At 69.3% G+C, this 57,671-nt stretch carries 43 protein-coding genes (1 of these 43 running past the window's edge); 25 read left to right on the plus strand and 18 right to left on the minus strand.

Annotated elements, in window-relative coordinates; all coding sequences use genetic code 11:
- Positions 1-525 precede the first annotated feature (525 nt).
- Positions 526-3,627: an AfsR/SARP family transcriptional regulator gene (locus tag ACFPCV_RS26180; RefSeq protein WP_378058991.1), complete on the minus strand. Its 3,102-nt coding sequence runs from the start codon at positions 3,625-3,627 to the stop codon at positions 526-528.
- A 353-nt stretch (positions 3,628-3,980) separates the two neighbouring features.
- On the opposite strand from ACFPCV_RS26180, the gene ACFPCV_RS26185 reads away from it, so the two are divergent.
- From ACFPCV_RS26185 to ACFPCV_RS26195, 3 genes are all read left to right on the plus strand, one after another.
- Complete coding sequence (locus tag ACFPCV_RS26185) at positions 3,981-4,781, plus strand: winged helix-turn-helix transcriptional regulator (RefSeq protein WP_378058992.1); 801 nt, start codon at positions 3,981-3,983, stop codon at positions 4,779-4,781.
- Between the two features lie 105 nt (positions 4,782-4,886).
- Entirely contained in the window at positions 4,887-5,468 is a 582-nt protein-coding gene (locus ACFPCV_RS26190) for a hypothetical protein (protein WP_378058993.1), read from the plus strand.
- Between the two features lie 16 nt (positions 5,469-5,484).
- Positions 5,485-6,906 (plus strand): DUF6239 family natural product biosynthesis protein, encoded by a 1,422-nt coding sequence (locus ACFPCV_RS26195; protein ID WP_378058994.1) that lies wholly within the window; start codon positions 5,485-5,487, stop codon positions 6,904-6,906.
- A gap of 93 nt (positions 6,907-6,999) precedes the next feature.
- Here the strand turns inward: ACFPCV_RS26195 and ACFPCV_RS26200 are convergent, their stop codons facing one another.
- Positions 7,000-7,197 (minus strand): hypothetical protein, encoded by a 198-nt coding sequence (locus ACFPCV_RS26200; protein WP_378058995.1) that lies wholly within the window; start codon positions 7,195-7,197, stop codon positions 7,000-7,002.
- 282 nt (positions 7,198-7,479) lie between these two features.
- Entirely contained in the window at positions 7,480-8,319 is an 840-nt protein-coding gene (locus tag ACFPCV_RS26205; RefSeq protein ID WP_378058996.1) for an SDR family NAD(P)-dependent oxidoreductase, read from the minus strand.
- A gap of 163 nt (positions 8,320-8,482) precedes the next feature.
- Here ACFPCV_RS26205 and ACFPCV_RS26210 point away from each other — a divergent pair, with 163 nt between their 5' ends.
- From ACFPCV_RS26210 to ACFPCV_RS26255, 10 genes are all read left to right on the plus strand, one after another.
- Positions 8,483-8,707, plus strand: coding sequence for a tautomerase family protein (locus ACFPCV_RS26210; RefSeq protein WP_378058997.1), 225 nt, complete (start codon positions 8,483-8,485; stop codon positions 8,705-8,707).
- A gap of 319 nt (positions 8,708-9,026) precedes the next feature.
- On the plus strand, positions 9,027-9,776 hold the full coding sequence (locus ACFPCV_RS26215; RefSeq protein ID WP_378058998.1) for an alpha/beta fold hydrolase: 750 nt from the start codon (positions 9,027-9,029) through the stop codon (positions 9,774-9,776).
- 25 nt (positions 9,777-9,801) lie between these two features.
- The gene (locus ACFPCV_RS26220) at positions 9,802-10,482 is read left to right on the plus strand and encodes a type 1 glutamine amidotransferase domain-containing protein (RefSeq protein WP_378058999.1); all 681 of its coding nucleotides are present in this window, start codon (positions 9,802-9,804) and stop codon (positions 10,480-10,482) included.
- Between the two features lie 50 nt (positions 10,483-10,532).
- Complete coding sequence (locus tag ACFPCV_RS26225) at positions 10,533-11,234, plus strand: phosphoribosylanthranilate isomerase (RefSeq protein ID WP_378059000.1); 702 nt, start codon at positions 10,533-10,535, stop codon at positions 11,232-11,234.
- Complete coding sequence (upp, locus tag ACFPCV_RS26230) at positions 11,231-11,899, plus strand: uracil phosphoribosyltransferase (protein WP_378059001.1); 669 nt, start codon at positions 11,231-11,233, stop codon at positions 11,897-11,899. Before ACFPCV_RS26225 ends, upp begins: the two co-directional genes overlap by 4 nt.
- 57 nt (positions 11,900-11,956) lie before the next feature.
- The gene (locus tag ACFPCV_RS26235) at positions 11,957-12,637 is read left to right on the plus strand and encodes a flavodoxin family protein (RefSeq protein ID WP_378059002.1); all 681 of its coding nucleotides are present in this window, start codon (positions 11,957-11,959) and stop codon (positions 12,635-12,637) included.
- A 44-nt stretch (positions 12,638-12,681) separates the two neighbouring features.
- Positions 12,682-13,638, plus strand: coding sequence for a pseudouridine-5'-phosphate glycosidase (locus ACFPCV_RS26240; RefSeq protein ID WP_378059003.1), 957 nt, complete (start codon positions 12,682-12,684; stop codon positions 13,636-13,638).
- 70 nt (positions 13,639-13,708) lie between these two features.
- The gene (locus ACFPCV_RS26245; protein WP_378059004.1) at positions 13,709-14,347 is read left to right on the plus strand and encodes a mycothiol-dependent nitroreductase Rv2466c family protein; all 639 of its coding nucleotides are present in this window, start codon (positions 13,709-13,711) and stop codon (positions 14,345-14,347) included.
- Positions 14,348-14,446: 99 nt separating this feature from the next.
- On the plus strand, positions 14,447-15,385 hold the full coding sequence (locus ACFPCV_RS26250) for an EamA family transporter (RefSeq protein ID WP_378059005.1): 939 nt from the start codon (positions 14,447-14,449) through the stop codon (positions 15,383-15,385).
- A 75-nt stretch (positions 15,386-15,460) separates the two neighbouring features.
- Complete coding sequence (locus tag ACFPCV_RS26255; RefSeq protein ID WP_378059006.1) at positions 15,461-16,666, plus strand: MFS transporter; 1,206 nt, start codon at positions 15,461-15,463, stop codon at positions 16,664-16,666.
- Positions 16,667-16,852: 186 nt separating this feature from the next.
- On the opposite strand, the gene ACFPCV_RS26260 is transcribed toward ACFPCV_RS26255, so the two are convergent.
- Both ACFPCV_RS26260 and ACFPCV_RS26265 read right to left on the minus strand, forming a co-directional pair.
- Complete coding sequence (locus ACFPCV_RS26260) at positions 16,853-20,722, minus strand: amino acid adenylation domain-containing protein (protein WP_378059007.1); 3,870 nt, start codon at positions 20,720-20,722, stop codon at positions 16,853-16,855.
- 1,299 nt (positions 20,723-22,021) lie between these two features.
- Positions 22,022-23,257: a cytochrome P450 family protein gene (locus ACFPCV_RS26265; protein WP_378059008.1), complete on the minus strand. Its 1,236-nt coding sequence runs from the start codon at positions 23,255-23,257 to the stop codon at positions 22,022-22,024.
- 277 nt (positions 23,258-23,534) lie between these two features.
- Between ACFPCV_RS26265 and ACFPCV_RS26270 the strand changes: the two genes are divergently transcribed.
- Both ACFPCV_RS26270 and ACFPCV_RS26275 read left to right on the plus strand, forming a co-directional pair.
- Complete coding sequence (locus tag ACFPCV_RS26270) at positions 23,535-24,881, plus strand: condensation domain-containing protein (protein ID WP_378059009.1); 1,347 nt, start codon at positions 23,535-23,537, stop codon at positions 24,879-24,881.
- A gap of 17 nt (positions 24,882-24,898) precedes the next feature.
- Complete coding sequence (locus tag ACFPCV_RS26275; protein WP_378059010.1) at positions 24,899-26,299, plus strand: class I SAM-dependent methyltransferase; 1,401 nt, start codon at positions 24,899-24,901, stop codon at positions 26,297-26,299.
- A gap of 186 nt (positions 26,300-26,485) precedes the next feature.
- On the opposite strand, the gene ACFPCV_RS26280 is transcribed toward ACFPCV_RS26275, so the two are convergent.
- Positions 26,486-27,058 carry a DUF2306 domain-containing protein gene (locus ACFPCV_RS26280; RefSeq protein WP_378059011.1) on the minus strand — a complete coding sequence of 191 codons (573 nt, stop codon included), beginning with the start codon at positions 27,056-27,058 and terminating at the stop codon, positions 26,486-26,488.
- A gap of 422 nt (positions 27,059-27,480) precedes the next feature.
- On the opposite strand from ACFPCV_RS26280, the gene ACFPCV_RS26285 reads away from it, so the two are divergent.
- From ACFPCV_RS26285 to ACFPCV_RS26320, 8 genes are all read left to right on the plus strand, one after another.
- Positions 27,481-29,250, plus strand: coding sequence for an amino acid adenylation domain-containing protein (locus ACFPCV_RS26285; RefSeq protein ID WP_378059012.1), 1,770 nt, complete (start codon positions 27,481-27,483; stop codon positions 29,248-29,250).
- Between the two features lie 34 nt (positions 29,251-29,284).
- A complete protein-coding gene (locus ACFPCV_RS26290) occupies positions 29,285-30,322 on the plus strand; it encodes a class I SAM-dependent methyltransferase (protein WP_378059013.1) in 1,038 nt (345 codons plus the stop codon).
- 17 nt (positions 30,323-30,339) lie between these two features.
- Positions 30,340-32,013: a thiamine pyrophosphate-binding protein gene (locus tag ACFPCV_RS26295; protein ID WP_378059014.1), complete on the plus strand. Its 1,674-nt coding sequence runs from the start codon at positions 30,340-30,342 to the stop codon at positions 32,011-32,013.
- 20 nt (positions 32,014-32,033) lie between these two features.
- Positions 32,034-33,404: an FAD-binding oxidoreductase gene (locus ACFPCV_RS26300; RefSeq protein WP_378059015.1), complete on the plus strand. Its 1,371-nt coding sequence runs from the start codon at positions 32,034-32,036 to the stop codon at positions 33,402-33,404.
- 128 nt (positions 33,405-33,532) lie between these two features.
- The gene (locus ACFPCV_RS26305; protein WP_378059016.1) at positions 33,533-35,116 is read left to right on the plus strand and encodes an MFS transporter; all 1,584 of its coding nucleotides are present in this window, start codon (positions 33,533-33,535) and stop codon (positions 35,114-35,116) included.
- 195 nt (positions 35,117-35,311) lie between these two features.
- Positions 35,312-35,803, plus strand: coding sequence for an SRPBCC family protein (locus ACFPCV_RS26310; RefSeq protein WP_378059017.1), 492 nt, complete (start codon positions 35,312-35,314; stop codon positions 35,801-35,803).
- Between the two features lie 220 nt (positions 35,804-36,023).
- Complete coding sequence (locus ACFPCV_RS26315; RefSeq protein WP_378059018.1) at positions 36,024-36,491, plus strand: SRPBCC family protein; 468 nt, start codon at positions 36,024-36,026, stop codon at positions 36,489-36,491.
- Between the two features lie 187 nt (positions 36,492-36,678).
- On the plus strand, positions 36,679-38,112 hold the full coding sequence (locus ACFPCV_RS26320) for an extracellular solute-binding protein (RefSeq protein ID WP_378059019.1): 1,434 nt from the start codon (positions 36,679-36,681) through the stop codon (positions 38,110-38,112).
- 14 nt (positions 38,113-38,126) lie between these two features.
- On the opposite strand, the gene ACFPCV_RS26325 is transcribed toward ACFPCV_RS26320, so the two are convergent.
- From ACFPCV_RS26325 to ACFPCV_RS26345, 5 genes are all read right to left on the minus strand, one after another.
- The gene (locus ACFPCV_RS26325) at positions 38,127-38,903 is read right to left on the minus strand and encodes a maleylpyruvate isomerase family mycothiol-dependent enzyme (protein ID WP_378059020.1); all 777 of its coding nucleotides are present in this window, start codon (positions 38,901-38,903) and stop codon (positions 38,127-38,129) included.
- 461 nt (positions 38,904-39,364) lie between these two features.
- Entirely contained in the window at positions 39,365-40,939 is a 1,575-nt protein-coding gene (locus ACFPCV_RS26330; protein WP_378059022.1) for a 4-hydroxyphenylacetate 3-hydroxylase family protein, read from the minus strand.
- Between the two features lie 4 nt (positions 40,940-40,943).
- A complete protein-coding gene (locus tag ACFPCV_RS26335; RefSeq protein WP_378059023.1) occupies positions 40,944-42,185 on the minus strand; it encodes an acyl-CoA dehydrogenase family protein in 1,242 nt (413 codons plus the stop codon).
- Between the two features lie 7 nt (positions 42,186-42,192).
- The gene (locus ACFPCV_RS26340) at positions 42,193-44,388 is read right to left on the minus strand and encodes a molybdopterin-dependent oxidoreductase (RefSeq protein ID WP_378059024.1); all 2,196 of its coding nucleotides are present in this window, start codon (positions 44,386-44,388) and stop codon (positions 42,193-42,195) included.
- Positions 44,388-45,818 carry an FAD-dependent oxidoreductase gene (locus ACFPCV_RS26345; RefSeq protein ID WP_378059025.1) on the minus strand — a complete coding sequence of 477 codons (1,431 nt, stop codon included), beginning with the start codon at positions 45,816-45,818 and terminating at the stop codon, positions 44,388-44,390. Before ACFPCV_RS26345 ends, ACFPCV_RS26340 begins: the two co-directional genes overlap by 1 nt.
- 743 nt (positions 45,819-46,561) lie before the next feature.
- On the opposite strand from ACFPCV_RS26345, the gene ACFPCV_RS26350 reads away from it, so the two are divergent.
- Positions 46,562-47,899: a nucleotide disphospho-sugar-binding domain-containing protein gene (locus ACFPCV_RS26350; RefSeq protein ID WP_378059026.1), complete on the plus strand. Its 1,338-nt coding sequence runs from the start codon at positions 46,562-46,564 to the stop codon at positions 47,897-47,899.
- Between the two features lie 149 nt (positions 47,900-48,048).
- On the opposite strand, the gene ACFPCV_RS26355 is transcribed toward ACFPCV_RS26350, so the two are convergent.
- The 3 genes from ACFPCV_RS26355 to ACFPCV_RS26365 are packed head-to-tail and all read right to left on the minus strand — an operon-like array spanning position 48,049 to position 50,398.
- On the minus strand, positions 48,049-48,318 hold the full coding sequence (locus ACFPCV_RS26355) for a MoaD/ThiS family protein (protein ID WP_378059027.1): 270 nt from the start codon (positions 48,316-48,318) through the stop codon (positions 48,049-48,051).
- Positions 48,319-48,333: 15 nt separating this feature from the next.
- The gene (locus tag ACFPCV_RS26360; RefSeq protein WP_378059028.1) at positions 48,334-49,200 is read right to left on the minus strand and encodes a formylglycine-generating enzyme family protein; all 867 of its coding nucleotides are present in this window, start codon (positions 49,198-49,200) and stop codon (positions 48,334-48,336) included.
- A 52-nt stretch (positions 49,201-49,252) separates the two neighbouring features.
- Complete coding sequence (locus ACFPCV_RS26365; protein WP_378059029.1) at positions 49,253-50,398, minus strand: cysteine desulfurase family protein; 1,146 nt, start codon at positions 50,396-50,398, stop codon at positions 49,253-49,255.
- A gap of 519 nt (positions 50,399-50,917) precedes the next feature.
- Between ACFPCV_RS26365 and ACFPCV_RS26370 the strand changes: the two genes are divergently transcribed.
- Positions 50,918-52,447 carry an FAD-binding oxidoreductase gene (locus ACFPCV_RS26370; protein ID WP_378059030.1) on the plus strand — a complete coding sequence of 510 codons (1,530 nt, stop codon included), beginning with the start codon at positions 50,918-50,920 and terminating at the stop codon, positions 52,445-52,447.
- A gap of 202 nt (positions 52,448-52,649) precedes the next feature.
- Here the strand turns inward: ACFPCV_RS26370 and ACFPCV_RS26375 are convergent, their stop codons facing one another.
- The 4 genes in view from ACFPCV_RS26375 to ACFPCV_RS26390 are tightly spaced (at most 37 nt apart) and all read right to left on the minus strand, a layout consistent with a single transcriptional unit that may run on beyond the window.
- Positions 52,650-53,897 carry a methyltransferase domain-containing protein gene (locus tag ACFPCV_RS26375; RefSeq protein WP_378059031.1) on the minus strand — a complete coding sequence of 416 codons (1,248 nt, stop codon included), beginning with the start codon at positions 53,895-53,897 and terminating at the stop codon, positions 52,650-52,652.
- 37 nt (positions 53,898-53,934) lie between these two features.
- Positions 53,935-55,047, minus strand: coding sequence for a DegT/DnrJ/EryC1/StrS family aminotransferase (locus tag ACFPCV_RS26380; protein WP_378059032.1), 1,113 nt, complete (start codon positions 55,045-55,047; stop codon positions 53,935-53,937).
- A gap of 10 nt (positions 55,048-55,057) precedes the next feature.
- On the minus strand, positions 55,058-56,323 hold the full coding sequence (locus tag ACFPCV_RS26385; protein WP_378059033.1) for an acyl-CoA dehydrogenase family protein: 1,266 nt from the start codon (positions 56,321-56,323) through the stop codon (positions 55,058-55,060).
- A gap of 34 nt (positions 56,324-56,357) precedes the next feature.
- Positions 56,358-57,671: the 3' portion of an NDP-hexose 2,3-dehydratase family protein gene (locus tag ACFPCV_RS26390; protein ID WP_378059034.1), read on the minus strand. 1,083 nt of this gene lie beyond the right edge of the window; only the last 1,314 of its 2,397 coding nucleotides appear in the window; its start codon lies beyond the right edge, outside the window; its stop codon occupies positions 56,358-56,360.

Raw genomic sequence — 57,671 nt, forward strand, 5'->3', positions numbered from 1 at the left:
ACGGCGCTGAGCGCCCTGAATGGCCCATTGACGGCATCGCGAATGCCGTCAACGCGCCTTTCACGGCACCAGGCCAAGCGCTACGCACCGGGCCCGCGCACCGGGCCCCGCACAGCAAGCCCGCGAAGCAAGCCCCGCGAAGCGGGGCAACGACGACCCCACGCGACCCCGACGGTGGCGCAAGCCCACCACGAAGGGGCTCCCTGCCATCCCGTCGACCTGGCAGCGCCCGATCGCACCGTGTCAAGGGGGGCCAGAAGCCCGAAGCACAACAGGCACGAATCCGGCCCCCCTTGGCGCGGTGTGATAGCCCGTAGGGAGGTCGACGGGATGGCAGGCAGACCCGAACCCAACCGCAGCCCAACAGCCCCCCGCCACCCCCGAGACCTGCCCGTCCGGCGAGGACAAAGACCACCAGACGGGCAACCCGAACCGGCAAACCCCGGAGACCTGCCCGTCCGGCGAGGACAAGGACCACCAGACGGGCAACCCGACCCGGCAAACCCGGAGACCAACCGGACGATCTCAAGGAACGCTGTCGACGACTTCGTCGAGCAGGGCCGCCCGCACGGCGGCCAGTTCCTGCTGCAGCCGTCCCGCCTCTTTCGAGTCGATCCCGTCGAGCAGTTCGGTCGCCAGCTGGATCTCCTCGCGTGCGCGGTCGAGGTCGCCGGCGCCCTGGTGCACGTCGGAGATGAGGATCAGCGTCTTGGCGTGCCAGACCGTCGAGCCGAGCTCGGCGAACAGCTGCTTCGCCTCGGCGAGGTGCTCGAGGCCCGTGGTGCTGTTGCCCCGAGCGAGGGCGATCTCGCCGAGCGCGTACAGCGCCTGCGCCTCGATGAGCCGTTCGCCGACGCGGCGCGCGAGGGAGTGCGCGTGCTCCAGGGTGGTCTTCGCGTTGTCGAGCCTGCCGGTGCGCAGGCGCACCACGCCCACCCCGTACAGCGCGTGTGCCTCGCCGATCCGGTCACCGATGTTGCGCACGATCAGCAGCACCCGGTTGAGCGCCTGGTGCGCCTCGCCGACCTGGTTCTGGCCGAGGTGCAGCTCGGCGTACCGGATGACGATCTGTGCCTCGCCGCGCAGGTACCGCACCCGGCGGGTGCACTCGAGGGCCTTGCCGAGCAGCTCGCGCGCGTCGTCGGTGTTGCCCTCGTCGATCCGCAGTTTCGCGAGACTGCGCAGGATGCCCGCCTCGCCGACCGGGTCGTCGACCTCGCGCATCAGTGTCAGCGACTCGTGGTACTTGGCGAGCATCGCGCCGGAGCGGCCCCGGCACCGGTCGACCATGGCGGCGTTGCGCAGCACGAGCGCGCAGCCGTGCTGGTCACTCTCCGCGCGGAAGATCTCCAGTGCTGCGGCGAAACGTTCCTCGGCCGCGGTGAACCGCCGCTGCGACATCGCCAGCGAACCGAGCGAGTACAGCATCGCCGCCTGCCCGCGGCGGTTGCCCGCCCGCTCGGCGACCTCGAGCGCCGCCTCCGAGGTCTCGCGCCAGCTGTCGAAGTGCCCTTTCACCTCGAACAACGTCACCGCGGTCAGCGCGAGGTCCCAGCACAGCTCGTCCTCGCCGACCGACGCGGCGAGGTGAACGGCACCCACGAGCGAGCGGCGCTCGGACTCCAGCCATTCGAGGGGGTCGTTCATGCCGCCGTCGGCGTCGCCGTCGGGATACCAGCGCGGCCCGGAGCCGTGCAGGATCGTGTGGTCGCCGCCGTACTCCTTGCGGTGCGCCTCCTCTGCCTTCGCGAGCCACGCGCCGACCAGCCGCACCACCGCCGCGTGGCGGTCCGCGTCGGAGTTCTCCTCGTTCAGCCGTTCCTGCGCGTACACCCGGATGAGGTCGTGGAACCGGTAGCGCGGGTGCTCGCCGGGATAGGAGACGATGTCGAGCAGCTGGGTCTCGACGAGCTGTTCGAGCGCCTCCTCGGCGTCGAACGGGTCGATGTCCAGCAGCGCGGCCGCCGTCCAGCCGGGGAAGTCCGGGGTGGTGATCAGGGAGAAGAGCCGGAACAGCGCCTTGGCGTCGTCGTGGAGGACCCGGTAGGTCAGCCCGATGCTCGACCGGAGCTCGAGCCCGTGGTAGGTCAGCTCGTCGAGCCGCCGTGTCGTGTTGCGCAGCCGCGCGACCAGTACGTCGAGCCGCCAGTGCGGGCGGGAGGCGAGCCGGGCGCCCGCGATCCGCATCGCGAGCGGCAGCCTGCCGCAGAAGTCGACCAGCTCGACCGCGGCGGCGCGCTCCGCGACCATCCGCTCCGGGCCGATGATCTTGGCGAGCATCTCCAGTGACAGGGCGACGTCGAACGGGCTGACGGCGATCAGCGCCGCGCCCGGTAAGCCCGACAGCGGCGAGCGGCTGGTCACGATCACCGCGCAGCCTGGGCCGGCGGGCAACAGGGGGATGACGTCGTTCTCCCCGGCCGCGCCGTCCAGCACGACCAGCACGCGCAGGTCGGCGAGCCTGCTGCGGTACATGTCGGCCTTCTCCTCGACGTCCTCCGGGATGGCGGAGCCGTCGACGCCGAGCGCGTGCAGGAACCGGTCGAGCACGCCGTGGATCCGGTTCGTGCCGGTCGGCGACTCGAGGTCGGCGTAGAGGTGGCCGTCCGGGTAGCTGTCGCGGAGCTCGTGTGCCGCGCGGATGGCCAGGGTGGACTTGCCGACGCCGCCCTTGCCGGAGATCGCCACGATGCGCATGCCGAACCGGGTGTTCCGGTCGTCGTCCTCGCCGGACAGCGCCCTCCTGATCTCCGCGAGTTGCTCCTCGCGGCCGGTGAAGTCCGCGATGCTGGCGGGCAGGCGGCGCGGCACCACCAGCGGCTTGTCCGACTGTGTGGTCGTCGTGGCGGTGTCACGCAGCGGCCCGGTGCCGGTCGAGGCGAGGTCCAGCTCGGGGATGCGGTTCAGGATCGAGCTCTCGAGCTCCTGCAGGGCTTTTCCCGGCTCGATGCCGAGCTCCTCGACCAGCGTCGTCCGCGCCCGCCTGCCCACCTCGAGTGCCTCGGCCTGTCGCCCGGAGCGGTAGAGGGCGAGCATGAGGAACTCGTAGAGGCGTTCTCGGAGCGGGTGTTCCTCGATCAGCGCGGCCAGCTCACCGACGACCTCCTCGTGCCTGCCGAGGGCGAGGTCGAGCTGGATGCGTTCCATGATCGCCGTGAGCCTGGCGTGTTCGAGCTGGTCGGCGCCGCGGCGCACGAGGTCGCTCTGCAGCCCGGCGAGTGCCTCGCCGCGCCACAGGCCGAGCGCGGTGCGCAGCGTGGCGACCGCCTCGGAGGTGCGGCCCGCGTCGGCGTGCGTGCGCGCCGCGGTGACGAGCGCGCCGAACTGCTCGGTGTCGAGCTCGCCGGCCGGCACGACGAGCTGGTAGCCGGGGGTCCTGGTCTTGATGCGCACCCCGGCGTCCGCCTCGAGGAAGATCTTGCGCAGCGCGGAGACACAGATCTGCACCTGTGCCCGCGCGGTGGTCGGTGGCGCGGTGTCCCACACGGCGTCGATGAGCGACTCGACGGGCACGACGCGGTTCGCGTTGAGTGCCAGCATCGCCAGTACCACTCGTTGTCTCGGGCCACCCAGGTCGAGTTCCCGACCGCCGGCGGACAGTTCCAGTGGGCCCAGGAGTCGCAACAACTGCGCTAACACCCCCCCAGTTGTCAGCGTGCCAACGGCTGGGCCGCGGCGACCGGTTTTGTCGCGTGCGAGGCCCAGCACGACAACTTCTTCTGTCGTGCCAGTCAGCTCATGACGATTACCAGTTCCCTGGAGGGTAGCCCACGAACGGGAAAAACAGTAGATGCGTGTAATTTTCAGGTTCGCGGGAACTGATCACTCCGCCGTTCGCGAATGGCACGCCCGGAGATGCCCGGGTGCCGCCACCGCCGGAGTATGGAGATCACACGTACCGACTGTCGCACACCTGGTGGGGAAACCGTGGTCGTCCACCGATCCCCGTGTGGTGCGCGGCGGAGATTGGACGCTGGGCCATGACCGAATCGAACTGGAAGGTGGTCGTCGATAGTGACCGCCTGACGATTTCCAGCGACGCCTTCACGTTCACGACCAACGGGATGGATCCGTTGCAGCTCGAGACGGTCGTCGCCGACCTCCAGAGTGCGGTGCGCGGGACGTACGGCCAGTACTGCGGCCTGGCGCAGGCCGCGGAGATGGTGGGGGAGCGCTGGGGGTTCCTGATCGTCCGCGACCTCCTCGCCGGACCGAAGTCCGCCGCGGAGCTGCACGCCGGACTGCCGAAGCTTTCGGTGAAACTCCTGTCCAGGCGGTTGAACGAGCTGGAGTACACCGGCGTCGTCCGTCCGGCCGCTGACGCTGACGACCAGGGGGAGGAACGCTACGAGCTGACCGAGTACGGCCGTGCGGCGGAGGACGCCGTGCTGTCCTTCGGCCGATGGGGTGCCGCGGCGCTGGCCAAGCCCCGCCCCGACGACATCGTCACCGACGCCTCGCTGACGATCGCGCTCAGGGCGATGTTCGTCGCCGAGGCCGCTCGCGACGTGCACACGAGCTACGAGGTGCACATCGGCGGCCACGTGCTCCACCTCCACATCGACGACGGCACGCTCAAGGTCGGCCTCGGCCCGCTGCCCGGCGCGGACTCCGTGCTGCGGCTCGGTGTCGCGCTGCAGGGACTGGTGACCGGTCAGACGACCGTGGCGGACGTCCTGAGCAGCGGCGCGGTGAGCATCGAGGGCGACCCGGAGTTGTTCACCGATTTCGTGACCATGTTCCAGCTGCCCAGGATCCCGTCGCCGAAGGTGCACGTCTGAGGTCGCGCGCGGTGTTCTGGCGCAGCCGATTGGTCTGTTGGGTTATGGTCCGCCACGTCTCCTTCGTGGGACGCTGGGAAACTCCGTCTCATGTAAAGGAAAAGCATGACGACAGCTGATGCCATCGCTGACACCAGGCGGTGGACCGGCCAGGGCGGGTTGCTCAACACCCGGTACCACAAGGCCGCGCTGTGGGTGTTCCTCTTCGTGGTCGTCGCGCACTGGGCCGAGCACCTCGCGCAGGCGTACCAGATCTACGTGCTGGACTGGGCACGGCCCGAGGCGGGCGGAGTGCTGGGTCTCGCCTTCCCGTGGCTGGTGCAGTCGGAGTGGCTGCACTACGGCTTCGCCATCGTCATGATGGTGGCGTTCGTGCTGCTGCGGCACGGCTTCGTCGGCCGTGCGCGGACCTGGTGGAACATCGCCATGTGGATCCAGGTGTGGCACCACTTCGAACACCTGCTGTTGCTGCTGCAGGCGGTGACCGGCGCGAACCTCATGGGCGGCGCCGTGCCCACGAGCATCGCCCAGCTCGTGTTCCCGAGGGTGGAGCTGCACCTGTTCTACAACGCCATCGTCTTCGTCCCCATGGTGGTCGCGATGATCATCCACATGCGGCCAACGCCCGCGGAGGCCGCGCAGATGCGGTGCTCGTGCGCGCGGGTGCCCGTGGCCGCCTCGGCCTGACATGGTCTCCCACGCCGTGCCCGTCGTCCTGCTCGCGCAGGGCGGCGGGCACAGTCACACGCTGTCCGTCGGGGTGAGCATCGGACCGACGGTGCTGCGGATCGCGCTCCTCGCCGCGATCCCCGTCATCGCGGGTTTCGCGCTGCTGCGTGGTTTCCTGGCCGAGCCGGGCAGGCGTTCGCTCGCGGGCGTCATCATGGCCGCCGGTGTCGTGGCCACCCTCGAGCTCCTGCTCTCCGGCGGGTTGAACCTCTCGCAGCGGTTGGTGCCGCTGCTGCTCGCGCTGCTCGCCCTGCCCCTGTACCTCGTGCTCTCCCGCGACGAGCGGTTCCGGCCCGCCGTCGACCGCGCGCGCCGTTACGCACCATGGGTGTTCTGGCCTGCCGCCGCGCTCGCGGCCTGGCAGTTCGTGCTGGCCTGGTTCGCTGGTGCGGGAACCGCCCGCACCGCGACGTTGCTGCACACCGGTGTCCTGCTCGCGGTCGTCGCGCTGGCGTGGTTCGTGATCACCCGCACCCGCCGTGCCGCGAGCACGATGAGCGTGCGGTTCGGCGCCGCGGCGCTGGCGATGGGGCTCATCGCGAGCGGGGCACAGGCGATGGTGCTGCGCCCGGCCGGAACGGTGCCGGGGGTCGCGGTCGCGGCCGAGGTCGACACCGGCGACGGTGTCGTCGACGTGCTCGTGGTGCCCAACCTCCCCGGCTGGAACCTGGTCCGGGTGACGGAGGCGGGGGTGGCGGTCGCCGCGGTGGGCGGCGACTTCGTCCCCGCGGTCGCCAGACCCGGCGCGACCGGCGCCTGGGCCGCGGTGGAGCTGCCGGCCGGCCCCGGCGAGGTGCGGGTCCGCCGGGGTGGTGGCACCGGCTCACTCACCGTCGACACAGGAACCGGCGACCCGGCACCCGCCCTTCTCGCCGGGCCGGACGGCACCGAGTGCGCAGCCGCGTTGCTCGGCAGGGCACTCGGCACGGACGCACCGGTTCCCGACGGCTTCCGGTGCCCGGCCGGTGCGCTCTCCGATGCCGACGCGGACGCGTTGCGCGACGTCGTGGCGGCTGTTGCGGCACAAGGACATCGCTGGCTCACCGTGGCGGGGGACGACTCGCCGCGGGGCCGTGCGGCGACAGAGGTGGTCCACGCCGCCGCGGCCGCGTGGCGGCTCGAGGTCCGGCCACCGGCCGCCGTAGCGGCACGGCCGGGCCCGATGGTGATCGTGTCCGGGTGGACGGCCGCCGCCACCACGCTGCGTACCCGGCCACATGCGACGGTCCACACCGCCCCCTGGCTGGCCATGGAGCCCCCGCGGGCGCCGGGCTTCGGTGACTACGGGACGGACCTGCGTGAGCGGTTCCCCGGGGTCGAGCCCTCCGTGTCCGGCTATCGCGCGTGGCGCGAGGCCCGCGCCGGCGCGGCACCGGACGACCGCGCAGCACCCTGAGCGACAGTACTCCACAAGCGACAGCACGACGACACGGCGAAAGTCCCGCACCCCGGCCGGGTGTGCGGGACTTTCAGCTCGTGGCCGCTTGCCCTACGCGGCGTCGCGCAGCTGCTGGCGTGCCGCCTCGTCGGCGGCGATGTCGGCCAGGATGTCGGCCCAGACGATGCCCCTCGCGAGGTTCGTCTGGGGACGGGGCTGCAGGTCCTCGACGAGGTTGACCGGGGTGGCCGGTGCGTTATCGTCGTGGCGCGCGTTGTTCCGTTCACGTGGTAATTCGAAAATGGGCACGGTTGGTTCACCATCCTTCTTTATGCGGGTTCGGATCGCCGGGCGACGGGAATCCCGTGTTTCATTCCTGTGGATTCCCGGCGGCGGGCTGTAATGGTGTTGAAAACGTGGCTGTCGCTGTTTGAAAGCGTAGCAACGGGCCGACAACGCCCGGTTATCTCAACGTGCCCACCGGCCCGGCGCAGGGAAGACACGCGAATTCTCCACCGGATACCGACGTCTGCATCGGCGTGACTCCGGTGACCGCGGCCCGGCCGCCGCCCGCGAATTCGAGTGGACCGGTCACATCTGAACAGGCGGGTTCATCGGCTGCGAGGCGACGAGGCCGCCGTCCACACCGAGGTCCTGTCCGGTGATGTACCTCGCCCGGTCCGACAGCAGGAAGGTCACCGCCTCGGCGACCTCCTCCGGCGTGCCGAGCCGGCCGGCGGGCACCAGCTGGCTGCACACGTCGCGGGCCTCGTCGGTGGGGGCGAGCTCGTCGAACATTTCCGTCCGGATGAAGCCGGGGCTGACGGAGTTGACCCGCACGCCCTGGCTCGCCAGGTCACTGGCCAGCAGGCGTGCCAGGCTGGTGACCGCCGCCTTCGTCGAGCCGTACATCGTCGCCAGGCCCATCGTGAGGCCCATGCCGCGGTGCGCGAGGCAGGTGCTGTTCAGCACGACCGAACCACCCTTGTCGAAAAGCGGCAGCGTTTTCTGGATCGCGAAGAACGCGCCCTTGAAATTGACGCCGACGTACCGGTCGAACTCGGCGTCGCTGACGTCCGCGCGCGGGGAAATGGGGTTGTAGGAGGCCATCCCGGCGTTGGCGAAGACGCCGTCCAGTCTGCCGAAGCGGCCGCGGACCCGGGTGGCGAGCTCGTCCAGCTCGTCCTCGCGGGACACGTCGGTGCCCACCGCCAGCACCCGGTCACCGGTGGGGTCCAGTTCCTTCGCCGCCGCGTCGATCTTCTCGACACGGCGACCAGCGAGCACGACATTGGCGCCCGCGTCGACCAGTTGCCGTGCGGTGGCAAGACCAATGCCACTGCCGCCGCCGGTAATGAGGACGGTCTTGCCGTCGAATTCCGCCATGCGCCCAAGGTTCACAGCCGCGCCCATTGGCGGCATCTCCGGCATTGCGATGTTCCGCTGCGCGGGAGAATTGCGAATTCTGGCACAAGTGCGCTCGATGGGATACCGGCCTGTCCGGAGCGGAGCACGAACGAAGAAGACACCGCACCCGCGGCGGGGGGACCCTGGGCTGGACCCAGGTGACCCGACGTCTGCCCGGAAGGCGATCATGCCGCACGTCAACATCAAGCACTTCCCGGCTCCACTGACCGACGAGCAGCGGGCCGGCCTGGTCGCCGCCGTGACCGACGCCGTGCGCAGCGCCTTCGGCTGCGACGAGGACGTGATCTCGATCGCGCTGGAGCCGGTCGAGTCGGCTGCCTGGCACGAGCGGGTCTACGTGCCGGAGATCGTCAACCGCCAGGAACTGCTGCACAAGTCACCCAACTACTGACCGGGCAAGGGGACGGCATCGAGCGGCCCCGAAGAGGAGAGCCCCGTGCCGACAGCGACGCCGCCGAGTGACCATCCGCCCCTTCCCGGGGCCACGCGGGAGGACCCGCGGACACACCTCCCATCGGCGGGTTCGTGGTGAACCGCGCGACCGGGACAGCCGCGTGGGCCGGCCTGCCGAACAGGTCGGCGACCAGCCGGGAACAACCGGAAACAGGCGTGCCATCCCACCGGATCGCTGGTTCGAGCGGGTCTGTTCCGTGATCAAGAAAGGGTTGTTTGCTGTGACGACTACTACCGTTTCCGTGGGGAACTCCCGCGTGAGGTACTCGGTGTCGGGTTCGGGCCCGGTGCTGGTGTTGGTGCACGGTGTCGGCAAGGGCGGCCAGGCCACCTTCGGTCACCTGGTCGACGATTTCGCGAAGCGGAACACCGTACTGGTGCCCGAGCTGTCCGCCAGCGAAGCGGCAGAGGACGACGGCAGCGACCTGACGGTCGAGCAACTGGCCGAGGAAGTGTCCGCGGTGATCGCGGACTTCGGGACCGAGCCGGTCGACCTGCTGGGGTTCTCCCTCGGCGGTGCGGTGGTCGCGGCCACGGCCGCGCTGCACCCCGAGCAGATCCGGCGGCTGATCCCGGTGGGTGGCCTGGTGGAGACCGACGCCTACATGAAGAACCTGATCGGGCTGACGCTGAGCCAGTCGCACGACCCGGTGGCGTTCGGGCGCGTGCTCACCACGACCGCGTTCAGCCCGAAGTACATCAACAGCCTGCCCAACCTCGACGAGGTCGACAAGGCCGGTGCGGAGCTCAGCCCGTCCAAGGGCCGGATCCGGCAGCTGGAACTGCTGGTGCGCGTGGAGATCCGGGCACTGGTCGAGAAGGTCAGGGCCGAGACCCTGGTCGTGGGCTGCAACCCCGACGCCGCGGTCCCCACCCACCACTCCGTCGACCTGCACGACACCATTCCCAACTCGACCTACGTCGAGATGGACAGCGGCCACATGGTCATCTTCGAGAAGCCCGCCGAGCTGGTCGAGCTCGTCCACAACTTCGTACACAGGCCCTGACCCGCACTGCCGTCCAGGAGGAAGAATGGCCAGGATTCTGCTCGCGGTCAGCAGTCACGATGTTCTGGGGAACACCGGCGACCCGACCGGTTACAGCGTGTCGGAAGCGGCCCATCCGTACCGCGTCTTCGTCGACGCGGGCCACGAGGTGGAGTTCGTGTCCGTGAAGGGCGGCGAACCGCCTGCCGTGGTGTTCGACGGTGAGGAGAACGACCCCGAGGTCCAGGCCTTCCTCGTCGACGAGACGATCCAGGCGAAGCTCCGGGCGACCCGGCCGGCCTCGCGGGTGCGGTCCGACGACTACGCGGCGATCTTCTACGCCGGCGGGCACGGCGCGATGTGGGACTTCCCGACCTCGCCCGACTTCGCCCGGATCGCCATCGGCATCTACGAGCGGGGCGGCGTGGTCTCCGCCGTGTGCCACGGTCCGGCGGCGCTGGTCGACCTCCGGCTCGCGGACGGCTCCTACCTGGTCGCCGGGAAGCGGGTCAGCTCCTTCACCAACGAGGAGGAGCACTCCCTCGGCCTCGTCGACGTCATGCCGTTCCTCCTCGAGGACCGCCTCAGGGAGCGCGGCGCGCTGCACGCCAAGTCGGACAACTTCGTCGCCCACACCTCGAACGACAACCGGGTGATCACCGGCCAGAACCCCGCCTCGGCCGCGCTCGTCGCGGAACTCGTCGTGCGCGAGCTCAAGAACAGCTGAGGCCGGGCCTCGAAACCGTTTGCGAAGACGGTTCGCAAAAGGGAGACACCATGCAGGGTTTGATCCAGGTCGCCGGAATCATCGACCAGGCCGAGGCGGACATGATCGTCGAGGAGGGCGCGGACTGGCTCGGGTTCGCGTTGCGGCTGCCCGCGAAGAACGAGGACCTCTCCGAGGCCGACGCGGCCGCGATCGTCGAGGCCATCCAGCCGAAGAACAAGGGCGTCATCATCACCTACCTGACCGACGCCGCCGAGATCAAGGAGTTCTGCGCCCAGATCGGCGTCGACGCCATCCAGCTGCACGGTGACGTGACGCCCGCCGAGCTGGGCAGGCTGCGGAGCATCGCGCCCGACCTCTACGTCCTCAAGAGCCTGGTCGTGAAGTCGGACAACATCGACGAGCTGGCGAGGATCGTCGAGGACTCCGCCGAGTGGGTCGACATGTTCATCACCGACACCTTCAACCCGGCGACCGGCGCCAAGGGCGCGACCGGCCTGGTGCACGACTGGGGCATCAGCGCCGAGCTGGTGAACCTCTCGCCGCGGCCGCTGATGCTGGCGGGCGGGCTGAACCCGGAGAACGTCGCGGAGGCCATCGATCAGGTCCGGCCCGCCGCGGTGGACGCCCACACCGGTCTCGAGGGTCCCGACCGCCGCAAGGACCGGTTGAAGGTCCGCAAGTTCGTCAGGGAGTCGCGCCTGGCCTTCGCCAGGATCGCGGGCGACACCGGCCAGGTGCGTGCCTCGTGACCGCGACCAGGTCCGTGGCGGAGACGGTGCACCTGCTGCCCCAGACCAAGCAGTTGCGGGCACTGCACACGATCGTCCGGGACCGGCACGCCGACCGGGCCGACCTCGTCGTCACCGCGAGCCGGATCATGCGCCGGCTGCTCGACGCGGCACTGGAGCTGCTCCCGTACGAGCCCCACGACGTGCAGACCCCGGTCGGGCAGACCTACCCCGGCCTGCGCGTCACCTCGCAGGTCTGCGGGGTGTCCATCGCCCGCGCCGGGGACAGCATGGAGGCCGAGCTGCGGGTGATGGCGCCGTCGGTCCGGCTCGGCAAGATCCTCATCCAGCGGGACAAGGTGACCAAGCTGCCGCACCTGTACTACTCGGCGTTGCCCGCGGACATCGCCCGCCGCCACGTGCTGCTGCTCGATCCCATGCTCGCCACGGGTGGCACCGCACTGGCCGCGATCGAGGTCCTGCTCGGCGAGGGCGTTCCGCAGGAGCACATCGTGTTCGTCAATCTGCTCTCGTCGCCGGAGGGCATCGAGGTCGTCGGCCGGCGGTACCCGAACGTGCGGATCGTGACGTCGTCCATCGAGGAACGGCTGAACGAGAACGCCTTCATGGAGCCGGGGATCGGCGACTTCGGCGATCGGTTCTTCGGGACGGACATCGCGGCGTGAGCGCCACCGCGCCGACCTGACTCGCGTCCGGAACGGACACAACAGCCAAGGAGCACCATGTCAAGCACCGGCCTCGACGGGGCGACCAAGATCGCCATCGTCTACTACTCCGGAACGGGCAACATCCACCTGCTCGCCACAGCGGCGGCCGAGGCAGCCGAGAAGGCGGGCGCCGACACCCGCCTGCGCCGGGTCCCCGAGTACGTCGACGAGTCCCTGTGGCCGGACTTCGCCGAATGGACCGCGGCGTGGACGGAGAACGCCGAGGCCATGAAGGACATACCGGTCGCGGCGATCGACGACCTCGAATGGGCGGATGCGATCCTGTTGGGCGCCCCGGGACGGTTCGGCCTCATCGCCGCGCCGCTCAAGCACTTCATCGAGCAGGCGTGGCCGCTGAACGCGCGCCGCGGACTGATGAACAAGGTCATGTCCTCGTTCACCTCGACAGGTGCCCCGCACGGCGGACAGGAAGCCACGGTCCTGTCGCTGAACACCGTCTTCTACCACTGGGGCGGGATCATCGTGCCGCCAGGCGTCACCGACGACATCCAGACGGCGCCGAGCAACGGCAACCCCTACGGCGTGAGTTCGGTGTCGGGCAGGCAGGCGATCCCCGGCCGGCTCGCGGAGAACGTCACCGAGGACAACCTGGCCGCGATCGCCTACCAGACCCGGCGGATGGTCGAGATCGCCACCGCGGTGCGGCACGGCTTCGAGGCGAGTCCGGCCGCCTGACCCCCACGGCCCCGGTCAAGACGGAAACGAAGGCGATGACGACGATGAGCGCACTTCCGCACGACAGCATCCCGCTCGTCTTCAGCGACGAGGTGGCAGACGCGCTCGCCGAGGGCAGCCCGGTGGTGGCGTTGGAATCCAACGTCATCACCCACGGCCTGCCCTACCCGGACAACGCCGCCACCGCCAGGAAGGTCGAGGCGGCCGTACGGGCGGGTGGCGCGGTGCCTGCCACGATCGCGGTGGAGGGCGGCAGGATCGTGGTCGGGATGACCGACGCCGACATCGACCGGTTCGCCGCCACCCCCGGCATTCCCAAGGTCAGCAGCAGGGACATGCCGGTGGTCCTGGCGCAGGGCGGGATGGGCGCGCTGACGGTCGCCTCCTCGGTGGTGGCGGCCGAGCTCGCCGGTATCCCGTTCTTCTCCTCCGCCGGGATCGGCGGGGTGCACCGGGGCGGCGAGCAGACCATGGACGTGTCCTCGGACCTGATCCAGTTCACGCGCTCCAAGGTCGCGGTGGTGTGCGCAGGCGCGAAGAAGATCCTGGACCTGGGCCTGACGCTGGAGTACCTGGAGACCCAGTGCGTGCCGGTGGTGTCGTACCGGTCCGACGACTTCCCGGCCTTCTACTGCACCTCCAGCGGCTTCCCCAGCCCGATGCGGCTGGACGACGACGAGGTGATCGCCCGGTCCATCGAGAACCACTGGGCGCTGGGCAACCACAGTTCGTTCCTGATCACCACCCCGGTCCGGCCCGCGGACGCGATCGACAGCGACGAGGTCGACGCCGCCATCGACGCGGCCATGGCCGCCGCCGAGCGGGACGGCATCCGCGGCCAGGCGATCACGAAGTACCTGATGCGCGCGGTCGACGCGGCGACGGACGGCCGCTCGGCCAAGGCGAACATGGCCGTGCTGGCCAGCACGGCCGAGGTCGGCGGCAGGCTCGCCGCCGCGCACGCCGAGTACCGCCGACGCGGGGGGACCAGTCAGTCATGAGCGAGCCAGCGAGCGAATCACCGACACAGGGCGACCGCGAGCGGCCGCTCGGAGCCTGCGAGGAGCGGTCATGAGCGCCATGCGGCAACAGAACGTCACCGTCGCCGACACGTGGGTCGATCCGCGCTGTCCGTGGGCGTGGATCACGACCAACTGGTTGCTGGAGGTGGAGCGGCTGCGCTCCGTCGAGCTGCGGTTCCACATCATGAGCCTTTCGGTGCTCAACGAAGGCCGCGAGGTGCCGGAGAAGTACAGGAGGGGCATGATCGAGGGCTGGGCGCCGGTGCGCGTGTGCATCGCGGCCGAGCAGGACCACGGTCCCGCGGCGCTGCGGGCGCTCTACATCGCCATGGCTACCAGGATCCACGACGAGGAGGGCGGTTTGGGGCGTGACATGATGCTCGGCGCGCTCGCCGACGCCCGCCTGCCTGCCGGGCTCATCGAGGCGGCGGAGGACACCGACTACGACAAGGCCCTGCGCGTGAGCCACCACGCAGGCATGGACCCCGTCGGCGCCGAGGTCGGCACGCCCGTCATCCACGTCCCCGGTCCTGGCGGCGAGGTCGTCGCCTTCTTCGGCCCGGTGCTCTCGCCCGCTCCGCGCGGCGAGGCGGCCGCCCGGCTCTGGGACGGCGTCCTCGCCGTCGCGGGAACCGACGGCTTCTTCGAACTCAAACGCAACCGCAATCGCGACCCCATCTTCGACTAGCTCGACGTCAGCAGGGAAACGGTCAGACGTGAACGCTTACCAACCACCTGGCACCGGTGATGCCGGCACCCGGATCTCCCGTGTGGAAGGTGGTGGCGCATGAAGAGCGGCAACCAACTCGTCACCGCCGGGGTGACCGCACTGGCACCGGCGATCTGGGGCAGCACCTATCTGGTGACGACCGAGTTCCTGCCGCCGGACCGGCCACTGCTGGCCACAACCGTGCGGGCGCTTCCGGCGGGCCTGATCCTGCTGGCCTTCGTCCGTACGCTCCCGGTCGGGAAGTGGGTGTGGCGCTCGCTGGTCCTCGGCGCGCTCAACATCGGCGCGTTCAACTTCCTGCTGTTCGTCGCGGCCTACCGGCTGCCGGGCGGGGTGGCGGCGATGATCATGGCGGTGCAGCCGATGGTCGTGCTGGTCCTGGCGGCGCTGCTGATCAAGGACAGGATACGGCCGGTACACGTGGTGGCCTGCCTGCTCGGCGCTTGCGGTGTCGTGCTGCTCGTGTTCAGGGGGACGGCGGCCCTGGACTTCGTCGGCGTGCTGGCGGCACTGGCCGCGGCGGTCTCGATGGCCACCGGCATCACGATGACCAAACACTGGGGCCGCCCGGAAGGTGTGGGGCTGGTTCCCTTCACCGGCTGGCAGCTGGTCGCGGGTGGGCTCGTCACGCTGCCGTTCCTGGCCATCGAAGGGCTGCCGAGTTCCATCAGCGGCACCAACGTCATCGGCTTCGTCTACCTCATGTCGTTCGGTGCCGTGATCAGCTACCTGATCTGGTTCCGCGGGATCGAGAGGCTGCCCGCGTTCGCGGTTTCCTTCCTCGCCCTGGGCAGCCCGGTCGTCGCGACGTTCCTCGGGTTCGTGTTCGTGGACGAGCGGTTGTCGATCCCGCAGGTGGCCGGCGTGGTGGCGATCATCGTCGCCGTGCTGCTCGCGCAACCCAGGCCACCCGGCCGACGAGGCACCCGGCAGCGCGACCCCGTCGGCAGCGGCGAACCCGTGCACATCGCGGACGGGGAAGGGAGACGTTCCTGATGACAGGTGGATGACTCGCCGCGGCTCTCGGATCACCCGTAATTCTGTAGCCTAGAACAGGGCAGTGAGAAGAAGATGGTCACACAAGATGAGCGCACGCACTCGGCCGTGAAGGGTTGGCTGGGGGTCGCTGCGATCACAGCCAGTCTGTTCGTGTTCCTCACCACCGAGCTGATGCCCGTCGGTCTGCTCACTCCGGTGAGCTCGGATCTGAACATCACGGTGGGCGCAGCCGGCCTGATGGTCACTTTGTACGGTATCTCGGCCGGGCTGGGCGTTCCCTTCGTCGTGGCATGGACCAGGCGGGTCAACCGGCGCCTGCTGCTGTCGCTGCTGCTGGTGGTTCTGGCCGTCGGCAACCTCATCACCGCCCTCGCGCCGAGCTACCCGCTGGTACTGACGACACGGCTCATCATGGGTTTCGCCAACGGGGCGTTCTGGGCCATCGGCATCGGCATGGCGATGCGCATCGTTCCCGGACGGCACGCCAACCGGGCGGCCGCGATCGTGATGTCCGGCATCTCGATCGCCACGGTGCTCGGCATTCCACTCGGCACGGTTCTGGAAAGCGTCACCAGCTGGCAGACCACGTTCTTCATCTGGAGCGGTCTGAGCGTGCTGGTGTTCCTCGCCGTCGCCATCCTGGTGCCATCTCTGCCCTCGGCGAACGCGGTGTCGGTCAGGGAGGTGTTCGGCCTCCCGTTCAGGAACGTCCGGCTGCGGTTGGTCCTGGTGACCGTCGTGTTGTTCGTGCTCGGCCATTTCGGCGCCTTCACGTTCATGCGGCCCTACCTGGAGAGCAGTTCGTCCTCGTCGTCCACGTTCATCACGGTGTGCCTGATCATCTTCGGCATCGGCGGCGCGGTCGGGAACTTCGTCGCCGGGCACACCGTGGCCAAGAACCTGGTCGGCAGCTTCGTCGTCGGCGGCCTGGTCCTCGTGGCGGCACTGCTGTTGCTGCTCACGACCGGTCACGGGGCAGGGGGCGCGCTGATCGCGCTGGTCTTCTGGGGCATCGCCTACGGTGTCATGCAACTGAGCCAGCTCACCATGACCCAGACCGCCGCACCGGAGACCTTCGAAGCCGCCATGTCACTCAACACCATGGCGTACAACACGTCCATCGCGCTCGGCGCGCTGTTCGCCGGGCTGTTCGCGGACAACGTCGGCATCACCAGTGTCGTCTGGTTCGGCATCGTCCTGGTGGCGGCGTCGCTGCTCTTCACGATCGGCAGCAACCGGCGGGCCACCACACCCGAGCTGGCCACCGTCGGCAGCTGACCGCCACAGCGAAAGCCTCCGCACTTCGGCGCCGAAGTGCGGAGGCTTTCGCTGTGCTGAGCTTGGGAACCACCGGCCTGGACTGCCGGTAACGGGCACATCGTACGAGGGTGCCGACGGGGTCGCAGGGTGTCTCGTTCCGGCACCCTCACGGGTACCGGAACGAGCGCCGGTGGCTACCGGCCTTCACGCCGCGCGGTCGTCGCGCTGCTCCGCCGCGCCGAGCCGGCCGCGGATCTGCCCGACCAGCTCGTCGATGCCGGTGTCCTTGAGCAGGCCGTAGTGATCGGCCTCGAGGTCGACGAACATGGGCGGCCGCGCCGAGTAGCCGCTGCTGCGCTCCAGGAACGAGTAGTCGTCGCCGCGTGCGCGGAAGACCGTGATCGGCGCGTCGATCCGGCGCTGCGCCAGCTCCCGGAAGGTGTAGCTGAACTCGTGGGTCTGCTGGACGATCCCGATGATCCGCCGCACCACGTCGGCGTCCAGCTCGGGGAACCGGCTGATGACGAACGAGGCGAAGCTCTCCTCGTCGGTGGCGGTCTCGAGGCACCGTTCCAGCACCGGCCCGTTGATGGTGCCTGCGAAGACCGAGAACAGGATCGTCACGAACGCCGGGTTGGCGTAGACGGGGTCCGAGCCGTTGGCCAGCGCGTCGCGCGCCCTGACCTTCGGTGAGCCGGGGGCGATCAGGAACAGGTCGTCCACCCGCTGCCCGGCCTGCTCCAGCTGGTAGGCCACCTCGAACGCGACCCGCGCGCCGAAGGAGTAGCCCCACAGGGTGTAGGGCCCGTCGGGCTGCAGTTCCCGGATCACCCGGACGTCCTCGGCGGCCATCTCCCTGATCGTGGGGTACGGGACCTCGCCCGCGTTGATGCCGTGCGCCTGCACGCCGTAGACCGGCCGGTCGAGGTCGACGGACTCGGCCAGCAGCCGCAGGTTCATGGTGTAGCCGCCGAGACCGGGCCAGCAGTAGACGGGAGCGCCGTCCTCGGGCCGCTGGGCCCGCAGCGGCACCAGCCGCGAGGAGGCCTCGGCCGACCCGAGTCTGCGGGAGAGCTTCTCCACGGTGGGCGCCTCGAACAGCACCTGCAGCGGCAGTTCGCTGCCGAACTCCTTGTTCAGCTGGTTGACCAGCCGGACGGCGACGAGCGAGTTGCCCCCGCAGGAGAAGAAGTCGTCGTGCACCGAGACGGTCTCCAGCTTGAGGGCCTTCTTCCACAGCGCGCAGACGCGCCGCTCGGTGCTGGTCCTCGGCGCGGCGAACGGGCGGTCCTTGCTGTCGACGTCGGTCTTCGGGGAGGATTCGAGGGCCTTGACGTCGATCTTCCCGTTCGCGGTGAGCGGCAGCCGGTCGAACACCACGACCTTGTTGGGGATCATGTAGTCGGGCAGGAAGTTGACCAGGTCGTCCCTGACCATCTCCGCGGGGCCCTTCATGTGTACGACGTCTTCGCGCATGCCCCGGTCGAACACCTGCTCGTCGCTGACCCGGCCGCCGATGAAGAAGTAGGACGGGCCGTCGGCGTGCCCGGATTCGGCGAGGATGCTCCGGATCCGTTTGGCGGCGGGCAGGTCGTACCCGGTCTTGGAGCTGTAGCCACAGGACATGAACCCGAGGTTGAGTTCGTTCATCTGCAGCCGTTGCAGCACGCGGCCGAGGTCGAGGTAGCCCAGCCAGTCCTCGCCGGTCCGGCTGACGACCGTGACGCCGACGCTGGCCCTGTCGTAGACGTGCTGGTTGATGGCGATGACGTGGCGCTTCTGCACGAGGTCGTCGGAGATCCGTTCGAGCTCGCCCGCGTGGTACCGGTACTGGCCGGCCGGCAGGTCGGCGACCTTGCCGGGGTGGACCTGGAGGTAGAGGTCGAGGTCGTCGTCCTGGCGCGCCATCGCGTACGGGGCGAACTCGAACGTGCCGAGGTAGAAGTCCTCGTCGGCGCAGTCGAGGTTGTCCTTGACCGCGGGGGTGTACCCCCGCTCGCGGATCGTCAGCCCGAACAGCGGGAGGTACTCCTCGAACAGGCCGACCATGTGACCGGCCTCGATCTCGAGTACCTCCTGGATGTTGTTGCTGTAGACCGCTTCGATCGCGCGTCGCTTGCCGAGGAAGTGCACGCGGACGTACGGCGTGTCCGAGGCGGCGGTCCCGGTGATCAGCACGAGCTGGTGGTTGCCGGGGTGGTAGTAGTAGTAACCCGGTGCCAGGCCGGCGATCCCGTTGATCTCGACGTACAGCTGGGTCGCGTACAGCGACCCCGGTGAGGCGTAGGCGTACTTCGGCAGCAGTCGTTCCCCGCTGACGCAGTCACCGAAACTGCGCATGATCTCGCCGAAGTCCTCGTAGCTCAACGAGGTCACTTCGTGCGAGGCGCCGCCACGCGGCCTGCGGCCGAGCAACGAGACGACGTCGGCCCTGGTGACCTCGCCGCCCTCGAAGAACCGGTAGGTCTTGCGCGCGAAGACCCACTTGCGTTGCAGCGCGGTCGCCTCCGCACCGGGCAGGTCGACGACGGGACGGCCGCGCAGCTCGTCGGGCGTGCGCCGGCCCGGGTTGGAAAGCTGCGTGCGTACCGCGAGTTTGTCGTCCTTGGACTGGTGGTGCGCGCCGTGGTTGCCCTGGTCCATAAGGGCGGCTTCCTTGGGGTTCAGCTCGACACAGGCGATGAGGTTCTGGAACCCGCTGCGCTCGTCGTGCTTGACGATGACGGCGGCGTTCCTGACCCAGTCGTGTTCCTCGATGGCCAGCCTGATCTCGTCGAGCTCGACCCGGAATCCGCGTAACTTCACCTGGTTGTCGGCACGGCCGACGAACTGGACCGTGCCGTCGGCGTTCCAGGACACGAGGTCACCGGACCGGAACCACCGGGTCTGGGCCACGTCGGGGATGGCGATGTCGACGAACCGCTCCGCGGTCAGGTCCGGCCGGTGCAGGTACCCACGCGCGAGCTGGGTGCCCCCGATGTGCAGCTCCCCGACCTCGCCGACGGAAACAGGCCGGCGATCACCGTCCAACACCACGTACACGGTGTCGCGCACCGGCGCGCCGATCGGGATCGTCAACGGCCCTTCGGCGAGGGCGGCGCGGTCGACGGTGTGCGCGGAGGAGTTGATGGTGCACTCGGTCGGGCCGTAGAGGTTGATCAGCTCACACCAGGGCAGCGCGTCGAGGCACTGCGTGGCGAGCATCCGGGACAGCGCCTCGCCACCGCTGAAGATCTGGGTGAGCGAGGTGCATTCGGTCAGTTCCTCGGTGTCCAGCAGGGCTTGCAGCAACGTGGGCACGCATTGGACAGTGGTGATCCCGTGCGTGCGGATGGTCTCGATCAGCCGTTCGGGGTCCCGGTAGATGCCAGGACTTCCCATGACCACGGTGGCGCCGCAGGCAGGGGCGAGGATCTCCCACTGTGCCGCGTCGAAGCTCATCGGGGTCTTCTGCAGAACGACCTTGTCGTGGAGTTCGTAGGTGGATCCCAACCAGCGCAGCTGGCTGACGACGCTGCGGTGTTCGATCATCACCCCCTTGGGCTTTCCCGTGCTGCCCGAGGTGTAGATGACGTAGGCGAGGTCGCGCGGACCGGGAGCAGCCGCCGCCGACGGCCGGGCACCGCGCACGTCACCCGCGGTGACGATCGTGGTGCCTGCCGGAGCGAGGTCGGCGAGCCGGCCGGTAAGCTCCTCCTGAGTGAAGATGACCTTCACCCGGGCGTCCTCGATCATGTAGCGCAGTCGCTCCTCCGGATACTCCGGGGACAGCGGCAGATAGGCGCCACCGGCGAGCAGGACGCCCCAGGCACCCACCATCAACTCGACCGAGGGGTCGACGAAGAGCCCGACGCAGTCGTCGGCGGTGACGCCGAGGTCGCGAAGGTGCGCGGCCACCTCGACCGCACGCGCGGCCAGTTCGCGGTAGGTGACGCTCTCGCCGTCCCCGATGACGGCGGTGGCGCCGGGCCGGCGCTGGACCTCGTCGGCGAACAGATCCACAAGAGACTTTCCGGCGCGGGGGTAACCAGCGGTCTCGCTGCCGACAGAATCGCTGCGCTCGACAAGTTCCATCGGTACTCCCGGGTGGTGACGTAACCGGCCATCTTGTCGGATGCGGTATATCTCAGCAAGGTTATCCCGCCGCGTGAAGAATTCCCTCTCGCAGGATGCTTTCCCCATTAGCCCACTTCAAACGTTCCGCAGCCATATGGGCACTTACGGTTATTCTACCTGGTAGGCCGGATGCCGCCGGGCGACTGGTAGTCCATTGAGGAATTCGAGACCACGCCGCGAAACGATCTATTCAAGATCTAAAAAACCGGACATCCTCGACTTTGTTACCGCCTCCGGCAACGGGGGCGGAGCGGATTGATTCCCGGCCCGCCCCGGCAGAGCCCGCGCCGACTGGCCGCGGAGCGAGTCACCACAACCGTAGGACGCCCGCAATGCCCCGAAAGACGCTTTCGAGACGCCGAGCGTCCCAAAAGCGTCTTTCAGAGCGAGAAGCCAGGACACGTAGCGCCCCGACGGAACACCCGAAGGGCGACTGGTGCCGTGAAAGGCGCGTTCACGGCACAACCGCTGCCGTGAATGGCACATTCACGGCGTTGAGCGCCGTGAATGGCCCATTGACGGCATCGCGAATGCCGTGAACGCGCCTTTCACGGCACCAAGCCAGGGCGCTCGCGCCCGCCCCGAGCCCCCGAGCCCCGCGCACCGGCCCCCGGACCCCGCGCACCGAACCCCGGGCCTCGACCCCCGCGCACCGGCCCCCGGACTCCGCGCAGCAGTTCCCGCGCACCGGGCCCGCGCGTTGGCCCCGCCACAGCAGGCCCCGCCGCAGCGGGGCAACGACCCCGCGCAACCCCGATGGTGGCGTAAGCCCACCCCATAGGGGCTCCCTGCCATCCCGTCGACCTGGCAGCGCCCGATCACGCCGTGTCAAGGGGGGCCACAAGCCCGAATCACATCATGCGGAAACCCGGCCCCCCTTGGCGCGGTGTGATAGCCCGTAGGGAGGTCGACGGGATGGCAGGCAGACCCGAACCCAACCGCCACCGACATGCCCCTCCGCCACCCCCGAGACCTGCCCGTCCGGCGAGGACAAACCCACAACGGATGGCAGGCAGACCCGCCCAAACCGCCGCCGACCTGCCCCTCCGCCACCCCCGAGACCTGCCCGTCCGGCGAGGACAACACCCACAAACAGGCAACCCCAGAGACCCGTCCGGCGAGGACAAAGACCACCAAACAGGGGAGACCTGCCCGTCCGGCGAGGACAAACCGACACAACGCCGATGGGCCGCGCCGTGCCAAAGGGCCCCGAGAAACCACCCAGCACAGCGCGGACCAGTCGCCGTGACTCGCGAATCAGGCCGCCGCGCGGGCGGAGGCCGCCAGCCGGACCGGCAGCGTCTGGTGCCCGTTCATGATGAAGGTGGGCAGCGGCACCAGTTCCTCGGCGGGTACGGCGAGGGACAGCCGGGGGAACCGTTCGAACAGTGTGGACAGTCCGATGGTGGCGACCATGCGGGCGATGCCAGCGCCAAGGCAGTAGTGCGGTCCGTGGCCGAAGGACAGGTGTTCCTTGTTCGGCCTGGTGATGTCGAACTCACCGGCACTGTGGCCGTGCATGGCGGGGTCGCGGCCCACCGCGCTGTAGTTGATCAGGATCGCCTCGCCCTGCGGGATGGTCACGTCGTCGAGCGGAATGTCCTCGACCGCGTAGCGCAGCGGCAGGTGGGCCAGCGGCGACTGCACTCGCAGCACCTCGTCGATGACGTCGTTCCAGGACTGCTGCCCGGAACGGACCAGTTCGAGCTGCTCGGGGTGCGACAGCAGGGCGGTGATCGCGTTGTCGAAGAAGTTGATGGTGGTTTCGGAGCCCGCGCCGAGAATCGCGAAGATGGTGTCGGTGAGCTCCTGCTCGCTCAGCCGTGAGCCGTCCCCGTCCCTGGTGGCGATCAGGTCGCTGGTGATGTCCTCACCGGGGTTGGCGCGCTTCTCCGCGATCAGGTCCGCCATCGCGCCGCGCCAGCCGGTCAGCACCTGCTGCGCCTGTTCCGGGCTGATCGTGGTGTCGACCATCAGGTCGTACACCTTCGCCGCCGCGGCCCTTGCCGGCTCGGACATCCCGATCAGGTCGGCGACCAGGCGGGCGGGCAACGGGTAGGCGAACCCGGCACGCAGATCGACGACCTCGTCCGGGGACGCGGTCGCCATCCCGTCGAGCAGTTCGTTGGTGAGCTCGATGACCCGGGGACGAAGCAGTTCGGTGCGGCGGGCGGTGAACGCCTTGCCGACCAGCCTCCGCAGCCGGACATGATCCTTGCCGTAGGCAGTGACCATGTTGTCCATCGCGATCCAGCTGATCATCTCCCAGTCCGGCGGAATCTCGCCGTTGATGAACGCCTGCCAGTGATTGCGCGCGCTCTTGGTCACCTTCGGGTTCGCCAGCAGGTGTTTGACCGCCGCGTAACTGTTGATCGACCACGCGGGCACGCCTCCGGGCAGCGTCACCCGGACGGCGCTGCTCATCGCGCGCAGCCGGTCCGTTTCGCCGTGCAGGTCCTTCCCGGATGCGTCCAGTACCGGATCGCTCGTCATTGGCATCTCCATTGGGTGTGCGTGCACGGTCTTGGGAAACGTACGTACTCGCCATCCTCGTGAGGGCAGGAAGAGCTGCGCATCTTCGGCATTGCCGAAGAGTTCCGCCGTGCTGTCCGGTTCGCACGCGAGGAGATGTCATGGCGGTGTCGGCGGTGCTGGACTAGCCGCACGACAGTCCGCTGTAGGAGGAGCCACGCATGCGAGTTCTGTTCGCGACCGTCCCCCACCCGAGTCACTCGTTCGCCGAGCTCGCCACCTTGCACCGGAGCGGGTCGTGACCGGATCGGACACCTCGCAAACGCTGTCCCTGCAACAGGAGTTCATCAACGCGCTGGACAAGGGCGACGAGATGGGCCCGTTCGGACCGGCCTACGTGCTGGCCTCGGCATGGCGGTTACGCGGTCCGGTCGACCCGGCCGTGCTGTCCGCCGCGCTGGACGATGTCGTTGCCAGGCACGAGATCCTGCGTACGCCGGTGGCACGCGGCTCGTCGGTCGCGCTGCCGCCGGAGCCGGCGCCGGGGCCGGTGCCGCTCGCCGTGCACGACCTGAGCGGGACGCCGGTCGCCGACCGCGACCGGCGCGGCGAAGAGCTGCTCAACGAGATGGAGGGCGGCCGTTACCCGGTGACCGAGCTGCCGCACCTGCGGGCCGCGCTCGCCGTGTTCGCCCCCGACGACGCCGTGCTCGTGCTGCTGGTGCACCACATCGTCGCCGACGGCTGGTCGATGGGCGTGCTCATGCACGACGTCGCCGACCTGTACGCGGTGCGGTGCGGTCACGAGGTGCCCGCGCTGCCGCCGGCCCGGCAGTACCACGAGTTCGCTGCCGCGCAACGGGAAAGCCTCACGGACCCGGCAGTGCTGAAGGCCGCGAAGTACTGGCGTGAGCACCTGGCGGACGCCGAGATGACGCTGATCCCCGCCGATCGGCCGTTCGCCGGGAAGACCGCGGCCTACGCTGCACACCGCTTCCTGCTCGACGCCGAGCTCACCGCTGCGACAGCCCGGTTGGCCAAGTCGCACCGCGCCTCGCCGTTCATGGTGTTTCTCAGCGCCTACAACGTCCTGCTGCGCGAGCTCACCGGCACCGAGGACGTCGTGGCGGCGTCGTTCAGCGCGGGCCGGGGGCTCGGTGACTTCAACCACGCGGTGGGGCCGTTCCTCAACTTCGTGCCGCTGCGCACCCGGCTTGCCGGGTGTCGCACGTTCGCCGATGTCCTCGACCGCACCCGCACCACGTGCCTCGGCGCCTTCAGCAACGAACTGCCGTTCCCGCTGATCGCCATGGAGGCGCCCGGACTGCTGGCATCGGCGGCCGAGCCCGAGCGGGACCTGCCCGCGTTCGAGCTCCTGCAGTTCCCGCCGGAGTCGAGCAGCGAGAAGGTCGGTGGGCTCGCGATCACCGAGCTGCGACGGCGACTGCTGTCCCAGGACGTCAGTTGCGGTATCCCGGACGGGATCGTATGGGCACTGGACGTGCTGCCCTCCGGCGAGACCGTCAACAGCCTGAAGTTCGACAAGAATCTCTTCGACGCGGACACGGTATGGGGCTGGGCGCACTCGTTCGAGCGGATCCTGCGCGCGGCGGTGGCCGATCCGAACTCCCCGCTGCCCCAGTAGTTGTGAAGGGAACCGCAATGCCGACCACCAACCCGGCCGCGGCGGCACTCGCCGCCGCACTGATCGAGGCCGAGGACGCCGGCAAGGGTGAGCTGGCGATCCTGCTCGGCCTCGCCATCGAAGCCGAAGAGGGGCAGGCGGCGGGTCCAGTGACCGCCGCCGCCCGCGCCCGCGTCGACGACTACCTGTCGATCTGGCGGGAGACCGCGGACGAGGCGCTGTCGCTGGCGCTGCTGTACCTGCTGGCGCACTTCCCGCAGGACCGGGACCGGGTGCTCGACACGGCGACGGCGTTGCCGCTCGACCCGGAGGACCTGTCCAGGCTGCGTCGTGCGCTGGCCGAACTGGACCAGGACAACCCGGACATCGGCCGGGTTTTCCCGCATCCGGCCGCGTGGGAACGCGACGACGCCGCGCGCCGCTTCGACCAGGCGCGGATCAGCGCCCTCGGTGCGGAGAAGATCGCCGGACTCTGGCGGGAGGACACCGAAACCGTGCTCGGTCACCTCGGCGTGAAGGCGCGCTGGGCGGTCCGCAACGGCCCGGTGGTGCCCGCTTCGTCGGACTCCGTTCCGGACCGCGACGTCGAACCGCCCGCCGCCGGGGCGGAACTGCTGGCGCAGCACGCGGCGGCGTTCCGGTGCCCCGGGTGCGGCGGTTCGCTGCGGCTCGCGGACAACCTCGCCAAGTGCGCGGCGTGCTCGAACGCCTATCCGGTCGAGAAGGGCATCCTCGATCTCACCGCCCGGGTCGGCGAGACCGGCGATGACTTCCTGCTCAAGCTGGCGCAGGTGCCGAGCATGGGCCACTACTACGAGGCGCACGCGCGGCCGAACTTCGTGCGGTTGTGCGGATCCAACTGGGCCGGCCAGGTCCTGCCCTCCGACGAGGACGACTACATCGCCTCGCATGTGCGTCCCGTCGACGGCCCGGTGCTCGACCTGGCGGCAGGTGCGGGCCGATGGACCGAGGTGCTGGCGAAGACCGTCGGCGCGGAACGGGTCATCGCGCTTGATCTGCTGCTGCCGATGCTCGTCACGCTGCGCGGACGGCTCCCCGAGGTACCCGCCGTGCTGGCGAGCGCGGCCACGTTGCCCTTCGGCGACGCGACGCTCGGTGCCGTGCTGTGCTGGAACGCACTGCAGGCATTTCCTGCCGACGCTCCCACGGCCATCGCCGAGGTGGCCCGCTGCCTGCGGCCGGGCGGCACGTTCACGTTGCTGACGTTCCGCAACTCCGACGACCCGGTCTACCGGTATTTCGCTCGCAGGCACCGGTTCCCGGCCCACAACGACGGGTTGACGCTGTTCGACCGGGACGAGCTGGTCGGCTGGCTGACCGAGGCGGGCCTGGAGATTCGCGATGAGGCCTCGCCCGGCACGTTCGTGATCATCAACGCCGTGCGCCCGGCCGGCTGACGGGCCAGGGCTGGGGCGAAGTCCCCGGTCTCAGCCGGTCGAGTCGAGAATCCGGCGCATCGAGTGGATTCCGCAGGTCGAACCGAACCGCCCCGCCGCGGCATGGCCGCGGCGGGGCGCTGTCGGGTTGTATGCCGACCAGGACCGTCCGACCCAGCCCATGGCCGACGAGCAGGCTGTCGACGATCAGGTCGCGGTCGGCCGTCCGAGGGCACCGCGGGCCGGGCTCGGACGTGCCGCCCGTGGCGCGGCATCCTTGCCGCTGGTCACGTACCAGTGCGCGACGGCGAGGTTGAGCACCCACGTCAACCACTGGAGCGAATCGAAGGTGACCACCGGGCTGATCAGCGGAGCGAGATGCGGCGCGGCGACCACGAGCCCGGCGTTCAGGGGGATCACGAGAGTGAGTGCGATGCTGTAGGACATCCACTGCCGGTGCTTGGCGAACTGGTGCTTGCGAGCCGCCCGCCAGGCGACCGCGGTCGCGGCCAACCAGACCATGCCCCAGAAGAAACTCGCGGTGTTCGTCGGCTCGCCGATGACGAACAGCACCCCGACCAGCAGGACCGAGCACGGCAGCACACCCGCGAACACATAGGCGCGGCCGTTCCACCGGTGCAGGCGCGGAAACCGGCGCCGCATTCCCGGCCAGATCTGCACGAGCGCGGTGATCATGGTCAGAACACCGAACGAGCCGTGCAACACCCGAACCGCCGCGACGTCCGGATCGACGAACCTCGGTATGAAGTGCGGCAACATGACGCTGAGATAGAGCACCACGCCGGCAGCGATCAGGGATACGCCAACGACCGGCCACGACCAGGTTCGATGTGCGGGCGGGCGTGGGAATCCAGTTGTTGGCGGTGTGCTGAGCACCTGTTCCGTCGACACGGGCGACCTCCTTCTTGCCGGCGCGACGACGACAAGGTGCCGACCTCGGCTGATCACTCACTGAGATCGGTTGGTTACGCACCGGGCATAGGAAGGTTCGCACGGTGCCGGGCGGCGCAGCGTCTTTGTCCTTGCGTAACAGGGAGTTCCTGGCGCGGCCCCGGACGGTTCACCGCGCGGCGGTGTCTCTCGTGCCGCTCGGCGGGGGCCAGCGCAATACCGAAGACGCCGCACGACCTCGGGAGCGAGCAGACTTGACAGCAGTCGGTACATGAGGCGAGGAGCGGATGATGCGCCACACTTCCATTCCGGGCTGCTTCGTCGCGCAGGTGCACCAGACGCCGGACGCGGTCGCGCTGTCCGAAGGAGAGGCGCGACTGACCTACCGGGAACTGAACGAACGCGCGAACCAGGTCGCCCACCGGCTGCTGAGCGCAGGCGTGGCCGCGGGGGAGCCGGTCGCGGTGGCGATGGCGCGGTCGGTCGAGCTCGTGGTCGCGATACTGGGGGTGCTCAAGGCAGGCGCGTGCTATCTCCCGTTGCACGAGGCGTATCCGGTCGAGCGTGTGCAGGACATCCTCGACCGTGCGAACGGTCCTTTGCTGCTGACCGACGAGCCGACCAGGGTGCGTGGTCTGCCGCGGGCGGAGCGGGTCGTCTTCGCCGACGACACCACGGAGTTCACCGGCCGGTCCACAGTGGACCCGGTGATCGCGGAAGCGGAGGGCGGGCAGGTCGCCTACATCATGCACACGTCCGGTTCGACCGGTGAGCCGAAGGGTGTCGCCGTCACACACCGCGGCGTGCTCGGCCTGGCGCTGGACTCGTGCTGGGACACCGGGCGGCACGAGCGGGTGCCGATGCTGGCTCCGTACGCCTTCGGAGTGTCCACCTACGAGATCTGGGTGCCGTTGCTGCGCGGCGGGACCATCGTGCTGCCGCGCGGCGCGCTCGACGTCGACGGGTTGCGGACGTTGGTCGCCGAGGAGTCGATCACCGGGTTGCATCTGACGGCCGGGTTGTTCCGGGTGATCGCGGACGAGGCGCCGGAGGTACTGTCCGGTGTCCGCGAGGTGCTGACCGGCGGCGACGTGATCGCGCCATCGGCCGTGCGGCGCGTTCTCGACGCCTGTCCCGATCTCGTGGTCCGCGCGACGTACGGCGCCACCGAACTGTCCTCGTTCGCCGCGCACTTCCCGATGACCGCGCCGTTCGAGGAGCCGAGGACCATCCCCATCGGCTACCCGATGGACGACGTCCGCGTGCACGTGCTTGACGACGAACTGCGGCCGGTCGGTCCGGGCGAGGTCGGTGAGCTCTACATCGGCGGGCCCCGGCTGGCACTCGGCTACGTCGGCAGGGACGATCTGACGGCCGAGCGGTTCCGCACGGATCCGTTCGAGGGACAGGGGCATCGCGTGTACCGCACCGGGGACCTGGTGCGGACGCGGGCCGGTGGTGTGCTCGAGTTCGTCAGCAGGGCGGACAACCAGGTCAAGATCCGTGGTTACCGCGTCGAGCTCGGCGAGATCGAGTCGACGCTGGCCGCGCACCCGGGTGTCGTGCATGCCGCTGTCGTGACGCGCGAGAGCGAGCTCGGTGAGCATCGCGTCGTCGCCTACGTGGTGTTCCCCGCCGGGACGGAGCCGGCGTCGGCGACCGAGGACCTGCTTGCCGACGCGGCGCGACGGCTGCCGGAGTACATGCTGCCGTCGGTGGTCATCCCGCTCGACCGGCTGCCGCTGACGCCGAACGGAAAGCTGGACCGTGCCGCGCTGCCGGAGCCGGAGTCCGGTACGTCGGCGAACTACCGGCCGCCGGCCACCGCCCGCGAGGCGGTGTTGTGCGCGGTGTTCGAGGAGGTCCTCGAGGTCGGCCGGGTCGGCATGGACGACAGCTTCTTCGATCTCGAGGGGAACTCGCTGCTCGCCATGCGGCTGATCAGCCGGATTGCCGCGCGACTCGACGTGGAGCTCACCATCGCCGATCTGTTCAACGCTCCCACGGTGTCCGACCTGTGCAAGCTCCTCGACGACCAGGGAGTGACCAACGATGAGTGAGCGACGGCCCGACCCAGTCGCAACGGGAGGAAAAGTGAGCGCGGAGTACATCAACGGCGTCGAGATGCTGCGGGGAGTCGAGGAGGATTTCCGCGGCGCGCGCGAGGCGGCCTACATCTACAACTCGGCCGTGGCCGCCTGGGCGATCTGCGCGGCGTGGGAGGTCGGCGCGCTGGACGAGCTGAACGAGAACCGCAAGCTCGACACCGCGGAGTTCGCCGAGGCGCACGGCCTCGACCCGCTCTCCACGCTCGGCATGTTCCGCGCTCTGGCTTCGGTCGAGATCGTGCGCAGGATCGAGACCGTCGTCATGGCGACCGACAAGTTCGACGAGATCTACCGGACCAAGTCGTTCTTCCACTGGCTGAACCGGGGCAGCGGCGAGTTGTTCCGGCAGATGCCCAAGGCGCTGGTCGAGCGGAACCGCGTCGGTGAGTACTACGAGCGGGACCCGGCGGCGATCGCGTACGCCTGCCGGGACATCAGTGCCATCACCTACGACGAGACGTTCCACGCGACGCTGGACCGGATCGACTTCCCGTTCACCGTCGTCGCCGACCTCGGCTGCGGCAGCGGCGGGCGGCTGATGGACGTGCTCGGGCGTCATCCCGGCACCAGGGGGTTCGGCATCGACATCGCCGAGCCGTCGCTCGAGGTGGCCAGGCGTGACGCGGCGGAGGCTGGCTTCGGCGACCGCACCGAGTTCTTCCAGGCCGACGTGCTGAACCTGCGGGAGCGGCCGGAGTTCCGTGAGGTCGAGGTGCTGACCTGCTTCATGATGGCGCACGACTTCTGGCCGAAGGAGACGTGCATCGCGACCCTGCGCCGGTTGCGGGAGCTGTTCCCGAACGTCAAGCGGTTCCTGTTCGGTGACGCGACGCGATCGGTCGGTGTCCACGACACCGAGCTCGGCGTGTTCACGCTCGGTTTCGAGCTCGGGCACGACCTGATGGGCACGTTCATGCCCACCCTCGCCGACTGGTGCTCGGTGTTCTCCGAGTCGGGCTGGAACCTGCTGCGCGTCAACAGGATCGAGGTCGCAGCCGGTGAAGTGATCGCGGAACTCGCCTGAGGGAACGGGAAACCCCAGTGACGACACTCGCGGCGGCAGTCGCGCACGAACTCGCGGCCGGCGGTGTCCGGCATGCGTTCGGCGTCGTCGGCGGCGGGAACATTCTCGCCGCCGCCGGGCTGACCGAACATGGCGTCCGTTATGTCGCGGCCAGGCACGAGGGTGGTGCCATGGCCATGGCCGACGCCTATCACCGGGTGAGCGGCTCGGTCGCGGTCTGCACGACCTCCCACGGGGCGGGCATCACGAACACGGCGACGGCGCTGGCCGAGGCCGCACGGCACGGGAGCGGGATCGTCGTGCTGTGCGGCGATCACCCGGTTTCCGGCCTGCGCCGCTGCGATGTCGACCAGACGACGTTCGCGCGGACGCTCGGCGCCGAGGTCGTGCGGGTCCGGGACGCGGGCACCGCACGTGCCGACGCGGCCGAGGCGTTGCGTCTGGCCCGTGCGTTGAGCCGCCCCGTGCTGTTGTGCCTGCCGAACGATCTGCTGAACACCGAGGTGCCCGAGCGGCTGGTGTTCACGGTGGACGGGGAAGGCACTTCTGGTGCCGGAGCCGAAGCGGTGCGGGCTGTGGGCGCCGCGCCGACGGCGGACGACGTCGGCGCGGTGCTGGAGCTGCTGTCCACCGCTCGCCGCCCGTTGGTCCTTGCCGGGCTGGGGGCGTGGCGTGCGGACGCCGGAAAACCCGTCGCGGACCTGGCCGTCCGGGCCGGGGCACTGCTGGCGACGACGGTGATGGCGAACGGCCTGTTCAGCGGGAACCGGTTCGCGCTGGGGATATGCGGCGGATTCGCCGCGCCGCGGGCAGCCGAACTGATCAAACAGGCCGATCTGGTGCTGGCGTTCGGCGCCGACCTCGACCCCTTCACCCTGCACGGCGGGCGGCTGCTCGATCCCGGTGCGCCGGTGGTCCGGATCGACAACGTGCCGCGCACCCGCGTCGCGCCGGTGTCGCTCGAGATCACCGCAGACGCGTCCGTCGCGGCGTCGGCGCTGACCGACGCGATGAACGCGGCGAACCTGCCCACGTCGGCGTGGCGGGACGCGAACGAGGACCTGCTGCCGTGCGCGACCTGGGCGGACCAGGCCCATCCGGACGCGAGCACGGTCGACCGGATCGATCCACGCACCCTGACCAAGGCCCTCGGCGACCTGCTGCCCGCCGAACGGACGGTCGTGTTCGACGGCGGTCACTTCATCAGCTGGCCATCGATGTACTGGTCGGTACCGGACCCGGCGGCGATGGTGTTCATGGGTGGCGCTTTCCAGGCCATCGGACTCGGGTTCGCCGGCGCGGTCGGTGCCGCCAGCGGGCGTGCCGACCGGTTGACGGTGGTGGCGCTGGGTGACGGCGGCTCGCTGATGGGGCTGCCGGAACTGGACACGCTGATCCGCTCGGAATCGCCGGTGCTCGTGGTCATCTACGACGACGCCTCCTACGGCTTCGAAGCGCACCTGTACACCCCGCGCGGCGCCGATCCGCGCACGGCGTCGTTCGCCGACACCGATTTCGCCGGGGTGGCCCTGGCGTTGGGAGCCGAAGTGGCCGTGGTGCGCGCGGTGCCCGACCTCGACGCCGTCCGCGACTGGCAGGCACGCGGTCCCCGCGGCGTGCTGGTGCTCGACTGCAAGGTCGTGCCGGATGTCATCGCCCCGTTCCTGTCCGACCTGATCGCCGGCCACTGACCACACGGAAGGAGTCCGCGATGGCACCGAAAACCGTTTCGCTTCCTCATGAGCCGGGCTTCGAAGAAGCCACACAGGTGTTCAACCTCGCCGCCGTGCCGGAGCCGGCGGCGGCGTTGACGGCGCACACGATCGATGACATCCGCGCGGCGCTGCGCTATGCCGAGGCGAACGGGTCACCGGTGCGCATCCTCGCCACCGGGCACACGGCGGCCGCGCAACGTCCGATGGACGGGGCGGTGCTCGTCAGGACGGCGCTGCGCGGTGAGGTCGAGGTCGACGTCGCCAGACGGGTCGCGCGGGTGCCGGCCGGTACCCGCTGGGGCGCGGTGGTCGAGGCCGCCGTCCCGCACGGGCTGACCGCGCCGCACGGCTCGTCGCCGACCGTCGGGGTCGTCGGTTACCTGCTCGGCGGCGGTATGAGTGCATACGGCAGACGGTTCGGTCTCGCCGCCAACAGCGTGCTGGCGATCGAACTGGTCACGGCGGACGGCGAGGCACACCGGGTCGACGCCGGCACCGACGCCGAGCTGTTCTGGGCGTTGCGGGGCGGTGGCGGCGGCTTCGGCGTCGTCACCGCGGTCGAGATCGCCCTGTTCCCGGCGTCGTCGGTGCACACCGGCGCCGCGTTCTGGCCCGCGAGGCACGCGGCCGAGCTGCTGGCCGCGTGGCGGGCGTGGACGCTGGACGCCCCGGACGAGGTGACGACGTCGCTGCGGGTGCTGAACCTGCCCCCGCTCCCCGGCGTTCCACCGGCTCTGGCCAACGGGCCGGTCATCTGCGTCGATGGCGCGGTGCGCTGCCCGGACGACGACCACGAGACCACGGCCAGCAGGCTGGCCGCGGCGCTGCTCGACCCGTTGCGCGCGATCGCCGAACCGGTGATGGACACCTGGCAACGGGCCGACCCGTCCGCCGTGCTGGCGGCGCACATGGATCCGAGCGATCCGGTTCCCGTCGTCGGCGAGCACATGCTGCTCGGCGAACTCGACGACGGCGGTGAGGCCGCGTTCCTGCGGGTGCTCGGCGAGGGATCGGGCTCGCCGCTGGTGGCGGCGGGACTACGCCAGCTCGGCGGCGCGTACACGCGGCCGGACCCTGCCGGCGGGGTGCTGAACCACCTGGACGCCCGGTTCTCCTACGCGGGGTCAGGGGTGCCGATGGGGCCGGTGACCGTCGAGGCGCTGCGGAAACACGCCGCGAAGGTGCGGGCCGCGCTGAGCAGGTGGGACACCGGGCAGACGGTGCCCTCGTTCGTCGAACACGTGGAGCAGCCGCAGGGGCACCTCACCCCGGAGCAGGTCGCCGCGGTGGACCAGGTGCGGAGGCGAGTCGACCCGGCCGGCCGGTTCCGCGGCGACATAGCGCCGAATGCGACCGCACTGGACTGACTGGAGTACACCGCACTTTCGGAGAAGAATCGGTTCGCTACAGACGGTACAACAGGAAGGGCGCACAGAAGGGTGTGTTTCCCACGGGGCTGCTCGCGGGACCCGACGACGCGAAAGAGTGCAAGTTCATGGACACAAGCGCTGGAACGACCGCGCTGGCCGGTCGGAAAGAGTTCATCGGGCTAGCGGTGCTAGCCCTGCCCACCATCCTGGTGGCCCTGGATATGAGCGTGTTGTATCTGGCGCTGCCGCATCTGAGTGGTGATCTCGGGGCCAGCAGTGTGCAGCAGCTGTGGATCACCGACATCTATGGATTCCTGGTCGCCGGCCTGCTCATCACGATGGGAAACGTGGGCGACCGGATCGGCCGCAAACGGCTGTTGATGATCGGCGCGGGCGCGTTCGCCGTTGTCTCGGTGCTGGCGGCGTATTCCACGAGCCCCGAGATGCTGATGGTCATGCGGGCCCTGCTGGGTGTCGCCGGTGCCACGATCATGCCGTCCACCATGGCGCTGATCGCCGCCATGTTCCAGAACCCCAAGCAGAACGCCATGGCCATGGGCGTGTGGATGGGCTGCTTCATGGGTGGCACGGCACTCGGCCCGATCATCGGTGGCGGGTTGCTCGAGTTCTTCTGGTGGGGCTCGGTGTTCCTCCTCGGCGTGCCCGTCATGGGCATCCTGCTGGTTCTCGGACCGAAGGTGCTGCCGGAGTTCAAGAACCCCGCCGCGGGCAAGATCGACCCACCCAGCGTCGTGTTGTCGCTCGTGGCGATTCTCCCGATCATCTACGGCCTCAAGCAGCTCGCCCACGACGGGGCATCCGCGCTGCCGATCGCCGCCGTCGTCGTCGGCGTGGCGTGTACGGCCATGTTCCTGCGGCGGCAGAAGCGGGTCGCCAATCCGCTGCTCGACCTGGGTCTGTTCCGCAACAGGACGTTCAGTTCGGCACTGAGCCTGACGGTCGCCGCCGGGTTCATCGCGGGCAACCAGCTCTTCGTCTACATGTATCTGCAGTCGGTCGAGGGGCTGTCGCCGGTGGCGACCGCGCTGTGGCTGGTGCCACCCGCGCTCGTCACGCTGATCATGATTCAGGTTGCGCCGCTGCTGGCCCGCCGGATCCCGCCAGGCCGGGTGATCGCGGCCGGTCTCGTGGTCTCGGCCATCGGCTTCCTGCTGCTGACGCAGTTGGACGGCACGGGCAACGACATCCCGTTGCTGGTTACCGGTCTGGTGATCGCGAACCTCGGTATGGGCCCGATGGCCGGGCTGTGCGCCGCCCTGGCGATGCAGTCCGCTCCGATGGAGAAGCTCGGTTCGGCGGCCGGGATGACGTCGACCTCGGGCGAGTTCGGTATCGCGATGGGTATCGCGGTGCTGGGCACGGTGGGTACCACGCTGTACCGGAACACCATCGAGATCGACCCGGGCGTGCCGGCCGCGATGGCGGACACGGCAGCGGAGAGCATCGCCGGTGCCCAGGTCGCCGCGAGCAGCCTGCCGGCGGCGGATGCCGGGAACCTGTTGCAGAGCGCCTATCAGGCCATCACGACCAGCGTGCACGGCACGGCGATCGGGAGCGCGATCATCGTGGCGGCGGGAGCGGTCATCGCCGCGATCGGTCTGCGCAACGTGCCGGCCACCGGGCAGCACGCCCAGCCGGTCGCCGATGACGCGGACACCGCCAAGGCGGAGGCCGAACCGGCGGTCTGAGGCCGGGAGGCGAACGATTTGTGTCGGGCGGCACCTGAGAGCTGACGGGTGTCGTCCGGCCACGAACAGCGAGCCCGACACAACAGAAGATCACGCCACGCGCAGGGGGTCCAGTTCGCATGCCGGAAGTGGGTCGCGTTCATTGTCGTTGGTCGGCAGCCGGATGGCCCCGCTGTGCAGTTGAAAGGACATGGCATGGCTGACGCTTCACCGGCAAGAAAGCAGAAGGAGTTCGGGGTCACCCGGATCGTCGACGCCCCGCGGGAGCGGGTGTTCGAGGCCTGGACCGACCCGGACCAGCTCGCGAAGTGGTGGGGACCGGCTGGCTTCAGCACGCCGCGGTCCTCCGTTTCGATCGACGCCCGGCCCGGCGGCAAGTGGACGGCGACGATGAAGTCGGACGGCGAGGACGGCACCGAGGTTCCTTTCTACGGTGTCTACGAGGAGCTGGAAGCACCCGCGGTGCTGTCGTTCACCCTGATCGACGAGAACCATGCCGAGTTCGATCCCGACGACCCGGAGAAGGGTGCCGAGCGGGTCAGGGTCGTGTTCAACGACAAGGACGGCGAGAAAACGGAGATCGTCTTCCGTCAGGTCGGGTACCTGCCGGACGACCAGATCGAGCCGAGCCGACAGGGCTGGGTGAGTTTCTTCGATTGTCTGGCCGACCATCTCGCGAAATCCTGACGGTAATCGTCCCGCCGTGCACGGGACTGATACGATCGGTCGCGGCCAAAGGGGCCGTGACTTCGGTCGTGTCGGCCGTTGTTCGCATAACTGAATACAGAAGATCACACATCACGCGCAGGGGGCGGCCCGCAGGTCGAAAGTGGGTCGCATTCGTTTGTGGTCGACGCTGTCGGTCGGCAGTCGAATGGCCCCGCTGTGCAATTGAAAGGAACATGGAATGGCTGACGCTTCACCGGTAAAGCAGAAGGAGTTCGGGGCCACCCGGATCGTCGACGCCCCGCGGGAGCGGGTGTTCGAGGCCTGGACCGACCCGGACCAGCTCGCGGAATGGTGGGGACCGGCCGGGTTCAGCACGCCGCGGTCCTCCGTTTCGATCGACGCCCAGCCCGGCGGCAAGTGGACGGCGACGATGAAGTCCGACGGCGAGGACGGCACCGAGGTCGCCTTCTACGGCGTGTACAAGGAGCTGGAAGCGCCCGCGGTGCTGTCGTTCACGCTGGTCGACGAGAACCATGCCGACAGCGACACCGCCGAGCTGGTCAAGGTCGTGTTCAACGACAAGGGTGGCAAGACGGAGATCGTCCTCACGCAGAACGGTTATCTGCCGGACGAGCACGTCGAGCCGAGCAGGCAGGGCTGGCTGAGCTTCTTCGACTGCCTGGCTGATCATCTCGCGAAATCCTGAGCCGCGGTGGGTGCTTTGATCGGCGCGCTGGTTGTGCCCGATCAAAGTACCGGCCAGCAATCGTGGAGATGTCCTGTCCGATCTGTCCGTGTGATCCTGTGGGTGAGCAGACAACGTCGGTTTGTCGCAGACGACTGGTTGCGCTCGCAAGGATGTTGCGTTACGGATACGCGGTGAGGAGATCGAGTTGAGCAAGGTCGTGATCGACGTATGGGTGCCAGACAATACGTTTCCGGGCTGGATGGACCGCTGGTACAAGATCGGCGCTGAATTCGAGAAGGTGCACCCGGAATACACCGTCAAGGTGACGGCGACGAGTTTCTGGAACGCGCCGCTCGAAGTCGCGCAGGCGGCCGCGCAGGGGAATGCTCCCGCGGTGTCCGAACTGTATTTCTACATGGGCCAGTCCGCCCGCGACATGACGAAGCAGGATGGCAGCCCGCTGTTCACCTCGCTGGAAAGGGCGATCGGCGGCCGCACCGAGATCAGCGGTGAACCCGTGGTGACGGGCGATGTCATCGCGCCTTTCCGCGACTACTTCAGCTACCAGGGCGAGCTGTTCTCGATGCCGTCGGTCGGCACGACGAGCGTCCTGTTCGCGAACACCCGCCTGCTCGAGGCCGCCGGTGTCACGCGGTTGCCGGAAACATGGGACGAGGTCACCGCCGTCTGCGAGACGCTCGCCGGCGCGAAGAACGGCCCCAAGTACCCCATCACCTGGGCGAACCACGGCATGTTCTTCCAGCAGGCGCTGGCCACGCAGGGCGGGCAGCTGGTGAACAACGACAACGGGCGCGCCGGCCGGGCCACGAAGATCGACCTGGCGTCGAAGGAGATGCTGACCTGGGTCGAGTGGTGGCGGCAGCTGCACCGGGACGGTCACTATCTGCACACCGGCGCGATCCCCGGCTGGATGGAGGGTTTCGCCCCGTTCGCCGAGCAGCAGGCCGCCATCCGGATCTCGTCGTCGAACGACATCAACTACACGCTGCGGGCGGCGGAAGGTGCCGGGTTCGATCTCGCTGTGGGGATCTTCCCGTTCAACGACCACGTTCCGTACGCAGGCAACGGGGTGGCAGGCACGTCGCTGTGGCTGACACAGGGCCTGGACAAGGCCACCGAGGACGGCGCGCTCGCGTTCACGCAGTTCCTGCACAACCCGCGCAACGCGGCCGACCGGCACAAGGACAACAGCTTCATCCCGATCACGCAGGGGTCGTTCGACCTGCTCGAGAGCGAGGGCTGGTTCGCCGAGCACCCGTACCACCGGGTGCCGAGTGACCACATCCACCGTGTGCCGTCGGGGGCGACCCCGGCCGCGGGCGGTGGCCTGAAGTCGCAGGGCGCCGTGTTCGGTGACTTCGCGGGCGCCCAGGACGTGATGACCAGGGCCGTGCAGGATGTGCTGGAGACCGACGTCGACCCCGCCGAGCGGTTCACCGAGGCGACCCGCGAAGCGCAGCACCTGCTGGACAACTACAACGCCTGGGCGACGAGCCCGGCGCCGCGCGATCCGGACGCCGCTCCGCACAGCAGCCTGAAGGTGGAGCACTACGCCGGAGCGGTGGCCGGCAAGGACTACGGCGGCAAGGATCTGGAACGCATGGTCCAGAAGGACTGACCGGTCGTCACGTTCTAGTCGGTGACCCAGTCCATGTGTTCGATCCAGTGATCGAACAGCTCCCGGTCGCCGAGGAGTTGCAGGGTGCGTGCGTCATCCAGGGGTCGACGCCTGGTGAGCACCTGCAACAACTCGGCGGCCGGACCACGTGCGGTGGCGTCGGCCTCGGCGTGCGTGCGCTCCAGAACGACCAGGTCCGGTTTCCGGCGCACGAGCCATCCGTCGGCGGTGTCGGTGGCATGGAAGTGCAGCGACTGGCCGGTGTCGGGTATCGCGTCGACGAACTCCGGTCTGGCTTGCGCGTAGCCCGGCGATGTCAACGTCTCCAGCCAGTCGTCGATGGCCGTGACGGCGTGTTCGGGCGCCACGTCGTACCGCGCCCCGACCGCGACAGCCGCGTCGGCGCGGTGCACGGTGATCTCACCGAACAGTCGTCGCGCCCAGAACGGAACTCCCGAGTCCGCACCGGAGGGATCCCACACCGGCGTGTCATCGGTGACCGAGTCGAACGCCTCGGTCGCCGCGGTCTCGGTCTCGGTCAACCACGCACGCCAGCGGGCCGGATCGGCGGGCCCCGTGTCCGTGGCGGCGAACGCGGCGCTCGGATCGGTCAGCCGCTGCCCCACGAGGGTCGCCACCATCCGCTGCGTTCCGCCGACATGGCTGACGAGATCGGCGAGGGTCCACCGCGGGCAGGTGGGCACCGGGGTCTCCGGGTCCTTGTCATGCACCCAATCGGCGAACGTTTTCGTTTGCACGGCGAAAGATTCCAGGTGTGCGGACGTGTCCAACGTTCTTCACCTCGATGTGCCTCTCGATGCCAGTGACACTCCGTATCCGACCAGCACGGCAAGTAGTTGTCAAATTGGCGGATACGTCCTGATGGGGGCTTTACCGGGTACGGCTGGGGGGTTACCCCGCCAGTCCTCCTGGTAACCGTCCGTGCCACTGATCGCGTGCTGCCGCGCAGGCGGGCGAGGTGCCCAGTGGCGGCAGGAGGCGGGCAGCGCGTGCCTCCTGCCGCGGCCCCGGCGGTGGCGGATCACTCGGTGACGGGCACAAGGAAGCCCACCCGCGGCACCCGCCGTCAGCGGAATACCGGAGTGGGCGTGTCATCCAGAGCGTCGCGCCCGCCCTTCGGCAGGCCGGGCCGCCGCGCCGGCCCGCAGAGCACCAGCGCGGCCCCGAGCAGCAGGATCAGCACCTGGTGCCCGTCGACGGGGCGAGGCCCCGTCGACGAGCGGATCCGGGCTCAGCCGCCGAGCAGGTCGCGGCCGCGCTCGGCAAGATCCTCGTAGGAGGAGAGGTCGGGCACCTGCCAGCCGTCCAGGTCGTACTCGGCCAGGCACTGGTCGACCAGCGCCTTGTAGCCGTCCAGTTGTCCGTCCGCCATCTGTCCGAACAGCAGCTCGACCCGGGTGTTCTCGTGGTTGCCTGCGTAGTTGCGCTCGTAGAGCTCGTGCCTGCCGCCGAACTCGCTGCCGACCGCGTCCCACAGGAGTTTCATCACCTTCACCCGCTGGACCGCGTCGATGCCGTGCGAGCCGCGCAGGTACTTGTCCAGGTACGGCCGGACCTCCGGGTTCTGGAAGTCCTTCACGCTGGAGTTCAGGTAGATCAGTCCACTCGCGACGTCCTGCAGCACGATCTCGCGCAGCCGCGCGTAGCCGAGCTGGGAGAACCACCGGTACGCCATCCCGTAGCGCGGGTTCGGCAGCACGGCGCCGTTGCGCCACGGCACCGGGTTGCGGGCAGCCGCGTCGGAGAACGCCCAGAACAGGTTCCGCCAGGCGAGTACCTCACCCAGCCTCGACTGCACACCGCGGAAGTCGCTGACCCCGGTGATCTCCAGCGCCTTGGCGAGCAGACCGGCGAGGAACTCGAACTTCACCGCGAGCCGGGTGCAGCCGTGGAAGGTGAACCGCTCGATGAACCCGGAGTGCCCGGTGAACATGCCGACCTTGACGACGTCGCCGTAGATGAACACGTTCTCCCACGGGATGAGCACCTTGTCCAGCACGAGGATGGTGTCGTTCTCGTCGAGCCGGGAGGACAGCGGGTAGTCGAACGGGCTGCCGGTCAGCGCGGACGCCGCAGTGTAGGACTGGCGGCAGATCAGCTTCATGCCCGGCGCGTCCATCGGCACGGTCGCCACGAGCGCGAACTTCTTGTCCTTGATGGGCAGTCCGTAGTGGGCGATGAAGTTGTAGTGGGTCAGCGCCGAACCGGTCGCGACCACCTTCGCCCCGGACACGATCAGCCCGTTGTCGGTCTCCCGTTCCACGTGGACGAACACGTCGGCGACCTCGTCCGGCGGCCGGTCCCGGTCCACCGGCGGGTGCACGATGGCGTGGTTCCAGTACAGGACCTTCTCCTGCGACTCCCGGTACCAGCGCCGCGCGTTGTCCGCGAACGGGTTGTAGAAGTCGGCGTTCGCGCCCAGCGTGCCGAGGAACGACGCCTTGTAGTCGGGACTGCGGCCCATCCACCCGTAGGACATCCGTGCCCACGCCGCGATCGCCTGCTGGTCGGCGACGAGGTCCTCGGCGCTGTGCGGTGTGGTGTAGAAGCGGTGGGTGTAGCCGGGCGGCCCGCCCGCGTCGGTGGCCGTGGTGAGCACGTCGCGGTGCTCCGGATCGTGCAGCGCGTCGTAGAGCCGGGCCGTCATCCGCACCGGGTTCCGGAACGCGGGGTGTTCGGTCACGTCCTTGACGCGCTCGCCGTAGAGGTAGATCTCGCGGTCGTCGCGCAGGCTCTCGATGTACTCGGCGCCGGTGAGGGGCCGGGTCTGTTCGGGCACTGGGTCTCCGCCCTCTCGTGATGGCATGGGGTCAGCTCGTCACGTCGAACACCAGTTTGGCGAGCTCGCGGTTGGCAACGCTGGCCAGGAAGACGCTCACCCCGGCGTGGCTGTGCAGGGTCGACATGTCCCGCCACACCCGCTCGACGCGCGCCCCGGACCGGACCGCGCTGGATCCCGCGGTCGGGAACAGGTGATCGGCGACCGCACTCCAGCACAGCCGGACCGACTCGCGGCAGATCATCGACAGCCGCAGGTCGACTTCGCGGGTGAACGTTCCCGGACCGCGTCCGGCGGTCTCGGTCCACTGCCGCACCGCGTCGGACAGCGCTGCCTGGGCGGCGCCGACGCGGCCCGCGGCTTCGCCGTAGTTGAACTGGTAGTCCACGTCCTCGGTGCGCGGGCTGAACGGGGGGAAGATGGTCCTGCGGTCCCGCATCAGCTCGGCATAGGCGTCCAGCGCACCGGTGGCCATCCCGACCGAGAGGGCGGCGAGGGGGAACTGGGCCATGCTGAGCACGCCGCCGCCGTAGAGGGGGTTGCCGTGCAGCTCCAGCCCGGGCGTGCCGTCCACGACCGAGGTCATGCCCATGTGGGTACCGACCAGTCCGAAGTGGGCGGGGATGTGGGCCTTCTCGATCGCGACACTGTGCGAACCGGAACCCCGCAGACCCAGCTGGGCGCCCCAGTCGTCGAGCCGCTGCCACTGCGCCCTCGGCACCGCGAACATCATCGGCGCCGGCGGTCCCTCACCGCCGGGCACCAGGGTGTGGCCGATGAAGTGGGTGGCATACGGGGAACCCGAGCTGTAGGGGTGGGTGCCGTCGACGACCCAGCCGCCGTCCTCGGCCGGTTCGGCCATGCCGATCATCGCGACCGTGGCCGGGGAGATGAAATCACCGCCCGCGAACAACTCGTCCTGCGCCGCCTCGGAGAACAGCGTCGCCGCCAGCACGGCGTGGGAGGCGCCGAAGGTGTACTGCCACGCCGTCGACGGACACCCCCGAGCGAGCGCGGACACGACCCGCAGGTAGGTGCCGAGGTCGAACTCGTAGCCGCCGTAACGGCGCGGCGTCAGCAGCCGGTAGAACCCGGCGCCGAGGAACTCGTTGTGCGTGTCCAGCGCGTAGTACCCGCGCTCCTCGGTCTCCGCCTGCCGGTCGACGAGGGTCGCCGCGATCCGCTCCGCGCGGGCGACGACCTCCTCCGGCGTCAGACCTGGCTCCGGGGGCAACGGGAAACCGTCCGCCGGCACACTCCTCGCGGCTGTCATGTCCTGGTCATCCCTTCGGGGAAAGTGCTGGCGTCGGGTATGGGCTGATGGTGACGGGGACGCCGTTGAACACCGCGTTGCCGGACGGGACGTCCAGCACCAGTTCGTCGGTCAGCGCGTTCGCGTTGACACCGGGTTCTTCCGCGGCGACACGCTGCGAGCCGCCCTCGTGCCCCCAGCCGTGCGGCAGGCTCACGACGCCGGGCATGACGACGTCGGTCTGTTCGACGTCGACGACCAGCTCGCCCTTGGCCGACCGCACGACGGCCCGCTCGCCCAGCCCGTGCCGGGCGGCGTCCGCCGGGTTGACGTGCAGTGTGCAGCGGTTGCTGCCGCCCTTCAACGACGGGACGTTGTGCAGCCAGCTGTTGCTAGAACGCAGTTGGCGCCTGCCGATCAGCAGCACCTCCCCGTCCTTCGCGGCGGGCTCGCGGGGCAGCCGGGCGAGGTCGCCGGTCACGCCGGGTGGCGCGAGCTCGACCAGGCCGGAGGGCGTGCACAGCAGTTCCTTCAGGCGCGGTTCGAGCGGGCCGAGGTCGATGCCGTGCGGCTTCGCCTTCAGCTGCGGGAGGGAAAGGCCGTACGCGCCGAGCCTGAGCAGGGCGTCGAGCACCAGCTCGGGGCTGCTGTCGCCCTCGAGTTCGGCCCGCAGCTCGGCGACGTCCCGGCCCTCGAACGGCGACCCCGGCATCTGGGTGGCCCCTTCGAACAGCTGGCCGATGAACATCTCGTCGACGCCGGACGGGTCCGCTGCAGCGCCCGCACCCGCCGCGATCAGCGTCAGCCGCGCCAGGATCTCGGCCTCGGTGCGCTGGTCCGGCTCCAGCGGCAGGATCGGCGGGGAGAACCGGGCGTAGTTGCGCACCGTCACCATCGACAGCAGGAAGTCGTAGTGCGCGGTCTGCATCATCCGCGGTGGCGGCAGGATCACGTGGGCGTACTTGGTCGTCTCGTTGAGGTACGGGTCGACGCACACCATGAAGTCCAGCTCGCGCAACGCCTGGCCCAGCCGGGGGCCGTTTGGCGTCGAGAGGACCTGGTTGGACGCGATCGAGATCAGCGCCCGGACCTTGCCCGCACCCGGGGTCTCGATCTCGTCGGCGAGGGTGGCGGCCGGCAACTCGCCGAGTACCTCCGGCAGGTCCCGCACCCGGCTGCGCCAGTTGCCCGTCGAGAACGGCTGCCCGGACCGGAACACCTCGAGGATGGCGGGTTTGGCGAACATGACGCCGCCCGCGCTGTCCAGGTTGCCGGTCAGCACGTTGACCACGTCGACCAGCCACTGCGTCAGCGTGCCGAACTCCACTGTGGACCCGCCCATGCGGGAGTACACGGCGGCCGTCGGGGCGGCCGCCAGCTCCCGCGCCAGCCGGACGATGTCGGCGGCGGGCACGCCGCAGAACCGCTGCGCGAACTCCGGGGGGAACTCCTGCGCGATCGCGCGCAGCTCGTCGAGGCCGTTGACGTCGACCGCGATCCCGGTCAGGTCCTCCGCGAGCAGCGTGTGGACGATGCCCAGCAGCAGGTAGGGGTCGGTGCCGGGCCGGACGGGCAGGTGCCGGTCGGCGAACTCCGCGGTCCTGGTGCGCCGGGGGTCGATCACGACCATCGTGCCACCGCGCCTGCGCAACGCCCTGAGCCGGCTGGGAAGATCGGGCGCGGCCCACAGGGAACCGTGTGTCTCCAACGGGTTCGCACCGATGATCAGCAGGTAGTCGGTGCGGTCGACGTCGGGCACCGCGAGCGCGAACGGGTCGCCGAACATGCTGCCCGCCGCGACGTGCTTGGGCATGTGGTCGATGGTGCCCGAGGAGTAGACGTTGGTGGTGCCCAGCGACTGGATCAGCGGCATCCGGTACAGGAACCCGGCCATGGTGTGGTACGTCGGGTTTCCGAAGTAGACGGCGACCGCGTTCTTGCCGTGCTCTTCGGTGATCCGCGTGAGACCCCGTTCCACGGCGGCGAAGGCCTCGTCCCAGGTCGCTTCTGCCCACTGGTCGCCGGTCCGGATCATGGGCACCCGCAGGCGGTCCGGGTCCTCGTCGACGTTGCCGAAGCTCGCGCCCTTCGGACAGATGTAGCCGTTGGAGAACGGGTCGTCCTGGTCGCCGCGCACCGACGTGACACGGTTGTCCGCGTCGAGGCTGATGGTCAGGCCGCAGACGGACTGACACAGGGGGCAGGTCCGGTGTGCCGTGGTCATCACGCTGCCCGGGGCATCTCGGTGACGTCGGCGAACACCGGCTCGACGCCGGGGGGTGCCTGCCAGACATGTGGCCGCAGGCTTTCCTTCGACGGGCCGAACATCGACTTGAACAGGATGCGCAGCATGAGGCCGGGGCGCATCAGCGACTCCGGCGTCTCCATCAGCGCGGCGACCCTGAAGTACGCGGCGGCCACCTTGCCGTCCCTGGTCGCGGCGATCTGCGTCCTCTTCAGGAACTTCTGCGCCATGCGCACCTGCCGGGTCCGGTCGCCCTTCACACCGGGGAAGGTCAGGTCGATCGTGTTGGTCATCTCCCACGCCTGGTCGATCGCATCCTTGGCCAGGTCCCGGAAGTAGTCGAGCGGAAGCGGGGTGGCCCCGCTGTGCAGGTGCTCGCGCATGGTGATCGCGCACAGCGCGGCGACGGTCATGCCCTGCGCGTAGACCGGGTTGAAGCAGGTGACCGCGTCGCCGGTGACGAGCAGCCCCAACGGGAACCGGTCCAGCTTCTGGTAGTGCCTGCGCAGGGTCGTCGGGAACCGGAACGCGACCGGCGCGTCGACCGGGTCGGCGTAGCGCAGGACCTCGTAGACATCCTTGGCACCCAGGGACTTGATCCATTGGTACAGCTCGGTCTGGTCGGTCGTCGGGTGGTCGCCGAGCAGGCCGTAGGTGGTCAGCTCGAGCAGGCCGCCATCGACCTTGAAGAAGACGTTGCCGCGCTGCAGGCCGGGGTGCGCGATCTGGTTGATGGCCGTGTCCTTGCCGAACGGGTCGCAGCCGGGGCGCAGCTTGTAGTGCTGGGTCACGTAGACCAGGTCGATCTTCTTGCGCTCCTCTTCCGGCTTGGCGTAGCCGAGCTGCTCCAGCCAGACCGGGGTGCGCGAGCCGCGGCCGGTCGCGTCGACCACGAGATCGGCTTCGATGATCTCCTCGGTCTTGCTTCCGTGCGCCTGCACCCGGGCTCCGGTGACCCTGCTCCTGTCCGCGGTCGTCTCGAGCCCGAGGATGTCGTGCTGCTCAACGAAGACCACGTTGGGAATGGCCTGCACGCGCTCGCGGATGTGCCACTCCAGCACCGGCCGGAGCACACCGAGCGCGGGAAGGCCGGCGGTTTCCTGCTTGAGGCGGTAACCCTGGGTGTACCAGCGACAGGTGCCTGCCAGGTCACCGATCGGTGCGCCGTTGTCGACCAGTTCCTGAGTGATCCCAGGGAAAAGCTCCTCCATGACGTGCACGCCTTTGGCCTGCAGACCGTTGGCCTGCTGGCTCTGCGGGCAGAACCGGCGCACGCCTTTGGTTCCGACAAGCACGTCGCGGTCCACGATCCGCACCTCGTCGTAGGCATCCGCGAGCACTCTTGCCGCGAACAACCCGGCGATGCTTCCACCGAGCACCACCGCGCGTGATCCAGCGTTGTGGCTCATCACGGTCTCCTCCTTGATACCTAAGACGCCTGTGGTTTCGTCATTGCTGACCGGGTGCATCCAGCGGAAGGAACTCGCCAGACCGCCGTCGACGCCGAGGTCAGCGTCACATTCGCTGCAGCACGCGGCATCTTCCGCGTTGCGCTTGCGCCCGATCACCACCAACCAGGCCCGCCCCACCTACCCCCATCGCAGATGGCCTCACCTGGATCTTCGTCGCATCCCACGCCACCGCGACAGGCACGAACCCATGACCACACAAGGCATCCGCCCCCGCCCAGCGAACACCAACCGCGCAGCGCCCACACCCCAGGCACCATCCGCCCCGACGCCGTGAATGGGCCGTTCAGGGCGCCCAGCGCCCTGAACGCGCCTTTCAGGGCATTCCCACGCCGTCAACGCGCCTTTCCCGTCCAGCGAGGACAAACCCCACACGGCAGCCCCCAGACCAGAAGGCAGACCCGCACCTGACCCAGAACCCACGCGATGACCATGAGCGCACTCACGAAGATGTTCGCGGCGGGCAGCCGCTGGCAGGCTGCTCACTGTCCAGCGGAGACGTGTCCTCGCCCCAGAGGTCCTGTTCGAGCTGACGACCGTGGCGCGGGTGCTGCGGCACGCGCCGCGCCGCCCCGAACCAGGCATGTCCTGGCTCGACGCCGCATGGCCGGACGGCGCCCGCCGCCCAAGGACGTGCCTGAGCCGCATGACCGCCCACCGAGATCGACCCGAAGGACGATGCCATGCGCGTGATTATCGCGACGGTGCCCCATCCGAGCCACTTCTACACGCTCGTTCCCTACGCCCAGGCGTTGCAGAACGCCGGCCACGAGGTCGTCGTCGCGGCGCCGCCGGGAGCCGAGCCGTCGCTGGTCGCGGCCGGTCTGACCGCCGTGAGCAACGGCGTGCCGACGCCGCTGACCCCCGCGAACCTGGAGAAGGTCGGCGTGCCCGACCTCGAGAAGATGGACCGCTTCGCCGACGCGTTCGGGTTCGACGAGGCCACCCGCGACCGTTGGGACTCCTTCTACCAGTTCTTCGCGTTCAACAACAGGATGTCCATCCCGACCGAGCCGCAGCCTGCGCTCGACGGGCTGGTCGACTTCGCCAAGGCGTGGCAGCCCGACCTGGTGCTGTGGGAGAACTGGTTCAACTTCGGCGCGATCATGGCGCGCGCGTGCGGCGCCGCGCACGGGCGGATCCTCATCAGCCCGGACTACGGCGCCTGGTCGATCGAGCTGTTCGCCGAGAGGGGCGACGAGGTCGCCGCGATCGGCGGGAACCCGATCGTCGAGGACCTCGAACCGGTGGCGCGGCGGTACGGACTCGAGGTCGACGAGGACCTGCTGCTCGGCCAGCTGACGATCGACCCGCTGCCCCGTGAGCTGCGGATGTCCCAGGACATCAACGCGACGCCGGTGCGGGCGATCCCGTGGAACGGTGGGGCGCAGAAGCCGGAGTGGCTCTACGGGAAGCCGGAGAAGCGCAGGGTCGCGCTGACGCTCGGGTTGTCCAACCGGCTGTGGCAGGTCGACGGCGACCCCCGGCTGCCGAAGCTGCTGGCGGCGGTGGGCGAGCTGGACGTCGAGGTGATCGCCACGGTCACCGAGACGCAGCTCAAGCAGGTCGAGCGGGTACCGGACAACGTGCAGGTCGTCGAGTACGTTCCGCTGACCCAGCTGCTGCCGACCTGCGACGCGATCATCTCGCACGGCGCCACCGGCACCTTCTGGGCGGCGCACTCGGCAGGCATCCCGCAGATCATCCTGGACACCGACGAGAAGCACCGGATGATCTGGACCCGCGACGGTGACAACGTCAGCGTCAAGAACGCCGACCGGCACGGCGACTCGTGGGTCTGCGCGAAGTACATGTCCGACCACAACGCCGGAATCCGGGTGAACCACCAGACCGAGACGGTCGAGGAGATCCGCGCGAAGATCAACACGCTGCTGACCGACCCGACCTACCGGGAGGGTGCCGCGGCACTGCACAAGGCCTGGCTCGACCGGCCGAGCCCGGCCGAGGTGATCCCCGAGCTGGTCCAGCTCGTCGAGAGGCACAAGGCCCAGATCGACTGACAGGTACCGCTGCGGCGTCTTCCCGGCCGGGGAGACGCCGCAGCGGCATGTCCGGCGGCGCATGTCCTGACGGCACGACAACGCCCGCGGCCCGGTCATCTCGGATCGAGGTGACCGGGCCGCGAGCGTCAGGTGTGTTCCGGGTCGGTTCAGCCGCCGGCCATCGGGGAGATGATGGTGACCGTGCTGCCGGGCGCGACCTCTGTGGTCTCGCGTAGATGACGCATGATGAGCTCGTCGTCGACGAACAGGTTCACGTACTTCAGCGGCGCGCCGTCCGCGCCGATCAGGCGGCGTCGGAACACCGGGTTCTCCTCGACGAACCGGCGCACGACGTCGTAGAGCAGGCCGGATCCCGCTACCTCGTACCCGGTCCGTCGTTCCGGCGACCACACCGCCGGCACAGTGATCGTGATCATGGTGACTCCTCCGTGCTAAGCGTCCTTCGCGCAACGGAAGCCATGCGCGAAGCTGGACCAACCGTCCGGGTCGCCGTGCATCCGTTCGGTGCAGCGGACCTGGTAGCGGAAGTTCATCCACGATCCACCGCGGATCACCCGGTAACGGCCCACCGTGGCGTGCATCGTGGGATCGCACCGGGTCGACTCGTCGTACAGGTGGGACACCGTGGAGGTCCACTCGTAGACGTTGCCCGCCATGTCGGCGCAACCGTGCACGCTGTCGCCACGGCCGGAGAACGCGCCGACGGGCGTGCTCAACGGCACCGGTCCCCGCTTGGCGTGCAGCGTCAGCCACCACTCCCGCCACGAGTCGAGCGTGGTCAGCGTGCCGGCGTGGTATTCGGCGGTGTTGGCGTTGTCGCTTCGCCATTCGTCGCCCCACGGCCAGATCCGGACCTCGACGCCCCGCGCCGCGAACTCCCACTCCGCCTCGGTCGGCAGCCGCATGCCCGCCCAGGCCGCATACGCGTTGGCGTCGTTCCAGGACACGTTGACCACGGGGTGGTCGTCGTAGTCGTCCGGCACGATCCCGGGACCGCCCGGCTCGCGCCACCACACCCCCTCGTGCTCGGTCCAGCCGAAGTCGTCGTAGATCATGCCGAAACCACGCCGCTCGGCGTCGGTCACGTAGCCGGTCCGCCGCACGAACTCGGCGAACTCGGCCACGGTGACCGGGTGCCGCGCCATCCAGAACGGCTCGACCGTCCGCCTGATCTGCGGCGTCTCGTCACCGAACCATTCCCTCGGCAGCGGCTGGTCCGAGGCCAACATCCAGTCCACCAGCCATGGCGGCGACCCCTGCAGGAACTCGCCACCCGGCACGAGAACCATCTGCTCCATCGCTGAATCGTCGCCTTTCCCACAGGTCTGCGGCATCCGACTGTCTCGCTGCTCAGGCCGCGGGGCGTTCCCGCGAGTCATGTCCGGTGGCCGCGGCCACCAGCCGCGCGGCACGGACGACCTCGTCCCGTCCGGTGAAGCGCCCGACGCTCACCCGGATGCTGCCCATGATCCGTTCCGGTGACAGGCCGAGCGCGGTCAGCACGTAGGACGGCTCCTCGGACGCGCTGTTGCACGCCGAACCGGTCGAGACCGCGACGTCGGTGAGGGAGGCCAGCAACCACTGCGCGTCCACCCCGGTCAGGGACAGGCTGACGGCGTGCGGGAGGAAGCCGGGGCCGGTCCCGCTGTTCAGCTCGAAGTCGACCAGGTGGGACAGCTCGTCGAGGAACACGGCACGCAGTCCGGCGAGGCGGCGCGACTCCTCGGTCCGGTGCTCGGCCAGGAGCTCCACGGCGGCGCCGAGCCCGACGATCCCCGCCGTGTTGAGCGTGCCGGCCCGCAGCCCGCGCTCCTGCCCGCCGCCGTGGCAGAGCGGCACGAGGTCCATTCTGCCGGTGAGGTCGTCGGACACGTACAACACGCCGACCCCCTTCGGCCCGTAGATCTTGTGACCGGACATGCTGAGGAGGTCGACGCCGAGCTCGTCGACGTCGATGTCGACATACCCCGCGCCCTGCGTGGCGTCGCAGTGGAACGGCACGCCGGCGTGCCGCGTCACCCTGCCGATCTCCGCGATCGGCTGGATCGTCGACACCTCGTTGTTCGCGAGCATCACCGAGACCAGCGCGGTGTCCGCGCGCAGGCTCTCGGCGACCTGCCGCGCCGAGACCCGTCCCTCGCCGTCCACCGGCAGCACGGTCACGTCGTAGCCCTCGACGCCCAGGAAAGCGCAACAGTCAAGCACTGACTTGTGCTCGACCGCCGTCGTGACGACATGGCCGCGGCGCCGGTTCGCGACGCCTTTGATGGCGAGGTTGTTCGCCTCGGTGGCACCCGAGGTGAAGTAGATCTCGCTCTTGCGCGCGCCGAGGAAACGCGCGACCACGCCACGTGCCTTGTCGATCAGCGCAGCGACCGCCACGCCCGCCCGGTGCGGGCTTCCCGGGTTCGCAAACTGGCGCTCGCTGACGCTCGTCATCTCCGCCAGCACGATCGGATCGATGGGTGTGGTCGCCTGGTGATCGAGGTAGATCATAGCTCTCCATAGCCCTTCGTCATCCGCAGTCATCCGCACTTCTTGGTCAGGCAGCGCGGTCGGCTGCGCTCCCACCGGTCGCGCTCACGACATGGCGCGGGGTGTTCTGGTACGCGGCCAGACCGGCCGTCCTGCCGGACACGCGGGCGGGGCTCACCGTGCCGTCCTCGACGAACAGGTCCGCGATGGTGTCCGCCTCCCCGTGGGCTGCGTGGGCATCCGCCGATGTTTTGATTCGACATTGCCTTGGCAGGACCGAAAGCGCATCTCCGGACTTGCGAATTCCCTTGTGGCACAAAGGGCAGGGACGGCACCGCAGGTACGAACGCCCACCGCAACGGGGGAGATGTGCCGGGTGGCGGCGGGTGTGAGGCTGGCCGCGCGGCTGAGTCGCCCCCGTCCGGTGCGGGTGGTTCTCCCGCGCGCGAAGCAGGGCACGTCAGAGGATGCGTTGCCCGCACGGCTCGCACGAGGATCTCAGGACCACACGGCCACAACGAGGACGAGCGAGGTCCAACCATGCCAAACCGTCGGGACTTCCTGCGACTGGGCGCCGGTGCCGGTGCGGCCGCGGTGATCGGCACGCCGCTCGCGGCCGCCACCGCGAGCGGCGCGGTGCCATCCGGTCGTCGCCGGGCTGTCAACTGGGCGGCGTTACGCCGCCACCTCGCGGGCGACGTGGTCCTGCCGGGTGAAGCGGACTACGAGCGGGCCCGCCAGGTGGCGAGCACCCAGTTCGACGCGATCCGGCCGCAGGCCGTCGCGTTCTGCGAGTCGAGCGCCGACGTGGCGACGGTCGTGCGCTTCGCCGGGGACCACGCGCTGCACACGGTCCCGCGCAGCGGCGGGCACAGCTTCGGCGGCTACTCGACCACCGACGGCGTGGTCCTGGACGTCTCCCGGATGAACCAGATCCAGGTCAACGGCGCCACCGTCACCGTCGGCTCGGGTACCCAGCAGATCGACGCGCTCGCGGCGCTGTCCCCGCGCGGACTCATGCTCGCCGGCGGGCAGTGCGCGACGGTCGGCGTCGGCGGTTTCCTGCAGGGCGGCGGGATCGGGATGCTGACCCGCAAGGTCGGCCTCGGTGCCGACCGCATGGTCAGTGCCAGGGTCGTGCTGGCCGACGGCCGGGCGGTGCGCGCGTCCAGGCGCGAGAACGCCGACCTGTTCTGGGCACTGCGCGGCAACGGCGGCGGCAACTACGGAGTGATCACGAGCTACGAGCTCAAGCCCGTGCGGGTCGCCTCGATGGTCAACTACATCGTCGCCTGGCCCGTCGACGCGGCGAAGCAGGTCGTCGAGTCGTGGCAGCCGTGGGCGATCGGCTCGCCGTGGGACCTCGGCGCCTCGCTGGCGGTGTACACCCCCGACGCCGCGACCGTGCCGCCGTCGGTGGTCGCGTTCGGCGCGTGGTTCGGCTCGCCCGCCGAGCTCGACCGCATGCTCGACGCACTCGTCGCGCAGGTCGGGGTCGCGCCCGCCGCACGCGTGGTGGCCCAGAAGACGCCCTACGACGCGATGATGGAGTGGTACGGCTGCACACAGCTGACCACCGAGCAGTGCCACCGGGTCGGCTACTCACCGGAAGCACAGATGCCGAGGACGAACTTCTACCAGACCCGCAACCGGATGTTCGCCGGTCCGGTGCCCGAGGTGGACGATCTGCTCAGTGCGTTCGAGACCGACGCACGCGCGGGCCAGTTCCGGATGCTGTACTTCGAGACCCTCGGCGGCAAGGCCGGTGTCCCGAGCAGGCGCTCGACCGCCTATGTCCACCGGAACACCGAGATGCTGTGCGGCTACTCGATCTCACTGACCTCCCCGGACTACACCGCCGAGGACACCGCGGCCTGCAGGCAGTGGCTCGCGGGCGGCTTCGCCGCGCTGGACCCGCACTCACTCGGCGAGAGCTACCAGAACTTCATCGACCCGGCGCTCCCGAACTGGCAGGACGCGTACTACGCGGAGAACTACCGGAAGCTGGTCGCGGTCAGGCATCGCTACGACCCGCACCGGTTCTTCCACTTCGACCGCGCCATCGGCTAGTCGGTTTCGGCGACCGTGTGCTGGTCGACGGCGTTGGCAGTGCCCTGAAAGGCGCGTTCAGGGCGCTGGGCGCCCTGAACGCGCCTTTCAGGGCACTTGTTGTCTCGGGCTCCCGGCCTGTCTGTTCGGCGAGGACACCGCCACACGGGAAGACCGGCCAGCCTGGGGCTGGCCGGTCTTCCCGCGCGGCGCCGGTTCTGGGTCAGACCACGTGCACGTCCGGCACGTACAGCAGCCACCGGCCGCCGTTCGCGACGAACTCCTGCTCCTTGGCCATGATCTCCTCGGCGTGGTTCCACGCGAACAGCAGTGCGTAGTCGGGGTAGTTCTCGGCGAAGTCCCACGGGGGCCGCACCGGGATGCGCTGCCCGGGGGTGACGAGCCCCTGCTTCGCGACCGTCGAGTCGCTGATGAACTCGACCAAATCCGGCCCGATGCCGCAGAAGTTGAGCACCGTGGCGCTCTTCGCGGTCGCGCCGTAGCCGACAACGCGACGGCCCTCGGCGCGCAGCGCGGTCAGCTTCGCGACGAGGGCCGTCCGGATCTCCCGCACGCCCCGTGCGAACTCCCGCAGCGTCGCCGCGGCCGTGAGCTCGCGCTCGGCCTCCTCCGCCAGCAGCGCCGTGACCGCCGCCGACGGCGTGCGCGCGCCGAGCCGCGCGATCGTGTAGCGCACCTCGCCGCCGTGCACCGGCAGCCGCCGCACGTCCACCAGGTCGAAGCCGAACCGGTTCGCCACCGCCTGCACCGAGCGTGCGGAGAACAGGTAGAAGTGCTCGTCGTAGATCTGGTCGAACGACCGCTTCTCGATGATGTCGCCGAGGTAGGGGTCCTCGAAGACGAACACGCCGTTCGGTCCGAGCAACGCGTCCACGCCGCGGAAGATCGAGTCCAGGTACGGGATGTGGCAGATCGTGTTGGCCGAGTAGATGACGTCGGCCGGCCCGTCGACGGCGGCCGTCTCCCGTGCCGTCGACTCCTCGAAGAAGTCGTTGCGCACCCGGACACCCGCGGCCCTGGCCATCTCGGCCACCTTGCCGGACGGCTCGAAGCCCAGGTGGCGGACACCTGCCTCGGCGACGGTCCTGAGCATGACACCGTCGTTGCTGCCGATCTCGACGATGAACGGGTCGGGGCCGGTCAGTTCGGTCTCCAGGAAGCCCTTCGCCACGCCGGAGAAGTACTCGGTCATGTACCGCGAGCCGGTCGAGGTGAACGGGTAGTCCTCGTGGAACATCTCGTCCCTCGGCACCTCCTCGACCAGCTGCACCATCGTGCACGTGGTGCAGTGGCCGACGGCGAGCCGGAAGAAGAACTCGCCGGAGGTGTCCTCCTGGGTGCGGAAACGCTGGGAAACGGGCTGGCTGCCCAGGTCGAGGAACTCCTCGACCTGACCACCGCAGACCCGGCAGGTGACGTCGGGTGGGGTCGTGCTGTCCCGATCGGTCACGGGTAACCTCCTCAGTCGTTCGGTTCGATGGCGCGGCTCAGAGGTCCGCGATCACGTCGCGGAGCGCGCCGATCACCTTGTCCTGGGTGTGTTCGGGCAGCGACGGGTACATGGGCAGCGAGAAGATCTCGCCGGCGAGTCGTTCGGTGACCGGCAGCGAGCCGGTGGCGTAACCGAGGTGGGCGAACCCGGTCATCGTGTGCACCGGCCACGGGTAGCTGATGTTGAGCGCGATGTCGTAGGCCTTCAGCCGCTCGATGATCTCGTCGCGGCGGGGGTGGCGGACCACGTACACGTAGTACACGTGCTCGTTCCCGGGTGCCGTGGCAGGCAGGCGCAGCCCGGCGAGGTCACCGAGTCCCTCGGCGTACCGGTCGGCGATCGCCTGCCGGGCCGCCACATAGTCGTCGAGGCGGCGCAGCTTGCGGCGCAGGATCTCGGCCTGCAGCTCGTCGAGACGGCAGTTGTGGCCGGGCGTGGCGACCACGTAGTACTGCTTCTCCATGCCGTAGTAGCGCAGCCTGCGCATGTTCTCGTCCACTGTGGAGTCACGGGTGAGCACCGCGCCCCCGTCGCCGTACCCGCCGAGGACCTTGGTGGGGTAGAAGGAGAACGCGGCGGCGTCGCCCATCGTCCCCGCCTGCCGGCCGTGGTGGCTCGCGCCGTGGGCCTGCGCGCAGTCCTCCAGCAGCACGAGGCCGTGCTCGTCGGCCAGCCTGCGCAGCGGGCCCATGTCGACGCACTGCCCGTAGAGGTGCACCGGCACCAGTGCCTTGGTGCGCGGCGTGATCGCGGCCGCGACCTGCTCGACGTCCATCAGGAAGTCCTCCTCCCTGATGTCCACGAACACCGGTGTCGCACCGGTTCCGTCGATGGCGACCACGGTCGGCGCCGCCGTGTTGGACACGGTGATCACCTCGTCACCCGGGCCGACACCGAGTGCCTGCAGGCCGAGCTTGACCGCGTTGGTCCCGTTGTCGACGCCCGTGCAGAGTCCGCCGCCGTGGTACTCGGCGAACTCCGCCTCGAACCCGCTCACGCTCTGCCCGAGCACGAGGTGACCCGACTCGAAGACCGTCGTGACCGCGTCGAGCAGGTCCGACTTCTCCTTCTCGTACTCCAGCAGGTAGTCCCAGACCCGAGTCGTCACGAGAGCTCCTTCACCTGGTTGCTTCCGCGGACCGTGCGGCCCGGACGTTCATGTAGTTGCTGTCGTGGTCGAGCCCGAGTGCCTGGGCGCTGAGGTAGTCGACGCCGTCTGGGTAGGTGTAGGGCTGCATGAAGCTGCCCGCGCGGGCATCCCGGTAGAGCCGGGCGAGCGGGTGCGCCGCGGTGTAGGAGGCGCCGCCGACCAGCGTCACGCAGTCGCCGACGATCTCCGGCACCACCTTGTTGGCGTGCTGCTTGGCGTACTGGAACGGCAGCATCATGAGCCTGCCGCGCTCGGCGAGGTCCCCGCTGAGGTCCACGTTGGCGATGTCCGCGTTGGACAGTGCGGAGCCGACGGTGGCGCGCAGGGCGTAGAGCCGCGTGTCGATCTCGGCGACGAGCGTGCGGACCGCCGCGGCCGGGGTGCCGCGCCGCCGCGCCACGGCCGCCACCGCGATGTCGCGCGCGGCCTGTGCGATCCCGACGTAGACACCGAGGTTCGTGCAGGAGCTGACCGTCTGCCCGGCCAGCCCAACGTCACTCCGTGCCCCCACCACGCCGCGCAGCAGGACGTTCTCGTCCGGCAGCCGGCAGTTCTCGAAGACGATGTCGACGGTGCCCGACGCCCGCATGCCGAGGCCGTCCCAGTTGTCGAGGACCGTCATCCCCGGCGTGTCCCTGGCCAGCACCGGTGCGGCCAGCCGGTGCGGCTCGCCATCGACCCGCGTCTCGGCGGACACGATCACGTGCCTGGCGACCTGGGCCATGGTCACCAGCGTCTTGCGGCCGTTGAGCAGCCAGCCGCCCGACCCGTCCGGGGTCAGCGTGGTGACCCCGGAGTGGTGGTCCTTCACCCCGCCGCACACCGGGTCGCCCGCGGCCATCAGCTTCAACACCCGTGCGGCCAGCTCGCTTGCCGCGGGCGAACCGTGCTTCCACTCGTACTGGAAGGTCAGGCCCCGGCTGAACTGGGCGTGCAGCACGAGCGCCGTCGACGCGTCCGCTTCGGCGATCCTGCTCAGCACGACCGCGACGTCGTAGAGGCTGCGCACGCCGACACCGCCCAGCTCGGCGGGCACCGTGCCACCCAGCACACCGTTTCGGCCGTACGCCTCGATGACCTCGGCCGGCAGTGTGCCCGCGCGGTCGTGCTCGGCCGCGCCGGCACGCACGGCCGGGAGGTGCTCGTCGACCAGGTCGAGCAGCGCGCGCCCCTCGTCGGTGACCGGCTGGTGGAGCGCGCCGGACGCCTTGTGGATCACGGTATCGGTCAGCATGTCGTTCCCACCAGCTCCTAGTTCACGGACCCGCTCAGTCGTACAGCCGCACCGCTCCGGTGTGGATGGCCGCCAGCAGCGTGCGGGCCTGGATGTTGACGTAGTGGCCGTGCCTGAGCAGCGAGCCGAGCTGGCTCGGCGTCACCCACAGGTAGCCCTCCGGCGGCCGCAACGGCGCCTGCGACTCGTCGGCCTCGACGATGAGGTAGCGGTTCTCCGCGTTGAGCAGGCGGCCTCCCTCCTCGGACTGCACGGAGGTGTAGCGAACGCGCTCCGGCGCCGCGTCCAGCACCAGGTCGAGGAACCGCGAGCGGGGCGACCCGTCGAGCTCGTGGTACTGCGGGGTGAGCTGCACCGTCGGCCCCATCTCGACGCCGTTGCGGAACCCGCCCTCGGCTCGTGCGTGCACCAGCAGGTGCGGCACGCCCGCGATTTGGCGCAGCACGAACGCGATGAGCCCGAGGCGGATGGGCTCGATCAGCGGCTGGCTCCACCGGGCGACCTCCCGGCGGTCGGCGCGCACCGAGACCGCGACCACCTGGAAGTACCAGTCCCGCGCGTGCCTGATCGCCCACTCGTCGCTCGACCAGTCGGTGACGTCGGCCAGGGGGATGTGCCGGGCGGCCACGTCGTACCGGGACCGCTCCGCGGTGAACCAGGAGAGCACCTCGGCGTCGGAGTGCAGCGCACCGGGCTCGGCAACGCTCGCGGGAGCGCAGGCGAGGACCGTGCGGGTGTCCATGTTGACGACGTTGTCCTGCCACAGCAGGTCGCCGACCTGACCGAGGGTCAGCCAGCAGAAGTCCGCGCGCGGCGGGACCTCCTCGTCGACCTCGATGATCATGTTCCGGTTCACCTTGCGGGAGAACCAGGAGCCGTGCTCGGACTGCAGCACGTCCGCGATCACCTTGCCGCGCCCCGGGTCGAGGAAGTACTCGAGGTAGGGCACCGAGGCACCGTTGTGCACACCGGTGTAGTTGCTGTGGGTGGCCTGCACGGTGGGCGAGAGCTGCAGCGGTTCCGGGTTGCCGGGCTCCATCTTCGCCTGCAGCAGGCAGTGCAGGACGCCGTCGAACTCCTTGACGAGGATGCCGAGGATGCCCACCTCCGGCTGCACGATGATCGGCTGCTGCCAGTGCCGGTAGGAGCGCGGCGAGCCGCCGTCCACGGTGACGTCCAGCCCCTCGATGGTGAAGAACTTCCCGCTGCGGTGCGCGAGGTTGCCGGTTTCGGGGTGCGTGGACCAGCCGTCCAGCTCGGTGATCGGGATCCGCTCCACCTGGTATCGGTGGGCCCGGGCGCGACCGCCCAGCCAGGCGGTGACCTCGGCGGTGTCGTGCAGGTGGCG

Source organism: Actinophytocola glycyrrhizae, from assembly GCF_042653545.1.
In the GTDB taxonomy this organism is placed as follows: domain Bacteria; phylum Actinomycetota; class Actinomycetes; order Mycobacteriales; family Pseudonocardiaceae; genus Actinophytocola; species Actinophytocola glycyrrhizae.

Bases quoted from the DNA above. Each gene is read 5' to 3' on its own strand.
- ACFPCV_RS26355 (WP_378059027.1), bottom strand. From the start codon at position 48,318: ATGATCACGATCACTGTGCCGGCGGTGTGGTCGCCGGAACGACGGACC.
- ACFPCV_RS26360 (WP_378059028.1), bottom strand. From the start codon at position 49,200: ATGGAGCAGATGGTTCTCGTGCCGGGTGGCGAGTTCCTGCAGGGGTCG.
- ACFPCV_RS26370 (WP_378059030.1), top strand. From the start codon at position 50,918: ATGCCAAACCGTCGGGACTTCCTGCGACTGGGCGCCGGTGCCGGTGCG.
- ACFPCV_RS26315 (WP_378059018.1), top strand. From the start codon at position 36,024: ATGGCTGACGCTTCACCGGTAAAGCAGAAGGAGTTCGGGGCCACCCGG.
- ACFPCV_RS26255 (WP_378059006.1), top strand. From the start codon at position 15,461: ATGGTCACACAAGATGAGCGCACGCACTCGGCCGTGAAGGGTTGGCTG.
- ACFPCV_RS26305 (WP_378059016.1), top strand. From the start codon at position 33,533: ATGGACACAAGCGCTGGAACGACCGCGCTGGCCGGTCGGAAAGAGTTC.
- ACFPCV_RS26350 (WP_378059026.1), top strand. From the start codon at position 46,562: ATGCGCGTGATTATCGCGACGGTGCCCCATCCGAGCCACTTCTACACG.
- ACFPCV_RS26265 (WP_378059008.1), bottom strand. From the start codon at position 23,257: ATGACGAGCGATCCGGTACTGGACGCATCCGGGAAGGACCTGCACGGC.
- ACFPCV_RS26245 (WP_378059004.1), top strand. From the start codon at position 13,709: ATGAGCGCCATGCGGCAACAGAACGTCACCGTCGCCGACACGTGGGTC.
- ACFPCV_RS26185 (WP_378058992.1), top strand. From the start codon at position 3,981: ATGACCGAATCGAACTGGAAGGTGGTCGTCGATAGTGACCGCCTGACG.
- ACFPCV_RS26385 (WP_378059033.1), bottom strand. From the start codon at position 56,323: ATGCTGACCGATACCGTGATCCACAAGGCGTCCGGCGCGCTCCACCAG.
- ACFPCV_RS26190 (WP_378058993.1), top strand. From the start codon at position 4,887: ATGACGACAGCTGATGCCATCGCTGACACCAGGCGGTGGACCGGCCAG.
- ACFPCV_RS26240 (WP_378059003.1), top strand. From the start codon at position 12,682: ATGAGCGCACTTCCGCACGACAGCATCCCGCTCGTCTTCAGCGACGAG.
- ACFPCV_RS26335 (WP_378059023.1), bottom strand. From the start codon at position 42,185: ATGACAGCCGCGAGGAGTGTGCCGGCGGACGGTTTCCCGTTGCCCCCG.
- ACFPCV_RS26275 (WP_378059010.1), top strand. From the start codon at position 24,899: ATGCCGACCACCAACCCGGCCGCGGCGGCACTCGCCGCCGCACTGATC.
- ACFPCV_RS26285 (WP_378059012.1), top strand. From the start codon at position 27,481: ATGCGCCACACTTCCATTCCGGGCTGCTTCGTCGCGCAGGTGCACCAG.
- ACFPCV_RS26300 (WP_378059015.1), top strand. From the start codon at position 32,034: ATGGCACCGAAAACCGTTTCGCTTCCTCATGAGCCGGGCTTCGAAGAA.
- ACFPCV_RS26330 (WP_378059022.1), bottom strand. From the start codon at position 40,939: ATGCCATCACGAGAGGGCGGAGACCCAGTGCCCGAACAGACCCGGCCC.
- ACFPCV_RS26310 (WP_378059017.1), top strand. From the start codon at position 35,312: ATGGCTGACGCTTCACCGGCAAGAAAGCAGAAGGAGTTCGGGGTCACC.
- ACFPCV_RS26345 (WP_378059025.1), bottom strand. From the start codon at position 45,818: ATGAGCCACAACGCTGGATCACGCGCGGTGGTGCTCGGTGGAAGCATC.
- ACFPCV_RS26225 (WP_378059000.1), top strand. From the start codon at position 10,533: ATGCAGGGTTTGATCCAGGTCGCCGGAATCATCGACCAGGCCGAGGCG.
- ACFPCV_RS26220 (WP_378058999.1), top strand. From the start codon at position 9,802: ATGGCCAGGATTCTGCTCGCGGTCAGCAGTCACGATGTTCTGGGGAAC.
- ACFPCV_RS26235 (WP_378059002.1), top strand. From the start codon at position 11,957: ATGTCAAGCACCGGCCTCGACGGGGCGACCAAGATCGCCATCGTCTAC.
- ACFPCV_RS26250 (WP_378059005.1), top strand. From the start codon at position 14,447: ATGAAGAGCGGCAACCAACTCGTCACCGCCGGGGTGACCGCACTGGCA.
- ACFPCV_RS26210 (WP_378058997.1), top strand. From the start codon at position 8,483: ATGCCGCACGTCAACATCAAGCACTTCCCGGCTCCACTGACCGACGAG.
- ACFPCV_RS26340 (WP_378059024.1), bottom strand. From the start codon at position 44,388: ATGACCACGGCACACCGGACCTGCCCCCTGTGTCAGTCCGTCTGCGGC.
- ACFPCV_RS26260 (WP_378059007.1), bottom strand. From the start codon at position 20,722: ATGGAACTTGTCGAGCGCAGCGATTCTGTCGGCAGCGAGACCGCTGGT.
- ACFPCV_RS26280 (WP_378059011.1), bottom strand. From the start codon at position 27,058: ATGTTGCCGCACTTCATACCGAGGTTCGTCGATCCGGACGTCGCGGCG.
- ACFPCV_RS26205 (WP_378058996.1), bottom strand. From the start codon at position 8,319: ATGCCGGAGATGCCGCCAATGGGCGCGGCTGTGAACCTTGGGCGCATG.
- ACFPCV_RS26365 (WP_378059029.1), bottom strand. From the start codon at position 50,398: ATGATCTACCTCGATCACCAGGCGACCACACCCATCGATCCGATCGTG.